Here is a 57,671-nt window from a genome sequence, read left to right as displayed (position 1 = left end):
GGAGTTCGGCCAGGATCTCGACCTCGCGCGGGTACTTGTACGCGGCAAGCCGTTCCTTGCAGTACACACCCAGTTCCTCGGGTTCGACCGTGGCGCCCGGCCGCAGGCTGACGTAGGCACGGACGGTCTCGCCGCGGTAGGCGTCGGGGACACCGACGACGGCCGCCTCCCGGACCGCCGGATGGGTGTAGAGGACGTCCTCCACCTCGCGCGGCCAGACCTTGAAGCCGGAGGCGTTGATCATGTCCTTCTTGCGGTCGACCACGTAGAGCCAGCCTTCGCTGTCCATGAAGCCGATGTCACCGGTGCGCAGTTCACCGTCCGGGAAGGCGATGGCGGTGGCCTCGGGCAGCCGCCAGTAGCCGGAGACGACCTGCGGTCCGCGGACCGCGATCTCGCCCTGCTCGCCGAAGGGCACCTCGCTGCCGTTCTCGTCGAGGATCCTGACCACCGTGTCGGGGCCGGGGACGCCTACGGAGAGGGTTCCGGAGACCGGGTCGACGGGGGCTTCGCGCTCCGGCGGTACGGAGGCGCAGGGGGCCGTGCACTCGGTGAGGCCGTAGCCGTTGCGGATGTACGGGCCGAAGCCCGCCCGGAACTTCTCCACGAGCGCGGGCGGCAGCGGTGCGCCGCCGGAGGAGATCACCTGGAAGGAGGAGAAGTGCTCGGGGGTGACACCGGGGTGGGCGGCCAGTGCCATGAAGGCGGTCGACGGGCCCACGGTGTAGGCGGGGCGGTGTTCGGTGAAGGCTTCGAGGACGACGCCCGGGTGGAAGCGGTACGTGAGTACGAGGGTGCCGGCGTTGGCGAGGCAGGCGGCCAGCTGGCACACCATGCCGGTGATGTGGAAGAGCGGGGCGAGCGCGAAGTAGGAGGAGCCCTCGGCGATGGGGTGCCCGGTCCGCTGCCGCTCGGCGTTGATCATGACGTTGCCGTGGGAGTTCATGGCGCCCTTGGGGGTGCCGCTGGTCCCGGAGGTGTAGCTGATCAACGCCACGTCGGCGGAGCCGAGTTCGCGCCCTTGGGGAGCCCCCAGGCCCTGCCGGGCGACGGCGACCAGATCGTCGGCGCCCTCGGGCACGGGCAGCCGCTCGAAGCCCAGTACGCGTTCGTCGCTCTGCGTCTGGAGGTCGAGCTCACTGGTGGTGAGCGCGATCCGTACGGTCGGGGCGGCGGCCGCGGTGTCCCGCAGATACGCCTCCCAGGCCCGGTCCGCGCAGATCAGCGCGGTGACCTCGGCGTCCTTCAGTACGTGGCCGACCTCGCCGGACTTGTACATCGGGTTGAGCGGGACGACGGTGGCACCGGCCTTCCAGGCGCCGAGAAGCGCGAGCACGAACTGCGGGGTGTTCTGCAGCATGATCGCGACCCGGTCGCCGCGCTCCAGACCCTCGGCGGCGAGGTGGCCGGCCACGGAGTCGGAGAGCGCGTCGGTCTCGCGGTAGCTCAGGCGTCCGTCGAAGTAGGCGAGCGCCGGGTGCCCGGGACTGCGGGCGACGGAGGCGCGGAAGGCGTGGACCAGGGTCTCGGCCGGGTCGACGGGGGCGCGCTGGGCCTCGCTGAGCAGGGAGATCCAGGGCTTTGCCGCGTAGATGGACTCGGTCATGCGCCGATCCCCTCCCACTTCTGCTGGAGGTGGTTCATACTGCCGAGCCAGTGGTCGGTGTCCTTGGTGCGGGCCCGGTAGAAGCCGGCGACCTCGGGGTGCGGCAGGACCAGGAAGCGGTCCTCCGCCATGGCGTCGAAGAGTGCGTCGGCGACCGCCTCGGGCTCGATGGCGCCGGGGGCGAGGACGAGCTCACCGGCCGATCCGGCGGCGGTGAGCATGTCTGTGCGCACGCCCTGCGGGCAGATCGCGTGGACCTTGATGCCGCGGTGTCGGTAGGTCAGCGAGAGCCATTCGGCGAAGGCGACGACGCCGTGCTTGGTGACGCTGTACGGTGCGGCGCCGATCATCGTCAGCAGTCCGGCTGCGGAGGCGGTCGAGACGAAGCGGCCGGTGCCGCGCTCCAGCCAGTCCGGCAGCAGCGCCCTCGCCGCCCGGACATGGGCCATCACGTTGACGTCCCAGGCGGCGGCCCAGACCTCCTCGTCGGCGAAGACGTCGCCGGGCGAGGCGAGGCCCGCGTTGGCGCAGTAGATGTCGACGGTGCCGTCCAGCGCGTCGCGGGCCGCGCCCACGATCTGCGAGGCGTCACCGGTCACGGCGGTGCCGCCGATCTCCTCGGCGAGCGGTTTGATCCGGGCCTCGTCGAGGTCGTTGACGACGACCCTGGCGCCTTCCGCGGCGAATCTGCGGGCCAGAGCGGCTCCGATGCCGCCTCCGGCCCCTGTGACCACTACGCCCGCGCCCTGCACCGTACTCATCGGGTCCCGCCTCTCTCAGCCGACTATCCCGCAGACTAACCAGTCGGTATGTCGCAGCGGAAGGGCTGGACACCGCTCGGGCGGCACTCCTGTCACAGTCGACTCGTCCGGCTCATTCCGTATGGCCTGAACGCGCGCTAGCGTGCGTGACCATGACAGTCGTCGCGATCATGGAGGTAGCTGAATGAGCCTGTCCAGACGTGGTTTGCTGGCCGCCGGCGGTGCGGTGGGAGCCCTCGCGGCGACGGCCGCCGGTACCGGGGTCGCGACCGCCGCCCCACCCCCGGCAAGGGGCACGGCCGGGTCCGCACCGGCTTCGACCGGCTGGCCGCGGACGGCTACGCGCTGTTGAAGGGGCAGAAGGTCGGGGTCGTCACCAACCCGACCGGGATCACCTCCGATGTGCGCCACATCATCGATGTGATGCACCCGGACGAGCGGGTGAACCTGGTCGCGGTCTTCGGACCCGAGCACGGCTTCCGCGGCACCGCGCAGGCGGGCGGCTCCGAGGGGCGGTACGACGACCCGGCGACCGGACTCCCCGTCTACGACACGTACTTGAAGAGCGGGCAGCCGCTCGCCGATGTCTTCACCGCGTCCGGCGTGGACACGATCGTGTTCGACATCCAGGACGCGGGCGCCCGCTTCTACACGTACATCTGGACGCTGTACGACTGCATGGAGGCAGCGGCTCTCGCGGGCAAGCGGTTCGTCGTCCTGGACCGGCCGAACCCGGTGACCGGGCGGGCGGCACTCGGACCGGTGCTCGACCCGGCGTTCTCCACGTTCGTGGGCCGCCGGGAGATCTCGCAGGCGCACGGCATGACGGTCACCGAGCTGGCGCTGCTCTTCAACGCGGAGTTCCTGGCCCGGCGGCCGGTGGATCTGCGCATCGTGAAGATGTCGGGGTGGAAGCGCTCGGACTTCTTCGACGCGACCGGGCTGCCGTGGGTTCCGCCGAGCCCCAATATGCCGACGCCGGACACGGCGCTGGTGTACTCGGGGACCTGCCTGTTCGAGGGCACGAACCTCTCCGAGGGACGCGGCACCACCCGGCCGTTCGAACTGCTCGGCGCGGAGGGCATCGACCACCGGTGGGCGGCGGCCGCGAACGCGCTCGACCTGCCCGGAGTCGCGTTCCGCGAGGCGTACTTCGCGCCGACGTTCTCCAAGTTCCAGGGGAAGACGGTCGGCGGGGTGCAGCTGCACGTCCAGGACCGCGAGGCCTTCGACCCGGTACGCACGGCGATCGCGCTGCTGGTGACGGCGAAGCGGACCTGGAGCGGGTTCGCGTGGCGCTCCGACAACTGGATCGACAAGCTCACCGGCAACACGCGGGTCCGCACGCTGATCGACGCGGGGGCGGACACCGATGAGGTGGTGGGGGCGTGGGCGGAGGATCTCGCCGCGTTCCGGGCCGTGCGGAAGAGGTATCTCCAGTACCGGTGAGACGGGCCGGGCGGGCCCGAGGATTCGGGCCCGCCCGGCGCACCGGTTCCGTCCTCGAACGCCGGACGGAACAAAAATCGCCCTACCGATGGGCGGGGAACTCCACCACCTGCTGGAACGTCGGGCGGTTCTGCCAGTGGATGGACTTCTGGGCGATCCCGCCGAGCGGGCGGTGGACGATCGAGTCCGTGCACCACTGCTCGCCGGCCTTGCAGCTGTCGTCACCCGGGTAGACCTCCGCGGCCGGCTCCGCCGCAGCCGCCTTCAGGGACGTCAGCAGCGCGTCACGGCAACCGGCCAGATCACCGTTCCCGCAGTACGCCTTGGCCAGCGGACCCTTGACCGGCTGCCCCAGGACCCGGCGCAGGTCCTTGTCCACGAAGCCCCACCAGCCGTACTGGAACGCCGAACCACTGTGCGCCCCGCTCGGCCCGTGGCTGGCCGCCGGGGACTCGTCGGTGGCGAGGTTCGCGGTCAGCGCCCCGTACAGGCCCTCGCCGAGACCCGGCTTGAACTCGGCCTCGACCAGCTTCGGCCACCATGCGTCCATGATCCGTACCGCGTCGGCGTAGGTGTACGCATGCGATCCGGGGCTGCTCTCCCTGCGCTGCGAACCTGCCGCCCGCCAGGACTCCAACTGCTGTACGACGCCGTTAAGTTCCGGATCGGTGACCGGCCGGGAGCGGATCACCTTCAGCAGTTCGGGCAGCAGCTGCTCGCCGCGCAGATCGGTGACGGCGGCCTCGGCCATCGCCCGGGTGAGGGACGCGCGGGTCACGCCGCCCTCCTCGACCAGCTCCGCCACCCGGTCGTCCAGCAGATCGGCCCGGTGCACGGCGCTGAGGCCGAAGCCCGCGGAGGCGTACCCCTCTGCCTGCTTGTTGTTCCAGGAGACGTAGTAGTCTTGGCCGCTGGAGTGCGGGTGCTCGGCGAACGGGGTGTACGCGGCGGTGTTGGTGGCCGGGTCGTACCCCTTCCATTCGTAGGCCTGCACCGCCTTCACGGGCAGCGCCGGGTCGACGCCCGCGGCACGCACCGGGTTCATGCCGCTGTTGTAGTACGCGGCGGTGCGGGAGTCGGCGTAGAACCAGTTGAACGCGTAGTCGATATGGCTCGCCGCCCGCTGGAACGAGGCGGCGTCCTTGACGTACGCCGGGTCGTTGAGCATCTGGAAGCCGATGATCGAGTCGGCTTCGTGACGGTAGGTGGTACGCAGCGAGGTGTAGGCGACGGGCTTTCCGCCCACGGTGGCGCGGTGGGTGACGATGCCGTATTGGGTGCGCCGGACCTGCATCCGGTAGGAGCCCTTCGCCGTGGAGTCGGCGACGGTCGGCTTCCAGGAGTTGGTGCGCTCCAGGGTCTCCATGGCGGTGCACGTGCCGCGGTAGAGGTAGTGCGTGGAGTCCTTGGTGGGCGTGGAGCCGTCGGTCTCGCACAGATCGATGGCGTAGGTGTCGGTGATGTCCTGGCCGGCCGAGGTGGCGCTCCAGGCGTAGTCCTGTCCGCGGCCCATCTGGATGTACATGCCGACACCGGCGAAGGAGACACCTCGGGCGCTGATGCCGGGGCCCTGGAGCTCCTGGAGCATCATCAGCTGCGGGGCGAAGTAGCCGGTCTGGGGTCCGAAGACGGCGATCGGGTTTCCGCTCGCGGTGTTCTTGCCGGAGACCAGCAGGGCGTTGGACATGCCGCGCTTCTGGGCGCCGGCGCCGGAACCGGGCAGCGAGCCCTCGGGGATCACACCGTCGTCGTAGATGCCCTGGGCCTTCTTGAGGGGGGCCGGGGCCTTGACCGGGGCCTTCTTGTCGGTGCCCGCGGAGCCGGTGCGGTCGTGGATGAGAGGTTCGGCGGTGACGGAACCGGCGTCGGGCAGCGCGGTGCCGCGCGCCGTGGCGGGCTTGCCGGCGTACGGGAACGACGTACCGTCGTGGATCGTCAGCACGGCCTCGGGGTCCTCGCGCTGCCGGAACGACTCCCAGACCCTGGTGCCCTCGGCGACGCCGTACTTCTGCTGGGCGGACAGCAGCGAGAGCGCCGCCTGCACCTCGCCGCCGCCACCGCCACCGAACTGACCGCCGACCACGGAGGCGATCGATATCAGGTCGGTCAGCTCGAACGGGCGGATCTCCCCGATGTTGGTAATGGCGTCGATCTTGCCGGTGAGGACGTACTCACCGGGGAAGTAGCGGCCCTTCTTGGACTTCTCGCGATACGCGTTGATGCCGTCGACGTACGCCTGGGCGTCCGTCATGGCCTGTTCGCCGCGGGCACCCTCGTGGGTCCTGATGTACTCGACCTGCGCTTCGAGATCGGCCTCGGTGTACGGGGCCTGCGGCCAGAACTGCTGCTCCAGGCCCTGGTTGGCCGGCGCGCCACCGGCGAACGAGGTCAGTTCGCCGCGCCCGATGTGCCGGAAGAGGTCCATCAGCCAGAGCCGGTCCTGCCCGGCCGCGAATCCGGCGCCGAACTCGGTGCCGTAACGGGTGGTGCCCTTGATGTGCGGGACGCCGGACGCCTTGTCACGGGTGATCGTGACGTCGTCGCGCGGCGAGGTGACGGACTCGACCTGGCCCTCGGGGACACCGAACGAGGCGTCGTTGAAGAAGTCGGTCAGCTTCTGGTCGGTGAGACCGGTGTGCCCGGCCACCAGGCCGTTGTAGCGGTCGAGTTGGTCGTCGCTGTGGGCGGGGTGCGTACCGAACGCCTTGTTGCCGAGGATGTCGACGAGTGTGGCGTTGCCGTTCTCGCCGGGCGGCAGGATGTCGTCGCACTGCCGCCGGCAGTAGTCGGTGACGGGTGCGGGTTCGGCTGCCGCGGCGCCGGACTGCGGCGAGGCCGCCAGCAGGGTGGTGCCGAGTGCGAGAACCGCCACGACGGTGGCGGCCCTGAACTTGACAGTGCGTGGGGGCATGCGTGCTCCTCCGAGAGGCCGATGCGCCGGAGGTTACTGGCGGTATGACCCGTCGGTAAGGTGAACAACAGTCACCTTTTCCGAATCGTCACATGTCTCCGTGCACAGCCCTCATGACGATGAGTCATCTCACATTCCGGACGTCAGCCTCTTTCGATGGATCCGATCCGGGCAGCCGTACGTCCATTCCTTGACGCCGAAGTACGAGCGACGGAGGTGGCAGTGCAGTGGCCGGATTCCGGAGTCTTGCGAGACAGGTCCGCGATCCGCGGGGCGACCTGGCGCTGCGGCGGTATTCGCTGCGCAAGTGCCTGGAGAGGTTCGCCCCTTACGGGCATCGGGCGACCTGGGATCATCTGTGCGCCCGGCACGGGATCGAGCCCGAGGACCGATCCCCCGATCCGGTGCGACTGATGCGCGCACTGGACGAACTGGAGGCGGCGAGGGCCGTCTGGCTCGGATACGAGGCGGGGTTCGCCGAGCGCCGCAGGCGGGAGAAGCATGACGGACTGCGCAGGCCCGGCGCGTTCGACGACTGGCACCGGCGCACCTGGGGCGGCCACGGCGTCGCCCGCTGCGAGGACCCGACGGTTCACCCCTCGGCGCCGCTCGCCGAGGTTCTCGGCCGACTGATCGCCGCGCTGGAGTCGGAACCGGGCACGTCCTGCCCGGTGTGCGCGGGCGCCGAGATCGTCTGGCGGCCGGATCTGGAGTGCGAGCCGTGGTCGGGGCCGGTGTGCACGGGGTGCGGGATCGTGGTGCCGCAGCCGGTGCTCACACCGAGAACACTGGCGAAGGCCCGGAGCGCACGGCGCCGGGATCTGGCGTCGGCGGCGTGACGGACAGCGAGAGCGCCCGGCGCGCCCGCCAGGCACCTGGGCCGCCGGGCCCCACTTCTACGGACAGTCGGCCGACCGGCGCTCCGGCATCAGGCGCGAGCCGCTGATCCGCTGACCGGAGATGTCGTCCGGATTGGAGAGCACACAGTTCTCCAGCGACAGACAGCCGCAGCCGATGCAGTCGGTGAGATGGTCCCGCAGCCGGCCCAACTGCGCGATGCGCTCATCCAGTTCGGAGCGCCACGCCGCGGAGAGCCGCGCCCAGTCGTCACGGTTCGGGGTGCGCTCCTCCGGGAGTTCGGCGAGAGCTTCCCGGATGGTGGCGAGCGGGATTCCGACCCGCTGCGCCGCGCGGACGAACGCGACCCGGCGCAGCGCGTCCCTGGTGTAGCGACGCTGATTACCGCTGGTGCGGCGGCTGCTGATCAGGCCCTTGGCCTCGTAGAAGTGCAGGGCAGAAACAGCGGCGCCGCTGCGTGCGGAGAGCTGGCCGACCGTGAGTTCGTGGAGCGTCTGTGGGATCTGGGGCACCCCTCCAACCCTACTTGTCCACCCCCGGCCGGCCCGTCGTTGACAGGAACGCACCCGCCAACCATGCTGAGCAAGCGCTTAGACAGGCGTGTGACGCCGGATGGCCGAGAGCTGGAAGGGCAGGGACCGGGGACATGGCAGAGCCGAAGATCTTCACGTCCGCGCAGGAGCTGCGCGACGGGGTGGGCGAGCAGCTGGGTCACAGCGAGTGGCTGGAGATCGAGCAGAAGAGGATCGACCTCTTCGCCGAGGCCACCGGTGACCACCAGTGGATCCATGTGGACCCGGAGCGGGCCGCGGCCGGGCCGTTCGGTACGACGATCGCGCACGGCTACCTCACGCTCTCGCTGCTGCCGGCCCTCGTGCCCCAGATCATGCGGGTCGAGGGCATGAAGATGGGCATCAACTACGGGACGAACAAGGTCCGCTTCCCGTCCACCGTGCCCGTGGGCTCTCGCCTGCGCGCGACGGCCGTCCTGAAGAGCGTCGAGGAGGCCGGGGGCGGCGTACAGGTCACCGCCCTCGTCACGGTCGAGCGCGAGGGCGGCGACAAGCCGGTGTGCGTGGCCGAGTCGGTGTCGCGCTACTACTTCTGACGACGCGGCCCGCCACCGCTACCGCTTGACAGCGACCATGCGCAGCACGAGGTCGGCGTACAGCTCGCCGACCTCGTCCGGCGTCCGGCTGCCCTGCGCGTTGAACCAGCGCGCCACATCGATGCAGAGCGAGAGCACCGCGAGCGTGGTGCCCGGGATGTCGGGGACATCGAATTCCCCGGCCCGCACGCCGTCACTGATGATCCGGCGCACCACCGCGTCGCTCTTGCGGCGCAGCTCGACGATCTCGGTGCGGTGCTCCTCACCGAGGGCGTCGAGTTCGTACTGGACGACGCGGGCCGTGGTGTGCCGTTCCGCGTGCCAGCGGACGAAGGACCGTACGGCCTCGGCCAGCCGCTCGGCTGCCGTGCCCCCGCCGTCGGCTGCGGCCTCCAGGACGAACAGGGCGCGGTCGTGACCGATTCTGCTGATCCGGTGGAGCAGCTCTTCCTTCGTCTTGTAATGGATGTAGAGGGCGGCGGGGCTCATCCCCGCCCGGCCGGCGATGTCGCGGGTGGTGGTGGCGTGGTACCCGCGCTCGGCGAAGGCTTCGACGGCGGCGACGAGGAGCCGCCTGGCCGCCTCGGGCGTCACTTCGGCCCACGGCGCACTGTCGCCGTCGGTCTCCTCCGCCGTGCTCATCGTCACTCGCCCCTCTCGTCAGCAGGACGAACACCATACCCCGAACCTGAGCAAGCGCTTAGGGTCCGTCCTGGCGGGATCGTCAGGGCTTCTGGAAGGGGTCGTGCTCGGCGAGGATCTTCTCCAGGCGGGCCTGGTCGACCCGGCTGACGATCTGTCCCGCTTCCTGACGGTCACGGATGACCTTGGCCAGGGTGAAGCAGGAGGTGACGAGATAGAGGACGCCGATCGCGAGGAATCCGCGGACCCAGGCGTCCGCGTCCAGGAAGTAGATACCGAGGGTCATCGCGGTCATCGCCACCCCGAAGGACGCGACGGCCTGGCCGTAGAAGGCCGCGGTGCTCTGCTGCTTGACCGATGCTGTGTCACTCATGCCGCCCAGCATCGGCCGACGTGGTGTGTGCCACATCCGTCCCCGTACTCAGCCCGGTACTCAGACTCCCGTTCGAGCGGTCGCGAAGGGGTCAGAGGCGGAGACCCCCGTCAGCGCGCGGCCGATGATGAGCTTCTGGATCCGGCTGGTGCCCTCGTACAGCGTCATCACACGGGCGTCGCGCAGCAGCTTGCCGACCGGGTACTCGTCGATGCAGCCGTAGCCGCCGAAGACCTGGAGGGCGTTGTTGGCGGCGTTGGTCGCCGCCCGAGCCGCCGCACTCCTCGGGGACGGCGAGGCCGAGGAAGCCGACGGAGCCCAGTTTCTTCACAATCGACTTGTCGACGTTCTCGGCCCGGTCCCACTCCACGGCACGGGGTGCGATCTCGCGGGCGACGAAGTCCTTGGCGAGCTGCCGGACGGCTTCCTGCTCCTCGCTGAGCTCCCGGTTCATCCTTCGACTTCCCACATTTAATTAGCACTGCTAGTTTTGCGCTGGCAGGCCCTACTATGTGCCGCATGGCCCGACCGCGCAAGCCCCTCCTCAGCAGAGACCGCATCGTCGAGACGGCGGGCGCACTCGTGGACTCCGAGGGGCTCGACGCCGTCTCCACCCGCCGGCTCGCCGCCGAACTCGGGGTCAGTGGACCCTCGCTCTACAACCACTTCCGCAACAAGGACGAGATCCTGGACGCGGTCGCGGACGCCGTGTCGGCCCAGGTCGATCTGTCGATGTTCGACGAGTCGGACACCCGCGACTGGCGCGCCGCCCTGTACGACTGGGCCGTCTCGTATCGTGCGGCGCTCACCGAGCACCCGCACATCGTCCCGGTGCTCGCCCAGGGCCCTGGACGCCGCCCCGCCGGTCTGCGGGTGGCCGACGCGGTCTTCGGTGCGATGGTCGGGGCCGGCTGGCCGCCCGCCCAGGCGACGTACATCGGGGCCCTGATGCGCTACTTCATCACCGGCTCGGCCCTCGGTTCGTTCGCCCGCGGCTTCGTCGGCGACGAGACGGCGTACGACCCCGCGGACTATCCGCACCTCGGCCAGGCCCATCTGCTGGCCGAGCGCCGCCAGAAGGTCGACGAGGGCGCGTTCGAGACCGGGCTGCGGGCGCTGGTCGACGGCCTCTCCCTCCAGTACGAGCAGCTGTCGTCCGCCGGGACTGTTCGGCCGGCACCGAAGCGTTCCTGACGCATCCTGGAACACATGGCACGCATGGCACACCCCGACCCGGCCGCACCCCGCCTCGCCGCCCTGGCCACGCTCCTCGCCGACGAGACCCGCGCGGCCTTCTGCCTGGCCCTGCTCGACGGCCGCGCCTGGACCGCGGGCGAACTGGCCAGGTACGCCTCGGTGGCCCCGTCCACCGCCAGCGAACACCTCGGCAAGCTCGTCGCGGGCGGGCTGCTGACCGAGGAGCGGCAGGGCCGCCACCGCTATCTGCGGCTCGCCGACGAACGGACCGCGCACCTCGTCGAGGACCTGGCGGCCCAGGTCGTCCCCGACACCGCGCCCGAGCGGCCGCGCACCCTGAGCGCGGCGAGCGCCGGCAGCGCACTCGCTCGCGGTCGCACCTGTTACGACCATCTCGCGGGCCGGATCGGCATCGCGATCGCCGATGCCATGACCGTACGGGGGCTGCTGAAGCAGGACACCGGCTTCGCGCTGACCGACGACGGCCTCGGCTGGTTCGGCGGACTGGGTATCGGTCTGGAGCCGAGGTCACGGCGTCCGCTCGTACGGAGCTGTCTGGACTGGACCGAGCGCAGGCCGCATCTGGCAGGGGTCGCGGGAGCAGCGCTGTGCCGCCATGCGCTGGATGCCGGGTGGTGCGTACGGATCGGGTCCGGGCGTGCGGTGAGAGCGACCCCGGACGGGGAACGGGCGCTGTACGAGCATCTGGGCATCGAGCCGTCCACCATTCGGTAGGTGCCGAACGGTCACGGCCCTATGGTCGGGTCCATGACGACGACACCCGCCCCAGCGGCGACACCCGCGGCACATCGTGACTGGCGGGCCCCTGCCGCGGCCTGTACCACTGTGCTGCTGTGGGCCTCCGCCTTTGTCTCCATCCGCAGCGCCGGGGATGCCTACTCGCCCGGTGCGCTCGCTCTCGGCCGGCTGCTCGCGGGCTCCCTGGCACTGGGCACGTTGCTGGTACTGCGGCGCGAGGGGCTGCCGCCGCGGGCCGCCTGGCCGGGGATCATATGGTCGGGCCTGCTGTGGTTCGGCCTCTACATGGTGGTACTCAACTGGGGTGAGCAGCAGGTCGACGCGGGCACGGCCGCGATGGTGGTGAACATCGGTCCCCTCCTGATCGCGCTGCTCGGTGCCCGGATGCTCGGCGAGGGGCTGCCCGGCAGACTGGTCGCGGGCATGGCCGTGTCGTTCGCGGGCGCCGCCGTGGTCGGACTCTCGATGTCGGGGGACGGGGACGCGTCGGTGCTCGGCGTGGCGCTCTGTCTGCTGGCCGCGGTGGCGTACGCGGCAGGGGTGGTCGGCCAGAAACCGGCGCTGCGGCACGGCTCCGCATTGCAGATCACCACGTTCGGCTGCCTGGTCGGCACCGTCGCCTGTCTGCCGTTCTCGGGCGCGCTGATCTCCGACGTCGCGGACGCGCCCCTGTCCGCCACCCTGAACGTGGTTTATCTGGGCCTCTTTCCGACCGCGCTGGCCTTCACCACCTGGGCCTACGCACTCGCCAGGACCACCGCGGGGCGGATGGGTGCCACCACCTATGCGGTGCCCGCGCTGGTGGTGCTGATGTCCTGGCTGCTGCTGGACGAGGTGCCCGCGCTGCTCACCGTCGGCGGGGGTCTGCTCTGTCTGGCCGGGGTGGCGGTCTCCCGGATGCGTCCGCGGACCGGTCTGACGCGGAAGAACCCGGCACAGCCGGTGGAGGGGCGCCGGCATGACGCGGAGCGCCAGGGAACCGAGCGGCCGTAGGAAGACGCAGAAGAAGTGGCCGGGGCCCGGGAAGCCCTGCTGGGTGACTCGGTGTCGATGAGCAGGAACATCGGCACCGTCCACACGGCGAGCCCGGCCGTCGTCGAGGGCGGCCGGGGTTCCTTCCGGGCATCGGTCAGAAGACCACCAGGGCCCGTCCGCCCTTGCCCGCGATCATGTTGTCGAAGGCCGCCGGGATGCCGTCCAGCGCGATCCGTTCGGTCACCATCATGGAGAGGTCGAACCTGCCCGCCAGGGTGTGCTCGGCGAGGACCGGCAGGTCGCGGGCCGGGTCGCTGTTCCCGTACACACAGCCCGTCAGCGAGCGGCCCCAGTGGAAGATCTCCAGGGCGTTGAAGGACACCAGCTGGTCCTTGCCACCGATGCCGACGACCGTGGTGCGGCCGCCGCGGCGGGTGGAGTCCCAGGCGCCCCGGATGGTGGCGGGCCGTCCGACGCACTCGATCGCGACGTCGGCGCCCTGGCCGCCCGTGAGCCCCCGGATCGTGCGCGGGGTGGTGTCCGAGGCGATCACGTAGTCGGTGGCGCCCGCCTGCCGGGCCAGTTCCTCCTTCTCGGGGGAGACATCGACGGCGATGATTTTCGAGGCGCCCGCGATCCGGGCGGACTGGAGCACGGCGAGGCCGACCCCGCCGATGCCGAACACGACGACGGACTCGCCCGGGCGCACCCGGGCGCTGTGGTGGACCGCGCCGTATCCGGTGAGGACCGCGCAGCCGAGCAGGGCGGCATCGGTGAGCGGGATGCCGTCGGGGGCGGGCAGGACGCAGTTCGCGGCGACGACGGTCTCCTGCGCGAACGCCGCCACATTCAGGCCGGGGTGGAGTTCCATGCCGTCGGCGGTACGGGCATGGATGCCGGCCGCACCGGACAGGGCATTGACGCAGAGCCAGACCTCGCCGATCCCGCAGTGGTGACAACTGCCGCAGGAAGGCGCCCAGTTGAGCACGACGCCGTCCCCGGGTGCGACATGCGTGACGCCCTCACCGACCGCGACGACGGTGCCCGCACCCTCATGACCGAGGACGGCGGGGACGGGCACCCGCATGGTGCCGTTGGACAGGGAGAGGTCGGAGTGGCAGACGCCTGCGGCGGCGAGGCGGACCCGGACCCGGCCGGGTCCGGGCTCCGGGAGTTCGATGTCGTTGATCTCCAGCGGAGCTCCGACAGCGGGCAGTACGGCGGCGCGGACCACGAACAGGCTCCTTGACGGTCGGCAGCGGGGGTCGAGGCAGGGGCGGAAAGGTCAGAACTGCAGCGACTTCGTCTGGAGGTACTCGGCGAGCCCGTGCGAACCGAGCTCGCGGCCGACGCCGGACTGCTTGTAACCGCCGAACGGGGCAAGCGGGTTGAACCGGCCTCCGTTGATGTCGACCTGGCCGGTGTCCATCCGGCGGGCGAAGGCCACCGCCTCGGCGTCATCGCCCGCCCAGACCGCTCCCGCGAGCCCGTACACGGTGCCGTTGGCGATGCGCAGGGCGTCGTCCTCGTCCTCGTAACGGATGATCGAGACGACCGGGCCGAAGATCTCCTCCTGGGCGATGGTCATCTCCGGGGTGACGTCCGCGAACACGGTGGGGCTGACGAAGTAGCCCTGCTCCCGTGGGGCATCGGGGCCGCCCGCGACGAGGCGCGCACCCTCCGCCACACCCTTCTCGATGTATCCGCGCACCCGTGCGTGCTGCTTGGCGTTGACGAGGGGCCCGATGCGGTCGCCGTACTTGGCGGCGGCCTCCGCGGCGAGCGCGACCGCCTCGTCGTACTGGGAGGTGTGCACGAGCATGCGGGTCCAGGCGCTGCACGTCTGGCCGGAGTTGCCCATGACGTTCGCGATGCCGACGCCGACAGCCTTGGCGAGGTCCGCGCTCGGCAGGATGACATTGGCGGACTTGCCGCCCAGTTCGAGGGCGACGCGCTTGACGGCTGCGCCGGCCGTGGCACCGATCTGCTTGCCGACGGCGGTGGAGCCGGTGAAGGAGACCAGGTCGACGCCCCCGTGCTCGGCCAGCGCCTGTCCCGCGACCGGACCGAGGCCGGTGACCAGGTTGAACACGCCCGCGGGGATGCCCGCTTCATGGATGGCCTCCGCGAACAGCTGAGCGGTCAGCGGGGTGTCCTCGGCGGGCTTGAGGACGACCGTGCAGCCCGCCGCGAGCGCCGGGGCGACCTTGGCGACGATCTGGTGCAGCGGGTAGTTCCATGGCGTGATCGCGCCGACGACGCCGACCGGTTCGGCGTAGACGGTGGAGTTGCCGACCTTCTCCTCGAAGGCGTACGAGGCGGCGAGTTCGGCGTACGAGCCGGCCACCAGGATCGGTACGCCCGCGTGCACCGACTGCGAGAACGGCAGCGGTGCGCCGAGTTCGGCGGTGACCGTCTCCGCGATCTCGTCCTTGCGGGCGACGAGGACGTCGCGCAGGGCGGCGATCTTGGCAGCGCGCTCGGCGGGCGGGGTCGCGGCCCACTCGGGCAGGGCCTCACGCGCTGCGGACACGGCGGCGTCGACGTCCTCGGCGGTGCCTGCCGGAACATGCGCGATGACCTGCTCGTCCGCCGGATCGACCACCGCGATCAGGTCCGTGCCGACGGCGGCCCGCCACTCGCCGCCGATGTACATCCCGTCGTGGGCCTTCATCGCATTCCTCCCGGGGTGCCGTGGCTACGGCGTCGTCGTCCGCGCCCCAAACTAGCGCTGTTAGTTTTTGGGCGCCAGAGGCCATTCCCATGGCTCCCGTCACGGTGTCACGCCATGCGCCGGAGGCCCGCCCGCCCTGGCCAGTAATACGCCAGTAACGGCCTCCTCCTAGCGTCCGGCACCAGCCGGCCCCGCCCCGTTCTTCCCCTCGTAGGTCCGGGTACGGGGCCGGCTCCCCCGTACCCGTCCAGGAGGAGCACTCCATGCACCTGCCCCGATCCCCCCTGCGCAGATCCGCCGCACGGGCGGCGGTCGCGATCACGGCGGCAGCCGTGCTGACCGGCCCGGCCCCCGCCTTCGCGCAGTCCGACACCGCCGTTACCGGTACAGCCGTGAGGAGCAGCGCAGCAAAGAACACCACCAAGGTCGACCCCGCCGTTCTCGACACTGTCGGGAAGGGCGAGGAGTCGACCTTTTTCGTCGTCCTGAAGAAGCAGGCGGACCTGTCCGCGGCCAGGGGCAGGCGCGGCCACGCCGCAAAGGCGACGGCGGCGTTCGCGTCGCTGCGCGCCGAGGCGAGGACCAGCCAGCAGCCGCTCACGGCCTTCCTGGACAAGAAGAAGGTCGGCCACCGGTCCTTCTGGATAGCCAACGCCGTCAAGGTCACGGGCGACGAGCAGCTCGTCGAGGACCTGGCGAACCGCTCCGACGTGGCAAGCATCGTCAAGGAGCACCACTACGAGCTCGACGCCACCGAGAGCGCGGTCTCGGACGCCGCCACCGACGCGGACCCGGTCACCCCCGAATGGGGCGTCAAGGACATCGGGGCCGACCAGGTCTGGGACCAGTACGACGACCGCGGCGAAGGCATCGTCATCGCCAACGTCGACTCGGGCGTCCAGTACGACCACCCCGCTCTGAAGGCCAACTACCGGGGCAACAACGGCGACGGCTCCTTCACACACGATTACAACTGGTACGACCCGACGGGCCAGTGCCCGACCTCGGCGCCCTGCGACAACAACGGCCACGGCACGCACACCATGGGCACCATGGCGGGCGCGGGCGGCGTCGGTGTGGCGCCGGGTGCGAAGTGGATCGCGGCCAAGGGCTGTGAGTCCAGATCCTGTTCGGACTCCTCGCTCCTCGCGGCGGGCCAGTGGATCCTCGCGCCGACCGACCACACCGGCCGGAACCCGCGCCCCGAACTCTCCCCCGACATCGTGAACAACTCCTGGGGTGGCGGTGACACGACCTTCTACCAGGACATCGTCGAGGCGTGGAACGCGGCCGGGATCTTCGAGGCGTTCGCCTCCGGCAACGACGGCGACGGCACGACCTGTTCGACCGGCCACGCGCCGGGCTCACAGGCACCCGCGTACGGTGTCGGCGCATACGACGTCAACGGCAGGATTGCCGACTTCTCCGGCTTCGGACCGTCCAGGCTCGACGGCTCGATGAAGCCGAACATCTCGGCCCCGGGCGTCGACGTCCGCTCCACCTGGCCGGGCAGCACGTACAAGGCCATCTCCGGTACGTCGATGGCGACGCCTCACGTCGCCGGCGCCGTCGCCCTGTTGTGGTCGTCGGCCCCCTCCCTCATCGGCAACATCGAGGAGACCCGCGCGCTGCTGAACGAGGGCGCCGTCGACGTCGACGACACGCACTGCGGCGGCACCGCCGACGCGAACAACGTGTGGGGCGAGGGCAGGCTCGACATCTTCGCTTCCGTCGACAGGGCTCCGCACACGGCGGCCGTCCTCACCGGCAAGGTCACCGACAAGGCGACCGGCACCGCCCTGACCGGCATCACGGTGAAGGCCTCCGGGTCCACCTCGACGCGCACCGTGACGACCTCCGCGGACGGCTCCTACCGGCTCACGCTGCCGGCGGGCACGTACGACTTCGCCCTCAGCGGCTACGGCTACGCGGACGGCTCCGCGTCCGACCTCACGGTCGCCGCCGGTGAGCAGTTCACCAAGGACTTCGCACTCGACGCGGTCGCCTCCCACACGGTCTCCGGCACCGTCCTCGACGTCACCGGCAAGCCCCTCGCCAAGGCCACCGTCCGGGTCGCGGGCACTCCGGTCGCCTCCGTCACCACGGACGCGACCGGACACTTCGACCTGCCGAAGGTCGCCGAGGGTTCGTACACGCTGACCGCCGCGCCCGCCGCGCCCGCGCTGTGCAACGGCGTCTACAGCGGCGCCCTCGCCGTCGACGGCGACGAGACGCTGACCGCCCGCCTGCCCGCGCACACCGATGCCGCCGGCAACAGCTGCACCCCGGCCGCGTACGCGTGGATCGGCGGCACCAGCAAGGTCGCGCTCAGCGGCGACGAGGACGCGAAGACGATCGCACTGCCCTTCCCGGTGAAGCTGTACGGCGTCTCCTACTCCAGCGCGAGCATCACCACCAACGGCCTGATCAACTTCCTCGAACCGCGGCTCGGTGACTACGACAACGTCGCGCTCCCGTCGGCCGACAAGCCCAACGGCACGGTCGCCGTCCTCTGGGACGACCTGACCCTGGACAAGAAGTCCAGCGTGCAGACGGCCACCACGGGTACGGCCGGCAGCCGCACGTTCGCGGTCGTCTGGAACAACGCCGCCTTCGCCGGCAACACCTCAGCCCGTGTCTCCTTCGAGGCCGTCTTCGACGAGGCCACCGGCTCCGTCACCCTCCAGTACCAGGGCCTGTCCGCCGCTTCGCCCGAGAACGGCGCGAGCGCGACCGTCGGCATCGAGAACCAGGCCGGCACCGACGCCCTCCAGTACTCCTTCAACGAGCCGGTCCTCAAGGACCGGTCCGCCATTCGCATCGCGCAGGGGACCAAGTGATGAGAACCAACTCCCGGCGGGCGCTGCGGCTCGCATCCGCGCTGGTCGCGGCCGGTCTGGCGCTGAGCGCCGCGCCGCCCGCACTCGCCTCCGACGACGGCGGCAACAGCCTGCTCACGCTCACGACCGGCCAGGCCGAGGAGCTGGCGGACCACGCCCGGCTGAACGCCTACGCGGACGCCGACCGCGAGACCGTCGACCCGCAGGGCGCGACCACCGGATCCGATGCCTCCGGTGCGGGGCGGGGCACGGACCAGGGTTCGGGCGCCCACCTCGACGAAGGCACCGGCACGGACGCCGGTACCGATGCCGCCGTGACCATCTCCCCCAAGTCCACGCTGGAAGGCGTGCGCGGCCTGGCCGCGACCGCCCCGGCCGGCAAGGGCGGCGACTATTTCACCCTGCACAGTCTCGGCAGCGTTCAGCGCAGCAAGGCCGACGGCACCGCCCTGTGGCGGCGCGACAACGCCTCGCTGTACGCGGACTGGGGGGTCAAGAACTCCCGGCCCTGGCAGACGGAGCCGTACCCGGCGCGCATCGTGATGGGCTACAACGCGGTGAGTCCGTTCACGCCGGCGTCGGACCAGGGGTACGCGACCGGCGACCTGACCGGTGACGGCGTGGACGACGTGGTGTTCTCGGCGAGCGTGGGTGTGTCCCCGTACCGCCCGTTCACCTCTCCCGGCTCCTCGCTGGCCAACGGCACCTTCGTCACGGTCCTCGACGGCAGGACCGGCACGACGCTGTGGTCGAAGCTGTACGCGTACGCCTACAACGTGAAGCTCGTCGGCAGGACGCTCGTCGTCACGGACGCGCCGCACTACAACCTCAACTCCCCGGCCGCCGCCACCGCCACCGTGTCGGGCATCCGCTTCTCGTACGCCGACGGGGCCCTGACCCCGTCCGACACCTGGACGTACGACACGGGCGTGCGCGCCGGTACGGCGTGGGGAGCTCTGGAGGACCTCGGCGGCGGACTGGTCGCCGCGTCGTACAACCAGCGCAGGACGCCGACCGCCGCAGGGCGCGGCCGCACCCTGGTGTTCGACACCGAGGACGGCGCCGTCAAGTGGCAGACGGACAGCGCCCTCTACTCACGTCAGCTGCACCTGGACACCACGCGCGGGCGACTCGTGGCCCTGGAGCAGTCCGACCCCACCGACGGCGTGAAGTACGAGCTGGACTCGTATTCCCTGGCCGACGGCAGGCGCACCACGCTCGACACCCGGATCAACGCGGTGCCCACCGACATGACGATCGGTGATCTGCGGGGCGACCGGAAGCCCGAGTACGTGGTCAGCGAGTCCACGCTCAGCCCGGATCTTTGGCTCAACGCCAACACCGTGCGGGTCGTGGACGGCACGGACCCCGGCAGCGTGCTGTGGTCCGACACCGTCAAGCGTGACGCCGACAACTCCCACGACGGGCCGAGTGTGTGGAGCCTCGACGTCGTCGACGGCAGCCTCGTGACGGGGGCCCAGGACGACACCGGCATGAACACCGCCGAGAACCCCGGGGGCGGGCAGTACGCCTCACTCACCGTGTTCTCGGGCAGCGGCGACATGCGCTGGCGGCAGAAGGGCATCGGCGCCTCGCCGATGTTCAACCAGGTCTACCGCGACGCGGACGGCCGGCACATCCGCACCGTCGACCAGAACCAGAACATCCGCACCTACGGGTTCGGCAACGGCAAGCAGCAGGACCTCCTGCCGCTCCAGGGCGACCTGTCGTCCGCGCAGTCGTCCGACATCGACGGCGACAAGAAGAAGGACCTCGTCGTCGGCGGCAAGTCCAACGGCGTGTGGGCCTACTCGGGCCCTTCGCTGACTGCGGGCAAGCCCGAGCTCCTGTGGAAGGCCACGGTCCCCGGGCAGGTGCACCGGATCGAGAAGGGTGACGTCAACGGCGACGGCCACGACGATTTCGTGGTGGCCGCGGACACGGCCGTCGCGGTCCTCGACGGGCGCACCGGCAAGGTCCTCGAACGCATCGACGGTGAAGGGCAGTTCGTCCGCTCCGTGACGGTCGCCGACCTCGACGGCGACAAGCGCGCCGACATCGTCGTGCCGACGGACAAGGTGCGGGCCTACCGCGGCAACGGCTCGAAGCTGTGGACATACGGCGCGCCCGACAGCGCGGGACGCGTCGTCTTCGGTGACCTCGCAGTGGGCGAGGGACGGGTGTACGCGCAGTACGCGAGCGTCGGCTCCTTCGACAAGGAGTCGCCCGCGGTCGACGGTGTCGCGCTCGACGCCGAGAAGGGCACGGTGCGCTGGACCGCCGCACCGAAGGCGCCGGCCGAGAGCGTGGACGGCAAGCTGTACGGAGCGGCCCTGGGCAACGGTGTCTTCACCTCACCGGGGATCCCGTACGCCGATGGGCACGCGGTGGTCTACACCTGGTTCGCGGCGACGTCCACGACCGCGGAGGGCGTGCCGGACGCTTCCAGCCTGCGTACGGTGGTCGAGATCCGCGACAGCCGCACGGGTGAGGTCCTCCACCAAGCCCTGGCCGGGGGCGCCTGGACGAACGGGAACTTCTTCACCGGGCCCGAGGGGCTGATCCTCGCGGGGACGGCATCGTTCCGCACGTACGCGGCCGGCGGCCAGGACCACTCGATCTTCACGCTCCCGACGACGGAGACCGGCGGGTTCCTCACCGGTCCCGGCGGACGGCGCCTCCTCGTCGGCGGCGTCCAGGCGGGCGCGTACCTCTGGGACCCGGCCGTGCTGACCGCGGGGCACCACTACCCCGACCAGGTGGGCAAGAACACCTACCTGGGCGCCAGGAACTACTTCTCCGGCGAGCTGGACGGTGACGGTGTCGACGAGTTGGTGAACCTCGGCTTCGACGAGACGGGCTTCGACCGCACGACGGAACTGCTCGGAGGCAGGTATCTGCTGCAGTTCACCGCCATCTCCCGGATGACGGTGTCCACGCTCTCCTGACGAGCCCCGCCCTGCCGCAGGCCCTCCGGACTCCGGTCCGGGGGGCCTGCGGTCTGCCCGGACAAGGGCGTTAAAGTGGCGCCCTCATGGACTCGGAGCAAACGGGACACGGCACAAACGCCGGTCCGCCGCTGCTGCGTCTGCACCTTTTCGGCGGGTTCCGGGTGACTCGTGACGGCGGGCCCCCGCTCGCCGACAAATGGCCCCGCCCCAGCGCCCGCGCCCTCGTGAAACTCCTCGCCGTCTCCCCCGGCCACAGCCTCCACCGCGAGCAGGCCATGGAGATCTGCTGGCCGGACTCCGACGAGCGGGCCGCGCTCGGCAGCCTGCGCGTCGCCCTGCACGCCGCCCGCCGCGCCCTGGAACCGGAACTGGCCCCCCGCGCCTCCTCGTCCTATCTGACCGGTGAGGGCACCCTGCTGCGGCTCGATCCGCAGACCGTGGTGATCGACGCCGATCACGCCGAGAGCCTCGCCGAGCGGGCCCTGGCCGCGGGTACGGCCGAGGAGCTGGCCACCGCACTCGTCGCGTTCACCGGCGAGCTGCTGCCCGAGGACCGGTACGCGCCCTGGGCCGAGGCCCGGCGCGAGCAGCTCTCCGCGCTGTGCGACCGGGTGCGGCTCGGGCTCGCCGAGGCCCGTCTCGCGGACGGCGAGACCGAATCGGCCACCGAGGTGGCGCTGCGGGCCGTGGCCGCCGCCCCGGCCGAGGAGCGCGCCCACCGGGTGCTGATCGACGCCTATCTGCGCCAGGGCCTTCGCCGGCAGGCCGTGCGCCAGTACCACCTGTGCCGGGAGGCGCTCGACGCGGAACTCGGCGTACGGCCCGGCCCGGCGACCGAGCAGCTGCACCTGCTGGCGCTGGACGCGTCCACGGCCGTACTTCCCGCCGTCTCCGTTCCCGTTCTCCCGGCCGCGATACGCACCCCGCCCGGTCCGCCGCTGCGGGGCCGGGCCGACGAACTCGGCGTGCTGCTGGCCGCCGACGGGCCTGCGGTGCGGCTCGTCGGCGGCGAGGCCGGGGTGGGCAAGACACGGCTGACGGCGGAGGCGGCCCGACGGGCGGCGGAGGCCGGGACGACCGTGCTGTGGGGTGCGGGCCACGACGCCGAGGGGCACACCCCGTACGGCGTCTTCGTCGAGGCGCTGGATGCCTGGCTCGCCGACCGGCCGTCCGCCGAACGGGCCAGGATCGGCGGGGAGTACCCCGAACTCGCCTCGCTTCTCCCCACGCTGGGACAGATCGGCGCAGGTGCGGAGCGCAGCCCCGAAGAGCAGCGTGACCGGTTGTTCCGGGCCACGGCCGGGCTGCTCGGCGATCTGGCGGCGGCCGGGCCCGTCCTGCTGGTGCTGGACGATCTGCATGCCGCCGACACAGGTTCGTACCAGCTGCTGAGCCATCTGGCCCGCCGGGCTTCGGCCGCGGGAGCCGCGTGGCGTTTCGTCGTCACCTACCGCGCGGAGGAGCTCGACGGGACGGACCCGCGGCGCACCGCACTGGAGGCGCTGTCCCGCCAGGGGATCGCCCGCTCGCTGGAGTTGGGGCGGCTGGGGCGCGAGGAGTGTCTGGCCGTCGCAAAGGACGCAGGTGCCAGGACCGGTCTCGACCGGGTCTGGGAGCTCTCGCTCGGTAATCCGCTGTTCGCCCTGGAGCTCGCCCGCAGCACCAGGGACGGCGGCGGGGACACCACGGGGCTGAGCGCTCCGGAGGGTGTCCGTCAGCTGGTGACCGCTCGTCTGGCGCGGCTCGGACCCGCGGCACGCCGGGTCGTCGAGGCGATCTCCGTGGCCGGTGGCGGGGCCGCGCTGAGCGAGATCCTGGATGTGGCGGAGCACGGTCTGCATCCGCCGCTCTCGTGCGCCGAGGCGACCGACGCCGTGGACGCGGCGGTCGCCGCCTCGGTGGTGGCGGAACGGCCGGTGGTGGTCGGTGGCCGGCCCCTGCCCGGTCTCGCCTTCCGCCACCCGCTGGTGAGACTGACCTGTTACGACGGGCTGTCCGCCGCGCGCCGTCGGCAGCTGCACTCGGCATACGCGGAGGCCGTGCTGAGGCGGCGCCCCGACGCCGTCGACACACTGGCCTCGCATCTGACCCGGGCCGACGACCCGCGGGCCACCCAGTACCTGCGGCAGGCCGCCGAACGCGCCGCGGCCCTCTGCGCCAATGACACCGCAGACCGCTACTACGCCGAACTGACGGCCCGGCTCGACGCGCTGGCCGCCGATGCGGCACAGGCCCGGATCGACCGGGGAGCCGTACTGCGCCGGATGGCCCGGTACCAGGAGGCGGCCACCGTACTGCGCGAGGCGCTGGCGGACATGGTCCGGCGCGGTGACGAGGACGGCCAGGTGCTGGCCGCGGCCCGGCTGACCGAGGTGCTGGCGAAGCATCGCGGCACCGACGAGGGCGAGAAGCTGCTGCGTACGTATCCCCCGGGCCCGCACACCCCGCCGCCCACCACCGCGACGCACCATCTGGCGGCGGCGGTCCTGCGGTTCGTGGGCGGCCGGTACGAGTCCGCGCACGCCTCGGCCCGCAGGGCGCAGGAGGCCGCTGAGGACGTGCGGGGCAGCGAACGCCGGGGGCTGCTGGCCAGGTCCCTGGGGACCCAGGCGGCCTCGCTCGGCCTCGCGGGCCGGTTCGCGCAGGCCCGGACCGCAGCCGATCTGGCGCTGCCGCATGCCGAGGCGTACGGGGATCAGGAACTGCTGGTCACCATCCTCTCCGTGCTGCGGGAGCATGCGCGCCGGTCCGGCCTGCTCGGCAAAGCGGTCTCCATCGGCCGGCAGGCACTGCGCCTGGCCGAGCACACGGGCGATCCGACGGCGGTGGCCTTCGAGCGCGCCAATCTGGCCGAACTGCATCTGATGCTGCGCGAGTTCGCCGAGGCACGGGAACACGCCGAGGCGGCCGTCCGGGACGGAGAACCGAGCCCCGCCTGGTGCACCCCGTACGCCCTGGCCGCTCTGGCCCGGGTCCGGATCAGAACCGGTGAGCCCGGCGCGGCCGAACTGCTGGCGCGGGCCGGGCGGACCGCCGAGGCTCAGCGCGACCGGCAGGCCGTGCACGAGGTGCGCACTGCGGAGGCCGAACGACTGATGCGCGAGGGGCGCCCGCAGGAGGCCCTCACTCTGCTGGCCGACGACAGCGACCCGTCGGCCGCCCCGCTGCTGGCCTGGGCGGAACTGCTGTCGGGTCACCGGGAACAGGCGGCGCGGAGGGCGGCGGCCGGGACGGTGCGTGCGCAGCGGGTCGGCGAACGGCTGTCGGAGACCGATGCCCGAACGGTGCATGCGGCCGCGCTCACGGCGCTGGGCCGGGAGGCGGCGGCACACGAGGAGTTCGGGCGGGCTGCGGCCCTGGCCGGGGAACTCCCCTATCCCGCAGGGGCGTTCACGGTGGATGAGGCCGGCAGGACGGACTGGACCGCCGCCCGTACCGGATACCCCGGCTGACCGGTGGTCCGGGCGGCCGTTGTCAGGCGAGCTCCGCGGCCTGCGTACCGGGGCTCTCGAACTGGGTGCGGTACAGCTCCTCGTACCGGCCGCCGGCCGCGAGGAGTTCTTCGTGGGTGCCCCGCTCCACGATCTGCCCGTCCTCCACGACCAGGATGAGGTCGGCCGCCCGTACGGTGGAGAGCCGGTGGGCGATCACGACTGCCGTGCGTCCGGCGAGCGCTTCGGTGAGCGCCTCCTGGACGGCCGCCTCGGAAGTGTTGTCCAGGTGGGCGGTGGCCTCGTCGAGGATGACGACGCGCTGGCGGGCCAGGAGCAGCCGGGCGATGGTCAGCCGCTGGCGTTCGCCGCCGGAGAGGCGGTAGCCGCGTTCGCCGACCACTGTGTCGAGCCCGTCGGGCAGCGAGGCGACCAGACCGTCCAGGCGTGAGCGGCGCAGCGCGTCCCAGAGGTCCTCCTCGGTGGCTTCCGGCCGGGCGAGCAGGAGGTTGGCGCGGACCGACTCGTGGAAGAGGTGGCCGTCCTGGGTGACCATGCCGAGGGTGTCACGCAGGGTGTCGGCGGACAGGTCGCGTACGTCGATGCCGCCGATGCGTACCGAACCCTCGTCCGTGTCGTACAGGCGTGGCAGCAGTTGCGCGATGGTCGACTTGCCCGCGCCGGACGAGCCGACGAGTGCCACGGTCCGGCCGGGTTCGGCGCGGAAGGAGACCCCGCGCAGCACTTCGCCGCCGCCGCGGGTGTCGAGGGCCGCGACGTCCTCGAGGGAGGCGAGGGAGACCTTGTCGGCGGACGGGTAGCCGAAGCGTACGTCGTCGAACTCCACGGACACCGGCCCTTCCGGGACCGTCCGTGCGTCCGGCTTCTCCTCGATGAGCGGCTTGAGGTCGAGGACCTCGAAGACCCGCTCGAAGCTGACGAGGGCGCTCATCACCTCGACGCGCGCCCCGGCAAGGGCGGTGAGCGGCGCGTACAGCCGGGTCAGCAGCAGGGCCAGGGAGACGACCGCGCCCGCGTCCAGCTGCCCGCGCAGGGCGTAGAACCCGCCGAGCCCGTAGACCAGGGCGAGCGCCAGCGCGGACACGAGGGTGAGGGCGGTGATGAACGCGGACTGGGCCATGGCCGTGCGCACCCCGATGTCGCGCACCCTGCCCGCTCTGGCGGCGAATTCGGCGGACTCGTCGGCGGGCCGGCCGAAGAGCTTGATCAGTGTGGCGCCGGGTGCGGAGAAGCGCTCGGTCATCCGGGTCCCCATCGCCGCGTTGTGGGCCGCGGCTTCCCGCTGGAGCCGCGCCATCCGTGTACCCATGCGGCGCGCGGGCAGCACGAACACCGGCAGCAGCACCAGTGCGAGCACGGTGATCTGCCAGGAGATGGAGAGCATGACGCCCAGGGTGAGGAGCAGGGTCACGACATTGCTGACGACGCCGGAGAGTGTGTTGCTGAAGGCGCGCTGGGCGCCGATGACGTCGTTGTTGAGGCGGCTGACGAGCGCGCCGGTGCGGGTGCGGGTGAAGAACGCGATCGGCATGCGCTGCACATGGTCGAAGACGGCGGTGCGCAGGTCGAGGATCAGCCCTTCGCCGAGGTTCGCCGAGAGCCAGCGGCCGACCAGGCCGAGTGCCGCCTCCGCGACGGCGATCACGGCGATGAGCAGGGACAGCCGAGTGACGGTGCCCCCGTCCTCGCCGGTCACGATCGCGTTCACGACACGGCCGGCGAGGACGGGGGTGGCGACGGCGAGCAGCGCCGTCGCCACGCTCAGTACCAGGAACAGGGCGACCCTGCGCCGGTGCGGGCGGGCGAACGCGGCGATGCGCCGCAAGGTGGCTCGGTCGAAGGGACGTCGGTCCGCTTGCGCATTCATGACGTTGTGGAGCTGCGTCCACGCGGTGGCTTCCATGCTCATGGAAGGAACGTACGACCTCCAGTGGACTTGAGGTCAACCGCCCGGATTCATCCGGTGCTCCTGGGGTCTCCGGGACCTGATCCGCCGGACCGGCCCCTGGACGTCGCGACCGGGGCGGTCCGGGCTGTGCACGGCGTTCGGGTCGCCGTCCTGGCCGGGCTCGTCGAGCGCGACGACGGGTCCGCTGATGTGTCGGGTAGCGCGCCCCTTGAGACGGTTGCGTCGCACCGGGGCGGGCGAGGCGGAATTGTCAGGTGCGGTTACGGTCCGCGGGGCGCCGTCGGGGCCGGGGCGCCGGCACGGCCGCGGTCGCTTCGGCGTTTCCGGCACGCCTGCCGCGTACCCCCAGCCCCGCCGCCGCGAACAGAAGCGCACCGAGCATGACGAACGGCGCCGCGGTACCCGCCACTCCGGCAATGAGACCGGCGGACGCCGGGGCGGCGACCTGGCCCAGGCGGTTTCCGGTCAGCCGGAGGGCGAGTGCGGTGGAGCGGGCCTCCGCCGGGGCGGCCTGGACGACGGTGGTCATCGACAGCGGCTGACCGACCCCGAGACAGAAGCCGAGCACGGCGAGCATCACGGCCGACGCTGCTACGGGTACGGGCAGGGCGATGCCCGCGCAGAGCATTCCGGCCAGCAGACAGGTCGTGGTGAGCAGCGCTGTGCGGCCGAGGACGCGAAGCATCGGGGTCATCACCAGGCGGCAGGCGATGGTGGCGGCGGCGCGCAGGCTGAGCAGCAGTCCGATGGTGGCGGGGGCGATGCCCCGGTGTTCGCCGACGACGGGCAGATACGCGGTGAGGATATCGGTGGCGGAGAGCACGGCGAGGCTGATGAAGATCCCGGCCGGAACCCCGCGGGCGCGCAGGATGCGGCCGACGCGGACCTTGGCGACCGGATCCGCGCGGCGGGCCGTGGGCGTGGAGCGGTGCTCGATGCGCCAGAGCGAGACGAAGGAGACGGCGGCGACGGCCGCCGAGACGAGCAGGGCGAGTGCGCTCGTACGGGCCATGGCGCCGTCCCGCTCGGAGATCACATACCCGGCGGCGATCGGACCGATGAGCTGGCCGAGGGAGGCGCCGATGGTGAAGTGGCCGAAGTTGCGGTCCTGTTCGGCCGGCGCGGACTGCCGGGCGACGATCGACTGGGCGCCGATGACGAAGCAGAGATGACCGAGCCCCATCACACCGCTCCAGGCCGCCATCGCCGTCAATGAGCCCGCCCTGCCGCTGAGGGCGCAGCCGCCTGCGATCAGGACGACGCCGATCGGCAGCAGGGGCGCGCACCGGCCGTGGTCGGTCCTGCGCCCGAGCGGGACGGCGGCGAAGAGGGGCAGGAGCGCGTACACCGCCGTGATCACACCGATGGCGCGCTCTTCCCCAAGCTCTCAACTGCGTTCGAGCAGGAGAGACCCCATCCGCCCAGCGAGAGAGCCCGGTAGGAGACGGCGGGCCGCGCCATCGACACCGCCCCCTGCGCGAAGGCGAAGGCGATGACGAGGCGCAGCAGCCAGCTCCTGCCGGGCTCTTGTGTACGGGGCACGGTCAGATGATTCCGAAGAGGAGTCCGGCGCCGAGCACCACGAGTGAGGTGAGCGCGGCCCACTTGACGGTGAACCTGGTGTGGTCGCCGAACTCGACCTTCGCCATGCCGACGAGGACATAGACGGCCGGGACCAGCGGGGACGACATGTGCAGGGGCTGTCCGACCAGGGAGGCGCGGGCGATCTCCAGCGGGGAGACACCGTGGGCGGCACCGGCCTCGGCGAGCACGGGAACGACGCCGAAGTAGAAGCCGTCGTTGGACATGAAGTACGTCAGCGGGATGCTCAGGATGCCGGTGACGATCGCCATGTGCGGGCCCATGCCGTCGGGGATCGCGCCGACGAGCCAGTCGGCCATGTGGTCGACCATGCCGGTGCCGGAGAGGACACCGGTGAAGACGGCGGCTGCGAAGACCATGCCGGAGACATTGAGGACGTTGTCGGCGTGGGCGGCGATCCGAGCCCGCTGGTCGGGCATGTGGGGGAAGTTGACGGTGAGGGCGAGGGCCGCGCCGAGGAGGAAGAGCACCGGGATCGGCATCAGTTCCATGATCATCGCGGTGAGCAGCGCGACGGTGAGGCCCGCGTTGAACCAGTAGAGCTTGGGGCGCAGGGTGGCCCGGCCCGGGTCCAGGCCCTTGAAGCCCTCGTCCGCATGCGCTTCGGCGTCTGCGGCTTCGTCGCCGTCCGCGCCCGTGCCGCTTCCGCTTCCGCCGGAGCTCTTGCGGGTACGGTCGCTGCCGCCGCCCGTCCCGACGAGAACCGTCTCCGACTCCGTGACCGTCTCGGCGGCCAGCGCCTCGTCGAGGGTGAGCGTGCCGAGTCGCTTGCGCTCGCGCCGGCCCAGAACGACGGCCAGGAGCAGGACGGCGGCCAGTCCGACGCCGAGTGCGGGGATCATCGGGACGAAGATGTCGCCCGCGTCCAGCTTGAGCGCGGTGGCGGCGCGGGCGGTGGGTCCGCCCCAGGGAAGGGTGTTCATGACGCCGTTCGCCGTGGCGGCGACACCGGTCATCACGACCAGGCTCATCTTGAGGCGCTTGTAGAGCGGGTACATCGCCGAGACGGTGATCATGAAGGTGGTGGAGCCGTCGCCGTCGAGCGAGACGATCGCCGCGAGCACCGCCGTACCGACCACGATCCGCATCGGGTCGGCCTTGCAGAAGCGCAGGATGCCCCGCACGATCGGGTCGAAGAGGCCGACGTCGATCATCACACCGAAGTAGACGATGGCGAACATCAGCATCGCGGCGGTCGGGGCCAGATTGCCGACGCCCTCGATGACGTAGTCGCCCAGCTTCGCGCCCTTCCCGACGGCGACGCAGAACAGTGCGGGGATCAGGACCAGCGCCGCGATCGGCGACATCTTCTTCATCATGATCAGGACCAGGAAGGTCGCAATCATGGCAAAGCCGAGGATTGTCAGCATATGGGATACCTATCGCTCACCCTTGAACTCCCACCGGAGTCGGCGGTGCGGATGACGTTAGGGCGCGCCTCGCAGCGTTAACAAGATGTTGACATGCGAGCAATACGAGCAAAACACCAGGTCAACGCGGGGATCACGTGATGGGCACAACCGGCGGCACCCCCTGCGTCACGGCGCCGGGTGTCGCGGCGGGCGTCACCGCCACCGGGATGCCGTTGAGCACGGCGGTGCCGGAGAGCGGGTCGAGCCGGCTGCCGTCGAGAAGCTGGTTGACGTTGACGCCGGGGTGGGCCGCGGCAACGGACAGCCGGGTACCGGGGCGGTCGTGCCCCCAGCCGCGGGACGAGACCCTCGCGGTCAGTCCAGGACTTGTGCGAGGTAGGCCCGGAGCAGGACGCGGGTCTCGCCGACGATGGCCCGGTCGCCCGACGGGTCGGTGCGGAAGGCGAGTTGGAGGAGTGCGTCGGCGGCCTCGACACAGACCAGGATCGTCCGGAGCAGCTCCTCGTCGGGGGCGCGGCCGAGGTGCCCGGAGAGCAGTTCGGTGAGCCGCCCGGCGACCCGGTGGTTGGCGTCGCCGGCCGGGTCGTCGTCGGGGGCCGGAGCGCCGAAGTCGACGAGGGCGAAGCCCGCCACGGAGCGCTTCATGGCCAGATATTCGTCCAGGACGACATCGATGGCGCTGCGCCAGTCGGCGGCCGGGATGGCGGCGAGGCGGGCGGTGATGCGTTCGGCGTAGCTGTCCAGGTTGCGCCGGGCGAGCGCATCGGTCAGTGCGCGCTTGTTGGAGAAGAACCGGTAGACGGAGCCGATGGGGACCTCGGCGCGGACGGCGACGGCACGGGTGGACAGCTGTTCGTATCCGGTCTCGTCGAGGAGTTCGGCACAGGCGTCGAGTATCCGGGCGAGGCGTTCGGCGCTGCGCTGCTGCACGGGGGCGCGGCGGAGGTTCGTGTTCGCATGGGGCACGCAATCCATGATGCCGTGGGTCTCCTCTGCGGGTGGCAGATCGGTGCCGGTGCGGGCGTCATGCGATGAGCAGGGACAGCCCGCCGATGGTGTACGTGATCATCAGGACCAGCAGCGGGAGTTGCCCCGCGACGGCGCGGCCGGGCGGGAAGAGGCGCACGGACCTGTCATGGGCGGCGATGACGCCGAGTACGTGACCGAGGACGATCGCGGCGACCTGGAGCGTGGCGACGCCGCCCGGACCGAGGGGCGGCTCGGGCGGGACGGGATTGTCAGTGCCGGATGCCACCATGACGGTGCGTGGTCCTTCGGTGACGAAGAGCGTGAAGTAGTGGGCGATGAGATAGCCGAGGGCGATCGGGACGAGTGAGTGCGCGAAGACGGTGAGGGGGTGGCGGAGTTGACCGGAGATCAGCCGGGTGACGCCGGCGCAGAGGGCATAGAGGGTGGCGACGAGGGCGACGGCGCCCAGGAGTCCGAGCGTGGCCGCGGTGGTGCGGCCCAGGGGTGAGGTCTGGACGGTGTTGATCCAGGAGGGGGCGTCGGAGAAGCCGTCGTAGGCGGTGGAGCCGAGCATGACGCAGACGGTGGCGACGAGTCCGGGGGTCTGCGGGGTGGCATCGAGGCCGTTGAAAGGGGAGCGGAGTACGAGGCGGCGGTCGGCGGGGCGACGGCCGAGCGGGGAGAGCCGCGCGAGCAGTCCCGAGTAGGCCTCGAAGGCGTCCGCGTGGTCGAACCATCCGGCGCCGTGGCGGGCGGCGCCTGCGAGGTGGACGGCGGCGTAGAGGGAGAGGAAGAGGAGGAGGGCAGTGGTCGATGCGGGGTCGGGGGCGACGAGTTCGAGCCAGGTGAAGGCCAGGAGTCCGGCCGCGGCGGGCCGAAGACCGAGGCGTACGGGAAGGGGGCGGCCTGCGGCGGGATCTCGGCCGAGCACGCGGCAGCCGAGGAGGTGGACGGTACGGAGCGGGTTCAGCAGTCGCCAGACGGGGCCGAGCAGGAGTGAGGCGGGGACGAGCCCGACCCAGAGGAGCACGTAGACGGCGCCGGGGGCCGGGTTGCGGTCCGGGTCGTCCGGACCGAGAAGGAGGTGGAGCGTGACGAACAGGGCGGCGGCCAGCCCGAGTACGCGCACGGCGATACGGGTGGGGCGTGCGTCGGCGAGGCGCTGGACGGCGGCCGGGACCGGGCGGCCCGCCCGGTCGCCGCGGAATCGGGAGGCGGACCAGAGCAGGCCGAGCGCGAGAAAGGAGACGAAGAGCGCGGCGAAGGCCCCGGCGAAGGCATAGAAGGGGGACAGCGGAAGGTCGTGCTGGGCGCCGATGCCATGGGCGAGGACGCTCACCGTACGACGAGCTGGGTCAGGAGCAGGTCGGACTCATGTGTCTCGACTTCGAAGAGCCCGGTGCGGTCGGCGGTGAACGTAAGGGTGACGGTCCTTCCTGCGGGCAGCCGGGCCTCCTTGTCGTAGCCGTGGACGTGGAGGGTGTCGGCGTGGTCGCTGCGGACCCGGAGTTCGATGATCCGGCCCTTCTTGATCTCGGTGCGGCCGGGGGCGGGGCTGACCTTGCCGTGGGAGACGACGATCTCAAGTGCCGTGTCGGGCCGGGGCGTTCTTGGCGAGTGCGGCACGGGGGTGGTGGGTTGTGCGGAGGCAGTGGTGAGGGAGGTGGTGGCCTGGATCGGGGTGGAGTTCACGGCCCAGGCGGTGTGGTCGTCGGCGTAGAGGCGGGCGGTGAGGCCGGTGCCGCCGCCTGAGCTGCGGACGAGGGAGTCGGGCAGGTGGTACCAGGAGCCGTAGACCCGGGCGAGGGGGTGGCCGTCGAGGAAGAGGCGGGCGTGGCCGCGCCCGAGGAGGGCGGCGCCGCCCACGCTGTCCGGGGTGAACCGGAAGTTCCGTACGGAGAGCCGGACGTTCCAGCCGTCCTCGGAGTCCCGCCGGACGGCGACCGTCACCCGGGGAGCACCCTTGGCGTCGACCTGGCGCAGCCGGTGGCCCGAGCCGTCGTCGGCGGCGAGGAGCCGGCCGACGCTGCCGCCGGCCTGCTCATGACTGGTGCCGGGTTTGTGGTGGGTGGTGGCCCGCCCGCCGCAGGCGCCGGCACCGAACACGAGGGCGCCTGCGGTGAGCACGGTGACGGCTGTGACGCCGGGCCGGGCGGGCCTCGGTCGCCTGCGGGAATCCTTCACGATGCGTCTCCTTCCGGGGCGGGGGCCGGAGCGGGGGCCGGAGCGGCGGCCGGGGCGGGAGCCGGTGCGGCGGGCTCGTGCACGCCCGCGTCCGGAGCAGAGCCCTCCTCCGACGCTCCCCGCCCGCCCGGAACTCCCCGTTCGCTGTGCCGGGCGGCGGCCACGACGGCCCACACCACCCAGATCACACCGAGCAGTCCACGGACCCAGGCCGGGCTGAGCGGAATCCACGGGATCATGAACACGGCCTTGTCGACGGCGTCGAGCAGCGTGAGCGCGCCCAGGACCACCGTGGTCCAGCCCAGCCACGGCCGTTCGCCCCGCAGCACCAGCCCGATCCCGGTCCACCACACCCCGGTCAGCAGCAGCGCCAGCGCGGGCACATAGGTGGAGGCCGGCCCCGTCGTCGATCCGGCCACATCCAGCCCGAGGCCGATCGCGCCGAGCACCGTGACCGCGGTGGCGAGTCCGCTGCCGCGCAGCCTGCGCCACCACAGCACCCCGCCGACCAGCGCGAGCACCACCGCGATCGCCAGCGTCACCTGTACCTCGATGCGCTCGATGCCACGTGCTCCGTACCAGTCGCAGCCGGCCGGCAGCCGTCGTGCCTGCACGTTGTAGTCGGCGCAGACCAGCAGTTGGGCGAGTTTGACCGGTTCACCGATGAGACGGTCGGTGCGTCCGGACACGGCACCGCGCTCGGAGCCGCAGGTGGGCAGGGTGCGCGGGGAGGACGGCCCGGTGTCCGACTGCCAGCAGTTGCCGTCGCCCTGGCCGTCCCAGAACACGTCGGTGCGGTTGGGCCGGGAGTTGCCCGCCTTGTCCGTGCCGAGGTGGTTGCCCGCGTACCGGTTGTGGTGGGAGGTGTCGGCCTGCTTGGACAGTGCGCTCTCGCCGCGGATGAAGGCGGGGACCGCGGTCAGGAAGAAGGCGGTGCGCTGCTGCCCGTAGATCCAGTTGTTCTCGTACAGGTTCCAGTTGCCGCCCGCGGTGATGATGCCGGAGCCCGGTGGCATGGAGATCTGCGGGCAGACGACCCCGTCCTCGTAGCCGCGGTCCACGGGCGGTTTGGCGCAGGTCCCGTCGGCGACATACGGGTAGTAGTCGGCGTTGTTGTCGTGGATGAGATTGCGTTCGAAGCGGGCGTGGTTCTGCGGCAGTCCCGGGTGGCCGGGGAAGGCGCTGTCCATCGAGGCGCCGCCCATGTTGTGGTCGAACTCGTTGTCGTGGACGTAGACGGAGTCGCCCGCGGTGCCGGAGTAGCCGACCATGTTGTGGTGGCTGCGGCAGCCGGTGATCTCGATCGAGTAGCGCGGGACCTCATAGCCGTACCCGTCGTTGATGTCGGACGCGCTGCCGGGGTAGATGCCGGAGTCGCCGTTCCCGTACGACTCGCAGTTCTTGTACAGCCCGTGGTCGCTCGCGAAGGTCAGAAAGCCGTACTCGTCGTTCCACCGGGTGAGGACGGAGTCGATGACGAATCCGTCCTGCGCCAGGACGTACAGGGAGTTGAACGTGGTGCGCTGGGCGGTGAAGTTCTTGAAGTAGATGCCGTCGGAGCCGTCCGCGCGGATCGCGTTGAGCTTCTGGTACTTGGCGTCGATGACGACGTCCGTGCGTTCGGCGCCCGTCCCCTCGATCTGGAGGTTCTTCTTGCCGAGGATCGCCACCAGGTTCTGGTTGTGCGGGCACTGCGTCTGCTGCGCGTAGGACAGGATCTGATAGCCCAGCTTGGAGTTGGGCGCCTTCAGGCGAGTGCACTCCCCCGCCGGTTTGGGCAGTGACGGCTCCTCCTCGTACAGACCGGGCAGGATCGCGATGTTCATGCCGGGCCTGCCGACCGCGTCGACGGCCTGCTGCAGATGGCGGTAGCCGGACTTCAGGCACCGGTCGAACAGCTGCAGGTTCCGGGCCCGCAACCCCTCGGGGAAGCCGGATACGCGGCGCTCGAAGTCCGCCCGGTCGCTCTTGCAGACCAACAGATCCGGTTCGCCGGTGCGGTACACGGGGACGCTGCCGGTTCCGTCGGGCAGGGTGACCGGACGTTCCTCGTGCGCCTGGGCGGCCGGAGCCGCGAGGAGGGCGACGGCAAGCGTCGCCAGGACCACCAGAAGTCTTCGTGTCCACGACATGTGCGGGAGAGTAGAGCATTGTTCAACTTTTGGAACCCCCCTGTGCACCATGAATGCCGTTGACTCACCCCGATCCGATTCCTACGGTTGTCCATAGGATTCCTTCGGCACCGGGAGCGCACATGAGCGGCATCGAGCAGGCGAGGAAGACCGCGGAAGGGCTTGAGCATTCCGCCGGTTTCGGCAATCAACACAGCTCGGAGGCAGTGCCGGGAGCGCTGCCGCACGGCCGCAACTCGCCTCAGCGCGCGCCCCTCGGGCTCTACGCGGAGCAGCTGAGCGGCTCGGCCTTCACCGAACCGCGGGGGCACAACCGCCGTTCCTGGCTCTACCGCATCCGCCCGTCGGCCGCCCATCCCCCGTTCGCCCGTATCGGCAACGGGGCGGTGCGCACCGCCCCGTTCACCGAGTCCGTGCCCGACCCCAACCGGCTGCGCTGGGATCCGCTCCCCGAGCCCGCGGCCGGGACGGACTTCCTGGCCGGTCTGTGGACCCTCGGCGGCAACGGCGACGCGACGCAGCGCACCGGTATGGCCGTGCACCTCTACCACGCCAACTCGTCCATGACCGAACGGGTGTTCAGCGACTCGGACGGCGAGCTGCTGATCGTCCCGGAACGGGGCGGCCTGCTGCTCCGTACCGAACTGGGCCTGCTGCGCGCCGAACCGGGGCACATCGCACTGATCCCGCGCGGCATCCGTTTCCGCGTGGAGCTGCTGGATGACACCGCCCGCGGCTATGTCTGCGAGAACTACGGCCAGCCGTTCGCCCTTCCCGACCTCGGCCCGATCGGCGCCAACGGCCTGGCGAACGCCCGGGACTTCCTCGCCCCCGTCGCCGCATACGAGGACGACGACCGCCCGGTGGAGGTGATCAACAAGTTCTGCGGGAACCTCTGGTCCGCGACCTATGACCACTCGCCGCTCGATGTGGTCGCCTGGCACGGCAACCACACTCCGTACGTCTACGACCTGCACCGTTTCAATGTCATCGGCTCGATCAGCTACGACCACCCCGACCCGTCGATCTTCACGGTGCTGACCTCTCCGTCCGACACCCCCGGTCTGGCCGGCGTCGACTTCGTCGTCTTCGCGCCGCGCTGGCTGGTCGGCGAGGACACCTTCCGGCCGCCGTACTTCCACCGCAATGTGATGAGCGAGTACATGGGCCTGATCGAGGGCGCGTACGACGCGAAGACGGCCGGCAAGGGCGGCTTCGTCCCGGGCGGCGGCTCGCTGCACAACATGATGTCGGCGCACGGCCCGGACCGGGAGACCTTCGACCGGGCGAGCGAGGCGGAGCTGAAGCCGCAGAAGATCGACGACGGTCTCGCCTTCATGTTCGAGACCCGCTGGCCGGTGACGGCGACCGGGCAGGCGGCGACGGCCGACCATCTGCAGCGTGGCTACGACGACGTGTGGCAGGGTCTGAGCCGCAACTTCAGGCCGTAGGCAACGACGCCACTTCTCGGCCCCGCGTCGTCGCGTCCGCTGTGTCGCAGTACGGAGAAACCAGGTGACCCAGGTGCCTCAGATGCCCAAGATGCCCCAGGGGCATGCCTTCGCCCCCGATTCACTGGTCCTGAACCGCAAACTGCCGCTGTGGTACCAGGTCTCGCAGTCGTTGCGCGCCTCGATACTGGGCCGCACCAAGGACGCATCGGCGCGGCTGCCGACCGAGGAACAGCTCGCCGCGCACTACGGCGTCAGCGTCCTGACCATGCGCCAGGCGCTCAAGGAACTGGAGGCGGAAGGGCTGATCAGCAGGCACCGGCGGCGCGGCACCTTCATCGAGCCGCGCGCCCGCCGGGTGTCACCGGTACGGCTGCTGGGCTCGATCGATGCGATCGTGGCCCAGCAGTCGGGCGAGCGGACCGTGGTCCTCGGCCATGGTCCGGTCGCCGTGCCGGGAGACCTCACCGAGTACTTCCCCGACTGTGCGGAGGTCGTCAGCTACCGTCGGCTGCGCCGTGACGGGGAGAGCGACGAGCCCACCAACTGGGCGGAGAACGCGGTGCATCCCGACGTCGCGGCCCGGCTCGATGTGGCCGATCTCGAACGCTGGCCGATGACCAAGGTGCTGCGCGACCGGGTCGGTGTCCGGATCGCGCGCATCACCGACACGGTCGAGGCGCGTCTCGCCGACCCGGCCACCGCCGGACTCCTCCAGGTGCCGCTGCTGAGCCCGGTCCTGTTCTACACGGGCGTGACGTACGACGAGAGCGGCCGGGTGGTGGATGTGGCGCAGATCCGCTACCGGGGCGACCGGTTCTCCTTCTCGGTGACGGTGGAGGCGCACTGACGGCCCGCCCTCCGGCGCCGTTACGATGCCGGAGGCGGCGTGGCGACGGGGAGGACGACACGGTGGCAGCACGGGCGGCGGCCGGAACCGGCGGGGACGACGACACCCCGCTGCTCGACGACCTCATGCCATGGTCCGTACGGCCTCTGCGGACCGGGCGCCCCTGGGTGACCGCCCCGGATGCCGGTTCGCTCAAGGCCCGTTGGGAGCGGCTGGCCCGGGCGGAGGCCGCCGAACGCGAACGGCTGTTCCGGCCCACCCGTTCCCGTACCCCGCAGACCGCGGTGGCGGCACTTCCCGGGCAGGCCACCTCCACCGGCCGGTTCGCCCGCGAGACCGGACCGTGCCCCGAGCCGGTACGGATCCTGCACGGCCCGTTCGACGAACAGTGGCTGCTCCCCGATCACCGGCTGATCGATGCCGCCCGCCCCGAGCTGTGGCGGGTCGCCGACGGGCACCAGCTCTTCGTCGTCGAGCACGGTTACGTACCGCAGGACACCGGTCCCGCCCTCTCCGTGACGGCGCTGTTGCCGGACGGTCACTCCCCCGCCGGCCGGCCGGGCCGCATCCGGCCGCTGTACCGGCGCCCCGGCGGTCTCGAACCCAATCTTGCCCCCGGACTGCTCGCGCTGCTGCGGGCCCGCCACGGGGACGCGGTCACCGATCGGTCCGTGCTGGCGTGGACACTCGCGGCGGCCCGCCCTTCCCCCGCCGGGTGCGCAGTGCCGCTGCCCGCCGAAACGGAGCGATGGTCGGCGGGGGTGGAGCTGGGGCAGGAGTTGCTGCGGTTGCAGCTGCGCGGCGCCCGGGGCGGTGAGCGCCCGCGGCTGCCCGGTGGGCGGCGCCCCTATGTGCGGGCCGCGGTTCCGCCCGTACCGACCGCCTTGGAGTACGACCCCGACGACGAGACGCTGACGCTGGACACGGGCCGTATCTCGCCCGTGCCGGCCGGGGCGTGGGAGTTCCGGGTGGGCGGGGTCCGGATGCTGGAGCTGTGGTTCGAGCGCCGTACGGCGGCGGCCGGAGCGCAGGACATGGACGGCCTGGAAGCGGTCAGGCCCCGGGCCTGGCTCCAGGAGTGGACCTCGGAGTTGCTGGAACTGATCACCGTGCTCGCCCTGCTCGACGGACTCCGGCCACGGCGGGAGGGCCTGGCCGACGGCCCGCAGATCACGGCCGACGACCTCCGCGCGGCGGGCGTCCTGCCGGTCCCGGTCACGGCCCGCCGGCCCGCATCGGTGCTCGACCATCAGGAGGAGGGCCCGGACGGGCAGTTCGCGCTGCTGTGACGGCGCGCCCCGGCCCCACTCGCTACCGGTCGAAGGAGTCCAGCACCCGGCGCAGCGCCCGGTCGAAGACCCCGTCCAGATCGATCGGCCCGGGGTCCTCGGCGAATCCCGCCGCCATCCGCGGATACTTCCCGGTGGCGATCTGGCTGATCAGATAGCCGGTGCGCACGGCGTGCTCCTGCTCCTCGGACCAGGGCAGCGACCGGCTGCGCTCCGCCGTGGCGATCTCGTTGGCCACATAGGTGGTGACCACACCGTTGACCATGGCGATGAGTTCCATCTTCTCGCCGAACCGTGCGTCCACCCCGTCCAGGCAGCTGAGCGAGTACTCCAGATACCGCAGGGAGTTCGGGCTGAAGCCGTACACGGGTGACATCAGCCGGGGCACCCAGGTGTGGCGGTGCATCATCCCGCGGGCCTGATGGGCCAGTGCGATGAGATCGGCGCGCCAGTCGCCGGACGGCTCCGGGAACTCGTACCCGCCGCTGACCGCGTCGAGCATCAGCTCGTACAGGTCCTCCTTGCGCGGCACGTAGTTGTAGAGCGACATCGTGCCGCAGCCGAGCTCCGCCGCGACCTTCCGCATGGACACCGCGTCGAAACCCTCCGCATCGGCGATGCGGACGGCGGCTGCCGCGATGTCGGCGCGACTGAAAGCGGGCCTGGGGCCGCGGCCCGCACGCTCGGGGCGCGCCCAGATCACTTCGGGTACAGCGGGTCGCCCCACCATTGATCACCACCTCTCCCACCATCGTAGTTACGTACACCGTACGTAGTGCGGTATGGTAAGCCGCATGACAACTACGTACGCTGTACTTAGTGAAGGTCTGGAGAAGCACTACGGAAACGTCCATGCGCTGCGGGGGCTCGATCTCGCGGTCGCCGAAGGCACCGTCTGCGGAGTACTGGGGCCGAACGGCGCGGGCAAGACCACCGCTGTCCGGGTCCTCACCACGCTGACGGTCCCGGACGGCGGAAGCGCCCGGGTGGCGGGCCACGACGTGGTGCGCGAGGCGGGCGCGGTGCGCGCGGCGATCGGCGTCACCGGGCAGAGCGCCTCGGTCGACGGCGAACTGTCCGGCCGGCAGAACCTGCGGCTCTTCGCCAAGCTGCTCCGGTTCCGCGGCGAGGCCGCGCGCACCCGCGCCGACGAACTCCTGGAGCGCTTCGAGCTGACGGAGGCCGCCGACCGCCCGGCCCGCACCTACTCGGGCGGCATGCGCCGCCGCCTCGACCTCGCCGCCAGTCTGCTGACCCGCCCGCGGGTGCTCTTCCTGGACGAGCCGACCACCGGACTCGACCCGCACAGCCGCAACCGGATCTGGGCGGCGGTACGGGAACTGGCCGGCCGGGGCACGACCGTCCTGCTCACCACGCAGTATCTGGAGGAGGCCGATCAGCTGGCCGACGACATCGTGCTGATCGATCAGGGCCGGGCCGCCCATCGCGGCACCCCCACCGAGCTGAAGGCCCGCATCGGCAGCTACGCCGAAGTGGTCGTCCCCCATGCATCGGCGCTGGTCCCGGCGGCAGGCGTACTCGACCAGCTCACCGGCACCGAACCGGTACTCGACCACGAGCGCCGCACCGTGGGCGCCGTCGCGACCGACACCACGCTCACCCTCCCCCGTATCGTCCGCGAACTCGACGCAGCGGGAGTACCGGTGATCGACGCGAGCCTGCGCCCGCCGACGCTCGACGAGGTCTTCCTCCGCCTGACCGACCGCGGCGACGGCCGCACCTCCCCGCCCCTGAAGGAGACGGCAGCATGAGCAGCACCGCACTGGCCCACGAGCAGTCTGTCGCGCCCGCCACAAGCACCCCGATCGCCGATGCCCTGGCCATGCTGGGCCGCCATCTGCAGCGGATCAAAGCGGCGCCGGGCGTAATGATCCTGACCCAGACCATGCCGATCACGATGCTGCTGTTCTTCGGGTACGTGTTCGGCAGCGCCCTGGCCATGCCCGGCCAGGAGTACCGCGCGTTCCTGGTGCCGGGCCTGCTGGCGGCGACGGCGGCCAACGGCATCATGGTCGGGATGTTCCAGGCCTCGCAGGACTGCCATCGCGGGGTGATGGACCGGCTCCGCACGCTGCCGATGAGCCGGGCCGCCGTACCGTTCGGCCAGACCGCCGCCGATCTGCTGACCACGGCCATCGGCATGATTCCGCTGATCCTGGTCGGACTCGCGGTCGGCTGGCGGATCGAGGGCGGTCCGCTCGCCGCCCTGGGCGCCTTCGGGCTGCTGCTGCTCCTGCGGTTCGCCACGTCGTGGCTGGGCTGCTGGCTGGGCCTGCTGATCCGCAACGAGGAGATCGCCGGCCAGCTGGGCAGCGCCACCTTCATCCTGCCGCTGCTGTCGAGTGCGTACATCCCGACCGACAATCTGCCGGGCTGGCTGCGGACGATCGCGGAGTGGAACCCGATCAGCACCATGGCCTCGGCCACCCGCGAACTGTTCGGCAATGCGTCCCCGGCCGCCGACGCGGCCTGGCCGGTCGCCCACCCGGTGGCCGGAACGCTCGCCTGGTCGGCGGTGCTCCTCGCGGTGTTCGTGCCGCTGGCCGTACGGCGTCACGCGCGCGGCGGCGAGTGACCGCGCGCCGCGCTCACCGGGGCAGCGCGGCGAGCCGGTCCGGAGTAGTGCCGAGCGGAAACAAAGACGTTACGTACGCGATAGGTACGAGTGGACGGACGTAACCGTCGGCGGTCGCCGTACCGACGCCCGGCGAACACACCGAAGCGCTACTGCAAGCCCCGGGGATGACGGGAGAGCAGACAGCAGCGCAGCGCCGGGACGGTGTGATCGCCTGCGCGGCCCCGAGCGGGGGGCCTGGGCGACGGACCCTGGCCGGGGAGCCCGGGCGGTGTACCGAAGTGCGGTCGTGACGGGCCGTCGAGTCAGTGGCGGCTGCCGAAGAGCGAGCGTCGCAGTCGCCGCAGCGGCGCGAAGAGCGAGACCCGCTCACTCTTGCTCCGGCGGCTGTGGGCGGCATCGCGCGAGGTGAGCTCACGCATCAGCAGCGTCGCCTCCGCGGCCTCCCGCTGTGGGACGGCAGGGCCGCCGAGCACCGCGAGATGGCGGTCGAGGCGCGAACTCGTCGCACTGCTCCCGCATGTGATGGCAGGCACACGTGGCCTGCTGCGCATCGTTATCTGTTCCATGTCACTCCCCACCCGTACGAGGGCACCCGGCCCGGGCAGGTTAACCCTATCCCCCCGCGACTACACCCGTGTATCCCGGTCGCAGGATTGAGCACACACATACGGAGGCTGACGACCGGCTCCCGAATCCGCCCGATTCCAGGGCGAGTTGGACAGAACGGAAGTGGTTCGGCCGCAATGGATCGACGGGGCGCCGGACGGAGACCCCTGCGGACGGGGTCCCCTACCCGTCAGGCGACTGAACGGGCCCGGCACATGCACTGGGTGGGGGTCAGGCGGCCGAGTTGAAGCCGGGCAGGTAGCCGCCCGACTGTCCGGCTGCGGTGGGGTGGTACGACTCACCGATGTTGAGCCAGTTGAGACTGTGCAGCCATGCACTTCCGGAGCAGATCTCGTGGCCGGTGAAGTTCCCCGTGACATCGACGAAGGTGAAGCCGTGGTCGGCGGCGCGCTTGGCGGTCGTCGTGTTGAGGTAGTCGGCGGCACCGTTGATCGCGGTGCGCACCTTGTCGCTCAGGCCGACGACACAGCTGCCACCGATCTTGTAGAAGCGCGGGTAGCCGAGAACGACGACATGAGCGGACGGCGCCTTGGTCCGGATCGCCGAGTACACCGAGTCGAGATTGCCGGGCAGGGTGGTGTCGACATAGCTGCGGGCCGTGGCGATCCGGCTGAGACAGGTGGCCTCCGACTGGAGGACACAGGTGGTCATGACGTCGGAGAAACCCGCGTCATTGCCGCCGATGGAGATCGAGACGAGGTCGGTCGAGGCGCTGAGGGGGCCGAGCTGGTTGGCCTTGACATCACCCGTACGGGCACCGGAGCAGGCGGTGAAGCCGAAGGACGACGGCGAGTTGGCGGCGGCCCAGAGTGCGGGGTAGGCCTTGGTGCTGCGCTTGCAGTCACCGCTGGCACTGTCGTAACTGCCGGATCCGACACCCGAGGAGTACGAGTCGCCGAGGGCGACGTAGTCGACGGCCTGAACAGACTGTGCGGCGTTGGCGGTGGCCGCTCCGGTCAGAGCGAGTACGGCACCGAGCAGGAGCGAGGACGAGAACGCCACGAGTCTGGACATCTTCATGGAACCTCCCTTGGACCGACCGGCAGGATCTCCGCCTGGTCTGCCGTGTCCGTGGTAGCAGTACCCACACCCCTACCGGAAGTGTCCATGCCAAGTTGGTCCAATGAGTTCTCCCGCGCGTCCCCCTGAGGTCGCGTCATGTCCGTGGTCCGCCCGCCGGAAGCAGGGAGAAAGGTGGCGAAACCTGGGTGCGCCGGGTGCCCCCTTGCCGGATCATGGGCGCCATGTCTGCCAACCCTGAGTCCGCTCTGCCGATCCGGCTCACCGTCGACGACAGCGATTCCCCGTCCGACGTCGTCGACGCGCTGTTTCTCGGCCGCTTCGCGACGGGCGAGCAGCCGTACTCGCACAGCTCCTCCCTCGACCGTGTCAAGGCCGGGGCCACCCTGCTGCCCCCGGCCGCCAGAGTGCTGCGCGCCGCCCGCGACGACGACCGCAGCGCCACGCTCGCCGAGGGCGACGGCTGGACGCTGCTCATCTCGCGGTGGAACCGCGGCGCCGATGTCACGGTCACCGCGACCAGCCCGGAGCTGGCGCAGAGGATTCTCGGCCAGGCGACGGACGGCGCCCAGGACGAACCGGAACCGCAGCCCGAGAATGTGACGATGGGCTTCTGGTACGTGTCCCCGCGCCGCGGCCCGTACCGCACCACCCGGCAGATCGCCGCCGGTACGTGGGACGAGGTCCGCAACAACTACACGGCACCGGTGGCCGATGCCATGGACCGGCTGATGAAGGTCACGCCCGACGACATCGCCGGCCGGCTGCTCCTGCTGCACGGCCCGCCCGGCACCGGCAAGACGTCCGCACTGCGCACGCTCGCGCGCTCGTGGCGGGACTGGTGCCAGGTCGACTGCGTACTCGATCCGGAGCGGCTCTTCAACGATGTCGGCTATCTGATGGACATCGCGATCGGTGAGGACGACGGCACGGCGAAAGGCCGTTGGCGGCTGCTGCTTCTGGAGGACTGCGACGAGTTGATCCGCGGCGAGGCGAAGCACACGGCGGGCCAGGCGCTGTCCCGGCTGCTGAACCTCACCGACGGGCTGCTGGGCCAGGGCCGCAATGTGCTGGTGGGCGTCACCACCAACGAGGACCTGGAGCGGCTCCACCCGGCCGTGGTCAGGCCCGGCCGCTGCCTCGCCAGGATCGAAGTGGGCTCGCTGACCCGCAAGGAGGCGGCGGCCTGGCTGGGTACGGAGGAAGGGCTGGGCCGCGAGGGCGCCACGCTCGCCGAGCTGTACGCGCTACGGCGGGGCAGCGGTCCCGCGTCGGTGCCGAAGCAGGATTCCGGTGCGGACGCGGGCCTGTACCTCTGAGCCCGGAAAAATCAAGCCTGTCCGGCGCTTGAGGGCAGGGTCCGGCGGCCGGCGCCGGACCCTGCCCCGCCTCGGTCCCCACTCATCGCGCCGCGTACGCCGCCCGCACCGCGTCCTCGGCCAGGGACAGCGCCGCGGCCCGGGACAGGCCCAGTCGCCGGGCCTGCTCCGCGTATTCCTGCGCCGCTGCCGCCGCGTGCCGGTCCGCCGCATCACCGGCAGCGGCGATGAACGTGCCATTGCGGCCACGGGTCTCGATCACCCCGTCGGCCTCCAGCGCCCGGTACGCCTTGGCGACGGTGTTCGCGGCGAGGCCGAGCTCCTCGGCGAAGCCGCGTACGGTCGGAAGTCTGAAACCGACGGGCAACGCGCCGGAGCGGGCCAGTTCGGAGATCCGTGTGCGCAGTTGCTCGTACGGAGCGGTACCGGAATCCGGATCAAGGGCGATCTTCAGGGTCACGCGCCGATTGTCCCCCACCACCGGGAAAATCAGCGGCGCCCGTGCGGGACCACGCGTAACGTCCGGCCCATGACTGTCCTCGTTCGCGACTTCCTGCCCGCCGACGCAGAGGCCTGGGTGCGGGTCCGCCGCGCCGCACTGCCCTACATGGTGACGACTCCCGAGCAGGTCGCCTTCGATCTGGCCGCCGCCCATCCCGACAAGCGCTACCGGCTGCTGGTCGCCGAGGAGGACGGCGAGCTCATCGGGACCGCGCAGGTCGGTCTCGTCCACGACAGCCCCGAGCCCGGCCAGGCGTTCTGCAATCCGTACACGCATCCGGACCGCACCGGGCACGGGGCAGGTGGGTTGCTGCTGAGCACGGCCGAGGAGTACCTCGCCCGGGAGGGCGCGCTCGCGCTGTACACCTGGGTGCTCGACACCCCGTCGAACCGCGCGTTCGCCGAGAAGCGCGGTTACGCGCCGAGCCGCTCGGCTCATTTCCTCCACCTCGATCTGACCAACGGCTCACTGCCGCCCCGTCAGGAGACCCCGGCGGACGTCGAGCTGTGTACCGCCGCGGACTTCGCGGACGATCCGCGCCCGCTCTTCGAGGCGGACGCCGAGACCACGGCCGACGAGCCGAGCGACACCCGGGCCGAACTGTCCGACTACGAGGACTGGCTGAATCAGATCTGGCGCCACCCCGGGCTCGACCACGAGTTGACCTCGGTCGTGGTGGCCGACGGGAAGGTGGTGGCGTTCAGCGCGGCGCAGACCGACGGTCTGACCCGCTACATGTCGGGGATGACCGGAACCCGCCGGGCGTACCGCAACCGGGGCCTGGCCAGGCTCGCGAAGAACGACTCGCTGCACCGGGCGCGCGCCGCCGGGTACACGGACGCGTACACCGGCAATGACGCGGACAACGGTCCGATGCTGGCGGTCAATCGATGGTTCGGCTACGAGATCTGTGCAACGGAGGTGCGGTATGTCCGCAAGTTCGGCTGAGACCGCACTGGTGGTCGCCCTGGTGAAGGCCGGGCGGACCAAGATCCGCTACCCGGCGGATGTGGTCCGCGACGACGGCACCCGGGTGACGGTGCGTGCGCCCTGGGCGGCGCCGGGGGTCCGTGACTTCGGCTTCGTACGGTTCGAGCCGGGCGATGTGTTCACCGAGCACTACTGGCGCGACCGCTGGTTCGCCGTGAAGGAGGTCCGTACCGGCACGGGCGAACTCAAGGGCTGGTACTGCGACATCACCCGTCCCGCCGTGCTGCGGGACGCGGAGCTTCTGGTCGAGGACCTGGATCTCGATCTGTGGGTGTCGGCGGACGGCTCGTCCGTACTCCGGCTGGACGAGGACGAGTTCGAGGAGAGCGGTCTCGCCGAACGCGATCCGGCGGCGGCCGACGCGGCCCGCCGGGCGCTGGACGAACTGGAACACCTGGCCCGCGCGGAGGGCCTCGCGACGTTGCTGGTCTGACCGGCTTCCGGATTCCGGGCGGACCGCTGTACGGTCCGCCCGGGCCCCGTCCACCGCTTGCGTCAGCCGTCAGCCGTCGGCCGTCAGCTCGATGGCCGCAACGGAACAGAGGTTTGGCACGGCGAGGACCACAGGACACGGAGGCCGTGTCCGTCGGCGCATCCAGGGAGAGCGCGCCCGGTCTGTGCCGAATTGCCGCGAGTCCGGCCCGGCCCTACCGCCGGAACGGCACGACGGACACCCCTGACTGTCGGAACGCAGCTCCCGTGATGACCAGTTGATCTACAGTTCTCAGGTCAGTTCCCCACCCGGTGACCTGAGAAGGAATCACGGATTATGCCCAGTGAGACGTTCGAGTTTCAGGTGGAAGCGCGCCAGCTTCTGCAGATGATGATCCACTCGATCTACTCGAACAAGGACGTGTTCCTGCGCGAACTCGTCTCCAACGCCTCCGACGCGCTCGACAAGTTGCGCCTCGAAGCACTCCGCGACGACTCGCTCGGCGCGGACGTGTCCGACCTCCACATCGGCATCGAGACCGACAAGCAGGCCCGTACGCTGACCGTGCGGGACAACGGCATCGGAATGTCGCACGACGAAGTGGTCCAGCTCATCGGGACCATCGCGAACTCGGGCACGGCGAAGTTCCTGCGCGAGCTCAAGGAGGCCGAGGACAGCGCCGCGGCCGAAGGGCTGATCGGCCAGTTCGGTGTCGGGTTCTACTCCAGCTTCATGGTGGCCGACGAAGTCACGCTGCTCACCCGGCGCGCGGGCGAGAGCCAGGGCACCCGCTGGACGTCGACCGGCGAGGGCACGTACACGATCGAGACCGTCGACAGCGCTCCCCAGGGCACCTCGGTCGTCCTCCGGCTCAAGCCGGAGGACGCCGATGACCGGCTCTACGACTACACCTCTGCCTGGAAGATCAGGGAGATCGTCAAGCGGTATTCGGACTTCATCACCTGGCCCGTCAGGATGGCTCCGGAGACCGCGGCCGCAGACGCCGCAGCGACCGCGGACTCCGGGGCAGCGGCCGACGACGCCCCGCGCGAACCCGAGACCCTCAACTCGATGAAGGCCCTCTGGGCGCGCTCGCGCGACGAGGTCACGGACGACGAGTACCACGAGCTGTACAAGCACATCAGCCACGACTGGATCGCCCCGCTCGAAACCATCCGGCTGCAGGCGGAGGGCACCTTCGAGTACCAGGCACTGCTCTTCATCCCGTCGCACGCGCCCCAGGACCTGTTCATGCAGGGGTACAAGCGCGGTATCCAGCTCTATGTGAAGCGCGTCTTCATCATGGACGACTGCGAAGCGCTGATGCCGCCGTACCTGCGCTTCGTCAAGGGCGTCGTCGACGCTCAGGACCTGTCGCTCAACGTGTCGCGCGAGATCCTCCAGCAGGACCGCCAGATCCAGTTGATGCACCGGCGTCTGGCGAAGAAGGTGCTGTCGACGGTCAAGGACATGATGTCCGCCGACCCGGAGCGCTACGCCACGTTCTGGCGGGAGTTCGGCCGTGTCCTCAAGGAGGGGCTGCTGAGCGACTTCGAGAACCGCGATGCCATCCTCGGTGTCGCCTCCTTCGCCACGACCCACGACAAGGACGAGCCGACCACGCTGCGGCAGTACGTGGAGCGGATGAAGGACGGCCAGGAGCACATCTACTACCTCACGGGCGAGTCCCGGCAGGCCATCGAGAACTCCCCGCACATGGAGGCGTTCCGGGCCAAGGGCGTCGAGGTGCTGCTGCTGACCGATCCCGTCGACGAGGTGTGGGTCGAGGCCGAACCCGAGTTCGACGGCAAGAAGCTGCGGTCCGTCGCCAAGGGCGAGGTCGACCTCGGCACCGAGGAGGAGAAGAAGGAGGCCGCGACCGAGCGCGAGAACCGTCAGCAGGAGTACGCGGATCTGCTCGCCTGGATGACGGACCGGCTGGGCGAGACCGTCAAGGAGGTACGACTCTCCTCGCGCCTCACCGTCTCGCCCGCCTGCATCGTCTCGGACACGCACGATGTGACGCCGGCGCTGGAGAACATGTACCGCGCCATGGGCCAGCCCGTCCCCCACGTGAAGCGCATCCTCGAACTCAACCCGGAGCACCCGCTGGTCAGCGGTCTCAACCGGGCACATGCCGAACGCGGCGAGGATGCCGCCACCGGCCTGGAGGAGACGGCCGAACTCCTCCACGACCTGGCGCTGCTGGCCGAGGGCGGCGAACTGGGCGACCCGTCGCGCTTCGTCAGACTGATGGCCGACCGCCTTGAGCGCACCCTGTGAGCCGAGGCAACGACACCCCGGACAGCCCCCGCGGGCTGTCCGGGGGATCAGGGCCGGACAGGCCCTGAGGGCTGTCCCGTAGTTGGGGATGCAGCCCGCGCCGGAACTCCCCGGTCCTTCATCTGCTGCACCACGCGGCGGCCGGTCCTGCCGGTGGCACCAGTCACCGGAATCGTGCCCCGTCGGCCGACCCGGACCTGATCATCCGTTCCGGTGGACCTGCCGCTCGCGCTGCGGAGCGGTCGCCGGCACCTACCGCACCGGCCGGTTCACGAAGGTCCGAGGAACGGCCTCGATCGGACGACGGGACATCAGCTTCCGAAGCCGAGGCCGAGCCGGTCGAGGGTCTTGAGCCAGAGGTTGCGTCGCCCGGAGTTCTCGTCCGCGCGGGCGAGAGACCACCTGGTGGCCTGGATTCCCGCCCATCGGACCGGTTCCGGCGGAAACGGAAGGGGCTTGCGCCGCACCATCTCCAGTTGGGTCCGCTCGGTGCGCTCGCCCGCCAGCAGGTCGAGCATCACCTCGGCACCGAAGCGGGTCGCGCCCACGCCGAGACCGGTGAATCCGGCCGCGAAAGCGACCCGGCCCCGGTGAGTGGTGTCGAAGAACGCGGAGAAGCGGGTGCAGGTGTCGATCGCGCCGCCCCAGGCGTGGGTGAAGCGCAACCCTTCCAGTTGCGGGAAGGTCCGGAAGAAGTGCCGGGCCAGGGTGGCGAAGGTCTCCGGCCGCTGGTCATGCTCGGCACGCACCCGGCCCCGATAGTGGTAGAGGGTGTCGTAGCCGCCCCACAGGATGCGGTTGTCGGTCGAGAGCCGCACGTAGTGGAACTGGTTGGCCGCGTCGGAGAATCCCTGCCGGTTGCGCCAGCCGATGGAAGCAAGCTGTTCGTCCGTCAACGGTTCCGTCATCAGCGCGTAGTCGTACACGGGGACGGTGTAGAGGCGGTGCCGCTTGACCAGGGAGGGGAAGGCGTTGGTCGCGAGGGCGACCCGGTTGGCCAGGACGCGTCCGTAGGGGGTCCGCACCATGATCCCCGGGCCGCTCTCCTCGATGGCCGTTGCCCGGGTGTGCTCGTGGATGCGTACGCCGAGGTCCAGACAGACCTGCTTGAGGCCCCACGCGAGACGTGCGGGGTTGAACAGGGCGGGAGCGCCCGATCCGGACTCAGCCGGCCTCCCCGCCCGCCCGGGGCAGCCTGGCCTCGACGGCGTCGAGCAGCAACTCCAGCGCGAACGGATAGCCACTGAGCATCATGTCGACCGCCAGCAGTTGCGCGGTGGCGGCGATGTGGGGATAGGCGCTCGCATCCAGGCGCCCGTAGCGGTCCTGCCACACCTGGAGATCGGCCGCCTGCGCGGGAGCCGGCAGGGCGAGCGCCGCCGCGTCCAGGGCCGCGAAGGCGAGCGCCTGGTCCACGAAGGCGTGATAGATCCGCACCGCTTCCCGGTCGCCGAAGCCCGCCGACCGCAGCACGCCGAGGACCCTCTCCACGGCCCGCATCTCGTTGTCCCGCCCGGTCGTCCGGTGCGCCGCCAGCAGGGCGGCCTGCGGATGCGCCTGGTACGAGGCGTGGACACGCAGACCCAGCTCGCACAGGTCGGTACGCCACTGGCCGGTGGACCGCCAGCCGAGCTGGGCACGGCCGATGAGCTCGTCGGCGACCGCCAGCAGCAGGTCGTCGGTGTTGCGGAAGTACCGGTAGAGCGCACTGGGGTCGGCGCCCAGCGCCGCTCCCAGCCGCCGGACCGTCAACGCGTCCGCACCGTGCTGACCGACCAGCCGCAGGGCCGTCTCCACGATGACCTGCTCGGAGAGCACCATGCCCTGCTTCGTCGGCCTTCTGCGCCGCCGCTGCGGCTCCGGAACCACACGCTCATTCATGGCGCGGAGCTTATGACAACGCCATTGACGTGTGAAGGGGGCAGCGGTTTCATGGCCTGCCATCCGGGCCCTCCGCCCACCTTCCCCTGCGCAAGGCGACGATCCGTTGGTGGTACCAGTGACAAGTGCAAGCACCACGCCGATAAGAAACGCCCAGGCCCCCGAGGCCACGATGCGGAAATCCATAGGCGTCGTCGACGGCATCGTCCTCGCCGCGTCGAGCACCGCGGCGACCAGCAGCATCGGCATCGGACTCGGTCTGATGGCGAGCATCGTCGGCCTGCATCTACCGGCGATCATGCTGCTGGCCTTCCTGCCCGTGCTCGGCATAGCCGGCGGCTATGGGCGGCTCAACCGCGTCGAACCCAACGCCGGCAGCAGCTACAAGTGGGTCGGCGACATCTTCAGCCCCTGGCTGGGATTCCTGATCGGATGGGTCAACGTCGTCGGCACCATCGTGTTCATGGCCTACACCACCACCGTGACGGGCTCGGCGACCATCCAGCTCCTCGGCCAGGCCTCCGTCCACAGCGTCGCCGGTCTCTCCCTCGATCCGGACTCCACCCTCCAGTCCACCCTGCTCGGCATGGCCGTCCTGGTCGCCGCCGCACTGGTCGCCGTCCGCGGACTCGACCTCGCGGCGCGTCTGCAGAAGTACCTGTTGATCTTCGAGTACGGCGTGCTGCTCGCCTTCTGCGGCTACGGTCTGTTCGCCGGGGACCAGCCCTTCTCGCTCCAGTGGTTCAACCCCTTCGACATCCCCTCAGCCGCGGCCCTCGCCCAGGGCATGGTGCTCGCGGTCTTCTGCTACTGGGGCTTCGAGTCGGTCTTCAGCGTCGGTGAAGAGGTCAGTGACCCGCGGGACGCCTCCCGCGGCGGATTCATCGCCCTGACCGTCATGCTGCTCCTCTTCCTGCTCGCCGGCACCGCCTTCCAACGGGTCCTGCCGCTGGACGAACTGGCCGACAACGGCGCGCAGGGACTTGCCTACTTCGGTATGAAGCTTGCCGAACAGCCGCTGGCCGCACTGCCGCTCATCGCCCTCACGTTCTCCGCGGTGGCGTCCCTCCAGGCCTCGGTCATCCCCACCGCGCGCGGGATGTACGCGATGGGCCGCGACGGCGTTCTCGGTCCCGTCTGGACGCGGCTGCATCCCAAGCACGGGACCCCCGCCGTCGGCACCCTGCTGATCACCGCGATCGCCCTGGTCCTCGCCACGGCGGCGCTGGTCATCCCCACCGTCAACGACTTGATCTTCGCCGCCGTCAACGCGATCGGCATCGTCGTCGCCCTCTACTACGCCCTCACCGCCGCGGCCGCCGCGGTGCGCTTCCGCCACCTGTTGCGCACGTCACCGCTGGAGGCCCTGCGCGCCGTCGTCGGACCGGTGCTGGGCGCGCTCGCGCTGCTCGCCACCGGCGGCTACCTCACCTGGACCTTCTACCGCTCCACCGATCACTTCGAAGTCTCCGCCGACAACGGCTGGTTCGCACTGCTCGTCCCGGTCCTGATGATCGGTTCCGGACTGCTGGCCGCCGCGTGGGCCCGCTGGCACCGCCGGTCGCCCTACTTCATCGGTACCCATGACACCGCCGTCTGACCGGCGCCCCGCTGACGCGCGGCGCGGACCGCGGCACCTCGTTCCCTCCAGCGGTCCGTTCGCGGCCGCCGACCCACCAGGAGCACCTTCCATGACCAAGGCCGATCTGGTCTTCACCCAAGGCCCCGTGCACACCGGGGACTCCGCCCGCACCCGGGCGAGCAGCCTCGCCGTCACAGGGGAGCGGATCTCGGCCGTCGGCCATGACGAGGTACGGGAGCTGATCGGCCCGAAGACCGAAGTGGTCGACCTCAGGGGCAAGCTGCTGCTTCCCGGCTTCCAGGATTCCCACATTCACGCCGTCTACGGCGGCCTGGAGCTCGCCGAGTGCGACCTCAGCGGCACCGTGGGAGTCGACGAATACCTGCACCGCCTCCGCGAGTTCGCCCATGCCCACCCCGACAGCACCTGGATCACCGGTGGCGGCTGGTCCCTGGAGAGCTTCGAGGGCGGCCTCCCGACCCGGCAGCTGCTCGACTCGGTGGTACCGGACCGGCCGGTGTACCTGGTCAACCGCGACCACCACGGTGCCTGGGCCAACACCCGCGCGCTCGAACTCGCGGGCATCACCCGGGACACCCCGGACCCCGCCGACGGCCGGATCGAACGGGAGGGCGACGGCACACCGAGCGGCGTCCTCCAGGAAGGCGCCACCGGCCTGGTGGCCCGGCTGGTGCCCGAGAAGACCGCCGCCGACCGCCTCGACGGCCTGCTGCGCGCGCAGCGGCTGCTCCACTCGCTCGGGATCACCGGCTGGCAGGACGCCCTGCTCGGCGTGTTCAACGGCCAGCCCGACCCCTCCGACGCATATCTCACCGCCGCCCGCGGGGGAACTCTCACCGCCCGGGTCAACGGCGCGCTCTGGTGGGACCGCGGCCGGGGCTCCGACCAGATCCCGGAGCTGGTCTCCCGCCGCGAGGAACTGGCCCACGGCAGGTTCCGGGCCGGCTCGGTGAAGATCATGCAGGACGGCATCGCGGAGAACTTCACCGCCGCGATGACCACCCCCTACCTGGACGGCTGCGGCTGTGCCACCGCCAACAGCGGCCTGAGCTTCGTCGACCCGGTCGCGCTGCGCGCGTACGTCACCGAGCTCGACGCGCTCGACTTCCAGGTGCACTTCCACGCCCTCGGCGACCGCGCGGTGCGCGAGGCACTGGATGCGATCGAGGCGGCCCGCACCGCCAACGGCCGCCGTGCCACCCGACACCACCTCGCTCACCTGCAGGTGGTCCACCCCGACGACATCCCGCGTTTCGCCAGGCTCGGGGCGATAGCCAACATCCAGCCGCTCTGGGCCTCGCACGAGCCGCAGATGGACGAGCTGACCATCCCCTACCTGGGCCCCGAGCGCGCCGCCTGGCAGTACCCCTTCGGTTCCCTGCTGCGGGCCGGCGCGACGCTCGCGGCAGGCAGCGACTGGTCCGTGAGCAGCCCCGACCCGCTCGCCGGAATCCATGTCGCCGTCAACCGGATGCAGCCCGGGGCAACCGACGGCCGGGTCTTCCTGCCCGAACAGCGGCTCGACCTCGCCACCGCCGTCGCCTCCTACACGGCGGGGTCGGCCCACGTCAACGGCACGGACGACGCCGGTACCCTGCGGCCGGGCCACCTCGCCGACCTGGTGGTCCTCGACCGGGACATCTTCACCAACCCGGCCGAGGAGATCCACACGGCCCGGGTTCTGCAGACCTACGTGGGGGGAGCGCTGGTGCACTCCGCCTCCTGACGGCCGCGCCAACGGTCCCCGGCCGCCCCCGGGGACACTCCCCCGCGCTCGCCCGCGCCCGGCGCGACGAGGGCATCGGCCTCCTCCTGTCCGCCACGGCCTCGCGGTCGTCCGGCACATCACCGACGAGACGGCCTCGCCGGGGCGGAAGGATCAGCGAATCCGGTCCCACGACACCGTCCTGAGCAGCCCCGGCGTCCCCGCACGCGCCACCCGGCCCCGGGGCCGCGGCCCCGGACGAGGTCCGGCCCGTATTCGGCGGATGACGCCGCGCGCCCACCCGACTCCTCCGATTCATCGCAAAGGACCCTCACATGACCGACCTCACCGACCTCGCCCATCTGCCGGCGACCGAGGCCCTGCGCCGCTTCCGTGACCGTTCCCTCTCGCCGGTCGAGCTGATGACCGCGATCATCGCGCGTGCCGAAGCCGTCGAGCCGAAGGTCAACGCCCTTGCGGAGCAGACCTTCGAGGAGGCACTCGCCGCCGCCCGCGAGGCCGAAGCCCGGTACGGGGGCAAGGGCGAAGCACCCCGTGCGCTGGAGGGCCTCGCCGTCGCGACGAAGGAGGAGCAGCCCATCGCGGGGCGCCTCAGCACGGACGGCTCCCTGGCGTTCCAGGGGGAGATCGCCGAACAGACGCACCCGGTGATCGAGCGGGTCCAGGCCGCCGGCGGCATCGTGCACGCCCGGACCACGACCCCGGAGTTCAGTTGCGCGGGATACACGCAATCACGGCTGTGGGGCGTCACCCGCAACCCGTGGAACCCGGAGTTCACCCCGGGTGGCTCCTCGGGCGGCGCGGGCGCCGCACTCGCGGCGGGCGAGACGACGCTCGCGACCGGCTCCGACATCGGCGGCTCGATCCGCATCCCCGCTTCGTACACGGGCACGGTCGGCTTCAAGCCGCCGTACGGGCGCGTGCCGGCGATGACGCCGTTCAACCTCGACACGTACTGCCACGACGGCCCGATGGCGCGCACCGTCGCCGACTGCGCCCTGCTGGAGAACGTCATCGCGGGGCCGCACCCGTTGGACGCCGTCTCGCTGCGGTCCGAACTCGTCCTGCCCGAGCGGTTCGAGAGCGCCGAAGGCCTGCGGGTGGCGCTCTCGGTCACCCTCGGGGACTGGCCGGTCGACCCCGAGGTCGAGGCCAACACCCGCGCGGTCGCGGAGGCGCTGCGCGCGGCCGGTGCCATCGTCGAGGAGGTGGAAGTCCCCATCATGCGCGCGGACGTGATGCGGGCAGCGATGATCCACTTCGGCTCGATCTTCGGCCCCTACATCGCCTCGGTCGCCGCCGAGCACGGCGACCAGCTCACCACGTACGCACTCGACTTCGCCCGGCGGGCCGCCGAGGCCGTCCGCGAGCCCGGCAGCTTCCTGCAAGGTCTTGAGATCGAGGCCGCGGTGCAGACTACGCTCGGCACGCTGCTGGACCGCTACGACGTCCTGCTGTGCCCGACGACCGCCGTCCCGGCGCTCAGGGCGGACGACGACCACCTCTCGACCAAGGTCGTGATCAACGGCGTCGAACTGGACTTCTATCTGGAATCCGCGATGACCACAGCGTTCAACATAGCCAGCCGCTGCCCGGTGCTGAGCGTGCCGTCCGGTTTCGCCTCGACCGGAGTACCGACGGGGGTGCAGGTCGTCGGACGCACCTACGACGACGCCACGGTGTTCCGCGTCGCGGCGGCGATCGAGTCCGTCCGGCCCTGGAGCAGTGTTCCAGTTCTCTGACGTAGCGTCAGGGCACTGGAACCACGGACTGGTTGTTCTGTCGCGGAAGGCCAGACACACCCGGCAGGTCGCCACCCTCGCATCGAGGCCGACCCGCCACCGGTGCGGAACACCGGTCCCCCGAGGCTGCCGCCGTCCCGCTCGACGGGGGCTACGCGAAATCGTTCCGGACCGGACCTGACCTGAACGCCCTTTCAGTCCCGGCGCCAAGCCCATACGTCGGTGTTCGGCGCCGGGGCCTGGGGCGCGGGGCGGATCTGCGGGACTCCGGCGACCAGCTCCACCTCGTACCCCGCCGCGTCCTCCAGGTAGGCGGCGATGTGCCCGTCGCCGCCCGCGTGCGGGTACCGGTCCGGGAAGAGCGGCCGCCAGCCGTGTTCCGGGGCCCTGGCCACCAGTGCGTCGAGGGTGGCGCGGTCCCGGACATGGAACGCCAGGTGATTGAGTCCGGGGTGGCAGCGGTCGTGCGTCCCCCCGGTCAGGTCGGGTGACCGCTCGACCACCACATAGCTGTCGCCGCGCCGCCAGCTCCGCCCGTGTTCCCAGCGCTGGTACGGGACATGGCCCAGCTCGCCGAGCAGCCAGCCCCACCCCTGCTCGGCCGCCGGCAGATCGGGCACCCACAGTTCGATGTGGTGCACCCCGCCAGTGCGGGCCCCGCCGGCCGGCAGCGGGACGGCGCGGGGGATCGCGTGCGGCTGGTATGCCACGGTGTCGCCGTCCTCGTGCCAGTGGATCAGGAAGTGCTCCCCCGCGCGGTAGCCGTCGAGTCCCGCGCGGCAGTAGGCGACGATGTCGTCCGGGAGGGCGTCCAGCGGGAACCATGTCAGCTCGGAGCACTTGTCCGGTTCGCGGTTGTACGGCGGGCGGGCGGGGTCGTACTCCGCCTCGAAGAACCAGCCGGTCCTGGGACTGCCGCCGGGGCCCCGGTGCTGCATGACCAGGGCGACCCGCAGTTCGTCCGGGCCGAGTTCGACACCGATCTCCTCGGCGGCCTCGCGGATCATCGCCTCGCGGACGTCCTCGCCGTCCTCGACATGTCCGGACGGTCCGTTGAACAGCCCGTCCGCGTAACCGGTATTGGCCCGGCGGGCGAGCAGGACGTCCGGGCCGCGGCGGAGGATCAGATGCACATCGACGACCTCGGTGTGCCGGTGCGGCGGTTCGGCGCGGGCCACCAGGGCGTAGCGCTCGTCGTCGACCTGCTTGCCCCACAGGGTCGGATCGTCGGAGAGCCGCTCGTGGTGGATGCGTTCGGTGAGCCCGGAGAGAAGTCCGGTCAGCCGCTCGGCGGAGAGGCCGACGCCGCCCCAGACACCTTCGATCAGGATCAGCCGGCCGCCGGGCCGCAGCAGGGTGAACCAGTGGCGCAGGACTGCCGCCGGATCAGGCAGCAGAAACACGACATGCCTGGCCAGGATCACGTCGAACTGCTGCTTTCCGACCGGTGGTTGGGCCGCGTCTCCGAGAAACACCCCGGTACCCGTCCCGGCGAGCTTGGCCCGCGCCTGCTCCACCATGCGCGGCGACCGGTCGACGGCGGTGACCCGGTGCCCCTGCCCGGCGACGAGCAGCGCAAGGCTTCCGGTGCCGCATCCCAGGTCGAGCACCTCCGAGCGCTCACCGGGCAGCCAGCTCTCCAGCCGCTGCGCCCAGGCGTGCCGGACCGCCGGGTCGAGCAGACCGTGATCGGGCTCCTCGTCGAAGGAGTCGGCTGCGGAATCCCAGTCGATCGTCGTCATGAGCCGATCGTGCCATCCCCCATCGACGGAGTCGATCAGTCGGCCGGCCGCTTGCGGTAGTGGAAGCGGTCGTACACGCCGTCCACACGGCGCTCCACCAGCTCGTACCCGTAGCGCGGGTAGAGCTTCTGGTTCTCCCACATCAGGGCGTTGGTGTAGAGCCGGATCTCGGGGAGGCCGAGGCTGCGGGCGTGCGCGTCCACGTGGGCGAGCAGCCGCCGGCCGACTCCCCGGCCGGCCGCGTCCGGGTGGACGGCGACGGACTCCAGGAAGAGGTGGTCGTCGTGCGGTACGAGGACCAGCACACCGATGACGTCCGGGACCCCTGTCACGTGCACCCGGCCCGCGGCGACATCCGCCGCGTGGTCCGCCTCCATCGGTGCGGGTACGAGACCGATGCGTTCGATGTAGTGCCGGTAGGCGGCGTCGGTGACGGCCCGCACGGCGGGGACGTCGGCCGGGGTGGCGAGGCGGATCTCCTCGGAAGCTTCAGCGGTCATGTACGCACCATACGGCCGGCTGTTCTCCATCGTTGCTGAGCGGGTCCTCAAGGCGGTCATGACGATCGCCGTCACCGCGCTCAGCAGCCATTTCGGAGGCGGGAACGGCCGGCTTCGCCTCCGCCCGGACGTGAACCAGTACGGGCGCGAAGGTCACCGAGGCCGCTCCGGCGGCCGGATCCGAGGCCGCTCCGACCGAGGTGACCGCGCCCGAGCCGGACAGCGCCACCACCCCCGCCCCGGCGGGCGAGAGCCTCGCCGAGACGGGTGGTGACGGCAGTACCCGTTACCTGACCATCGGTGGTGCGGCCGCACTGTTCGCCCCGGTCCGCCGCCGGGCCGCCGTCGGGGCCGGCACCGACACTGAGCACCTGGGGCGAGTCCGCGGG

At 70.9% G+C, this 57,671-nt stretch carries 41 protein-coding genes and 7 pseudogenes (1 of these 48 running past the window's edge); 22 read left to right on the top strand and 26 right to left on the bottom strand.

Translation table 11 applies throughout. From position 1 onward, the window contains the following. Positions 1-1,606, bottom strand: partial view of a class I adenylate-forming enzyme family protein gene (locus tag GA0115254_RS05205; RefSeq protein WP_093894092.1) — the 5' portion only. It extends 53 nt beyond the left edge of the window; only the first 1,606 of its 1,659 coding nucleotides appear in the window; the start codon lies at positions 1,604-1,606; its stop codon lies off the left edge, out of view. Next, complete coding sequence (locus tag GA0115254_RS05200; protein WP_093894091.1) at positions 1,603-2,367, bottom strand: SDR family oxidoreductase; 765 nt, start codon at positions 2,365-2,367, stop codon at positions 1,603-1,605. Before GA0115254_RS05200 ends, GA0115254_RS05205 begins: the two co-directional genes overlap by 4 nt. 184 nt (positions 2,368-2,551) lie before the next feature. Between GA0115254_RS05200 and GA0115254_RS05195 the strand changes: the two are divergent. Next, a pseudogene (locus GA0115254_RS05195) lies at positions 2,552-3,816 on the top strand (exo-beta-N-acetylmuramidase NamZ domain-containing protein). A gap of 82 nt (positions 3,817-3,898) precedes the next feature. On the opposite strand, the gene GA0115254_RS05190 reads toward GA0115254_RS05195, so the two are convergent. Further along, positions 3,899-6,727 carry a penicillin acylase family protein gene (locus tag GA0115254_RS05190; protein ID WP_093894090.1) on the bottom strand — a complete coding sequence of 943 codons (2,829 nt, stop codon included), beginning with the start codon at positions 6,725-6,727 and terminating at the stop codon, positions 3,899-3,901. A 227-nt stretch (positions 6,728-6,954) separates the two neighbouring features. On the opposite strand from GA0115254_RS05190, the gene GA0115254_RS05185 reads away from it, so the two are divergent. Beyond that, positions 6,955-7,566 (top strand): hypothetical protein, encoded by a 612-nt coding sequence (locus GA0115254_RS05185; RefSeq protein ID WP_093894089.1) that lies wholly within the window; start codon positions 6,955-6,957, stop codon positions 7,564-7,566. A gap of 57 nt (positions 7,567-7,623) precedes the next feature. On the opposite strand, the gene soxR is transcribed toward GA0115254_RS05185, so the two are convergent. Continuing rightward, entirely contained in the window at positions 7,624-8,097 is a 474-nt protein-coding gene (gene soxR / locus GA0115254_RS05180; RefSeq protein ID WP_093894088.1) for a redox-sensitive transcriptional activator SoxR, read from the bottom strand. Between the two features lie 134 nt (positions 8,098-8,231). On the opposite strand from soxR, the gene GA0115254_RS05175 reads away from it, so the two are divergent. Then, on the top strand, positions 8,232-8,693 hold the full coding sequence (locus GA0115254_RS05175; protein WP_093894087.1) for a MaoC family dehydratase: 462 nt from the start codon (positions 8,232-8,234) through the stop codon (positions 8,691-8,693). A gap of 18 nt (positions 8,694-8,711) precedes the next feature. Here the strand turns inward: GA0115254_RS05175 and GA0115254_RS05170 are convergent, their stop codons facing one another. From GA0115254_RS05170 to GA0115254_RS45615, 4 genes and pseudogenes are all read right to left on the bottom strand, one after another. Beyond that, the gene (locus GA0115254_RS05170; protein ID WP_093894171.1) at positions 8,712-9,335 is read right to left on the bottom strand and encodes a TetR/AcrR family transcriptional regulator; all 624 of its coding nucleotides are present in this window, start codon (positions 9,333-9,335) and stop codon (positions 8,712-8,714) included. An 82-nt stretch (positions 9,336-9,417) separates the two neighbouring features. Continuing rightward, on the bottom strand, positions 9,418-9,708 hold the full coding sequence (locus GA0115254_RS05165) for a YiaA/YiaB family inner membrane protein (protein ID WP_176739988.1): 291 nt from the start codon (positions 9,706-9,708) through the stop codon (positions 9,418-9,420). 60 nt (positions 9,709-9,768) lie between these two features. Then, a pseudogene (locus GA0115254_RS44225) lies at positions 9,769-9,984 on the bottom strand (acyl-CoA dehydrogenase family protein); the annotation flags it as partial. Between the two features lie 43 nt (positions 9,985-10,027). Beyond that, positions 10,028-10,162 (bottom strand): annotated as a pseudogene (locus GA0115254_RS45615) (acyl-CoA dehydrogenase family protein); the annotation flags it as partial. Between the two features lie 65 nt (positions 10,163-10,227). On the opposite strand from GA0115254_RS45615, the gene GA0115254_RS05155 reads away from it, so the two are divergent. The 3 genes from GA0115254_RS05155 to GA0115254_RS05145 are packed head-to-tail and all read left to right on the top strand — an operon-like array spanning position 10,228 to position 12,657. After that, positions 10,228-10,902, top strand: coding sequence for a TetR/AcrR family transcriptional regulator (locus tag GA0115254_RS05155; protein WP_093894084.1), 675 nt, complete (start codon positions 10,228-10,230; stop codon positions 10,900-10,902). Positions 10,903-10,917: 15 nt separating this feature from the next. Continuing rightward, positions 10,918-11,640, top strand: a complete 723-nt coding sequence (locus tag GA0115254_RS05150) for an ArsR/SmtB family transcription factor (RefSeq protein WP_370740829.1) — start codon at positions 10,918-10,920, stop codon at positions 11,638-11,640. Between the two features lie 33 nt (positions 11,641-11,673). Beyond that, a complete protein-coding gene (locus GA0115254_RS05145) occupies positions 11,674-12,657 on the top strand; it encodes a DMT family transporter (protein ID WP_093894169.1) in 984 nt (327 codons plus the stop codon). Positions 12,658-12,793: 136 nt separating this feature from the next. On the opposite strand, the gene GA0115254_RS05140 is transcribed toward GA0115254_RS05145, so the two are convergent. Continuing rightward, entirely contained in the window at positions 12,794-13,873 is a 1,080-nt protein-coding gene (locus GA0115254_RS05140; protein WP_093894083.1) for a Zn-dependent alcohol dehydrogenase, read from the bottom strand. Positions 13,874-13,924: 51 nt separating this feature from the next. After that, positions 13,925-15,313, bottom strand: coding sequence for an aldehyde dehydrogenase family protein (locus GA0115254_RS05135; RefSeq protein ID WP_093894082.1), 1,389 nt, complete (start codon positions 15,311-15,313; stop codon positions 13,925-13,927). Between the two features lie 263 nt (positions 15,314-15,576). On the opposite strand from GA0115254_RS05135, the gene GA0115254_RS05130 reads away from it, so the two are divergent. From GA0115254_RS05130 to GA0115254_RS05120, 3 genes are all read left to right on the top strand, one after another. Beyond that, the gene (locus tag GA0115254_RS05130; protein ID WP_093894081.1) at positions 15,577-18,153 is read left to right on the top strand and encodes a S8 family serine peptidase; all 2,577 of its coding nucleotides are present in this window, start codon (positions 15,577-15,579) and stop codon (positions 18,151-18,153) included. Next, entirely contained in the window at positions 18,153-21,101 is a 2,949-nt protein-coding gene (locus GA0115254_RS05125; RefSeq protein ID WP_093894168.1) for an FG-GAP repeat domain-containing protein, read from the top strand. Before GA0115254_RS05130 ends, GA0115254_RS05125 begins: the two co-directional genes overlap by 1 nt. An 86-nt stretch (positions 21,102-21,187) precedes the next feature. Continuing rightward, positions 21,188-24,556, top strand: a complete 3,369-nt coding sequence (locus GA0115254_RS05120) for an ATP-binding protein (protein ID WP_093894080.1) — start codon at positions 21,188-21,190, stop codon at positions 24,554-24,556. Between the two features lie 22 nt (positions 24,557-24,578). Here GA0115254_RS05120 and GA0115254_RS05115 read toward each other — a convergent pair whose 3' ends face one another. From GA0115254_RS05115 to GA0115254_RS05080, 8 genes and pseudogenes are all read right to left on the bottom strand, one after another. Next, positions 24,579-26,465 carry an ABC transporter ATP-binding protein gene (locus tag GA0115254_RS05115; RefSeq protein ID WP_093894079.1) on the bottom strand — a complete coding sequence of 629 codons (1,887 nt, stop codon included), beginning with the start codon at positions 26,463-26,465 and terminating at the stop codon, positions 24,579-24,581. A gap of 250 nt (positions 26,466-26,715) precedes the next feature. Next, positions 26,716-27,926, bottom strand: a pseudogene (locus GA0115254_RS05110) (MFS transporter). Positions 27,927-28,009: 83 nt separating this feature from the next. After that, positions 28,010-29,437 carry a CitMHS family transporter gene (locus GA0115254_RS05105; protein WP_093894078.1) on the bottom strand — a complete coding sequence of 476 codons (1,428 nt, stop codon included), beginning with the start codon at positions 29,435-29,437 and terminating at the stop codon, positions 28,010-28,012. 133 nt (positions 29,438-29,570) lie between these two features. Beyond that, a pseudogene (locus tag GA0115254_RS45610) lies at positions 29,571-29,774 on the bottom strand (hypothetical protein); the annotation flags it as partial. Positions 29,775-29,794: 20 nt separating this feature from the next. After that, complete coding sequence (locus GA0115254_RS05095; protein ID WP_093894077.1) at positions 29,795-30,415, bottom strand: TetR/AcrR family transcriptional regulator; 621 nt, start codon at positions 30,413-30,415, stop codon at positions 29,795-29,797. A 49-nt stretch (positions 30,416-30,464) separates the two neighbouring features. Further along, entirely contained in the window at positions 30,465-31,748 is a 1,284-nt protein-coding gene (locus tag GA0115254_RS05090) for a hypothetical protein (RefSeq protein WP_093894076.1), read from the bottom strand. Beyond that, positions 31,745-32,593 carry a cupredoxin domain-containing protein gene (locus GA0115254_RS05085; RefSeq protein WP_093894075.1) on the bottom strand — a complete coding sequence of 283 codons (849 nt, stop codon included), beginning with the start codon at positions 32,591-32,593 and terminating at the stop codon, positions 31,745-31,747. The genes GA0115254_RS05090 and GA0115254_RS05085 overlap by 4 nt, the downstream gene beginning before the upstream one ends. Further along, positions 32,590-34,725, bottom strand: coding sequence for a right-handed parallel beta-helix repeat-containing protein (locus tag GA0115254_RS05080; protein ID WP_093894074.1), 2,136 nt, complete (start codon positions 34,723-34,725; stop codon positions 32,590-32,592). The genes GA0115254_RS05085 and GA0115254_RS05080 overlap by 4 nt, the downstream gene beginning before the upstream one ends. 122 nt (positions 34,726-34,847) lie before the next feature. On the opposite strand from GA0115254_RS05080, the gene hmgA reads away from it, so the two are divergent. The 3 genes from hmgA to GA0115254_RS05065 all read left to right on the top strand — a co-directional run bounded on the left by hmgA (position 34,848) and on the right by GA0115254_RS05065 (position 38,315). Then, entirely contained in the window at positions 34,848-36,176 is a 1,329-nt protein-coding gene (gene hmgA, locus GA0115254_RS05075) for a homogentisate 1,2-dioxygenase (RefSeq protein WP_093894073.1), read from the top strand. Between the two features lie 82 nt (positions 36,177-36,258). Next, positions 36,259-37,026 (top strand): GntR family transcriptional regulator, encoded by a 768-nt coding sequence (locus GA0115254_RS05070; RefSeq protein ID WP_093894167.1) that lies wholly within the window; start codon positions 36,259-36,261, stop codon positions 37,024-37,026. Positions 37,027-37,088: 62 nt separating this feature from the next. Beyond that, on the top strand, positions 37,089-38,315 hold the full coding sequence (locus GA0115254_RS05065) for a type ISP restriction/modification enzyme (RefSeq protein WP_093894072.1): 1,227 nt from the start codon (positions 37,089-37,091) through the stop codon (positions 38,313-38,315). Positions 38,316-38,337: 22 nt separating this feature from the next. Here the strand turns inward: GA0115254_RS05065 and GA0115254_RS05060 are convergent, their stop codons facing one another. Further along, positions 38,338-39,045 (bottom strand): TetR/AcrR family transcriptional regulator, encoded by a 708-nt coding sequence (locus GA0115254_RS05060; protein ID WP_093894071.1) that lies wholly within the window; start codon positions 39,043-39,045, stop codon positions 38,338-38,340. A gap of 64 nt (positions 39,046-39,109) precedes the next feature. Between GA0115254_RS05060 and GA0115254_RS05055 the strand changes: the two genes are divergently transcribed. Beyond that, positions 39,110-40,087: an ATP-binding cassette domain-containing protein gene (locus GA0115254_RS05055; RefSeq protein WP_093894070.1), complete on the top strand. Its 978-nt coding sequence runs from the start codon at positions 39,110-39,112 to the stop codon at positions 40,085-40,087. Positions 40,088-40,158: 71 nt separating this feature from the next. After that, positions 40,159-40,911 carry an ABC transporter permease gene (locus GA0115254_RS05050; RefSeq protein ID WP_256102403.1) on the top strand — a complete coding sequence of 251 codons (753 nt, stop codon included), beginning with the start codon at positions 40,159-40,161 and terminating at the stop codon, positions 40,909-40,911. A 305-nt stretch (positions 40,912-41,216) separates the two neighbouring features. Here the strand turns inward: GA0115254_RS05050 and GA0115254_RS05045 are convergent, their stop codons facing one another. Next, a complete protein-coding gene (locus GA0115254_RS05045) occupies positions 41,217-41,480 on the bottom strand; it encodes a hypothetical protein (RefSeq protein ID WP_093894068.1) in 264 nt (87 codons plus the stop codon). Between the two features lie 271 nt (positions 41,481-41,751). Continuing rightward, positions 41,752-42,561 (bottom strand): SGNH/GDSL hydrolase family protein, encoded by an 810-nt coding sequence (locus GA0115254_RS05040; protein WP_093894067.1) that lies wholly within the window; start codon positions 42,559-42,561, stop codon positions 41,752-41,754. Between the two features lie 224 nt (positions 42,562-42,785). Between GA0115254_RS05040 and GA0115254_RS05035 the strand changes: the two genes are divergently transcribed. Beyond that, positions 42,786-43,880 (top strand): DUF5925 domain-containing protein, encoded by a 1,095-nt coding sequence (locus tag GA0115254_RS05035; protein ID WP_370740828.1) that lies wholly within the window; start codon positions 42,786-42,788, stop codon positions 43,878-43,880. Positions 43,881-43,962: 82 nt separating this feature from the next. Here GA0115254_RS05035 and GA0115254_RS05030 read toward each other — a convergent pair whose 3' ends face one another. Continuing rightward, entirely contained in the window at positions 43,963-44,340 is a 378-nt protein-coding gene (locus GA0115254_RS05030) for a GntR family transcriptional regulator (RefSeq protein WP_093894065.1), read from the bottom strand. Positions 44,341-44,409: 69 nt separating this feature from the next. On the opposite strand from GA0115254_RS05030, the gene GA0115254_RS05025 reads away from it, so the two are divergent. The 3 genes from GA0115254_RS05025 to htpG all read left to right on the top strand — a co-directional run bounded on the left by GA0115254_RS05025 (position 44,410) and on the right by htpG (position 48,088). Then, positions 44,410-45,330, top strand: coding sequence for a GNAT family N-acetyltransferase (locus GA0115254_RS05025; protein WP_093894064.1), 921 nt, complete (start codon positions 44,410-44,412; stop codon positions 45,328-45,330). After that, positions 45,311-45,805 carry a ribonuclease FAU-1 family protein gene (locus GA0115254_RS05020; RefSeq protein WP_093894063.1) on the top strand — a complete coding sequence of 165 codons (495 nt, stop codon included), beginning with the start codon at positions 45,311-45,313 and terminating at the stop codon, positions 45,803-45,805. The genes GA0115254_RS05025 and GA0115254_RS05020 overlap by 20 nt, the downstream gene beginning before the upstream one ends. Before the next feature lie 336 nt (positions 45,806-46,141). After that, positions 46,142-48,088: a molecular chaperone HtpG gene (gene htpG, locus GA0115254_RS05015; RefSeq protein WP_093894062.1), complete on the top strand. Its 1,947-nt coding sequence runs from the start codon at positions 46,142-46,144 to the stop codon at positions 48,086-48,088. Between the two features lie 311 nt (positions 48,089-48,399). On the opposite strand, the pseudogene GA0115254_RS05010 reads toward htpG, so the two are convergent. Together GA0115254_RS05010 and GA0115254_RS05005 are read right to left on the bottom strand one after the other, a co-directional pair. Beyond that, positions 48,400-49,233: pseudogene (locus GA0115254_RS05010) on the bottom strand (NAD(P)/FAD-dependent oxidoreductase); the annotation flags it as partial. A gap of 19 nt (positions 49,234-49,252) precedes the next feature. Further along, the gene (locus GA0115254_RS05005; protein ID WP_093894060.1) at positions 49,253-49,969 is read right to left on the bottom strand and encodes a TetR/AcrR family transcriptional regulator; all 717 of its coding nucleotides are present in this window, start codon (positions 49,967-49,969) and stop codon (positions 49,253-49,255) included. A 172-nt stretch (positions 49,970-50,141) separates the two neighbouring features. On the opposite strand from GA0115254_RS05005, the gene GA0115254_RS05000 reads away from it, so the two are divergent. The 3 genes from GA0115254_RS05000 to GA0115254_RS04990 all read left to right on the top strand — a co-directional run bounded on the left by GA0115254_RS05000 (position 50,142) and on the right by GA0115254_RS04990 (position 55,040). Then, positions 50,142-51,569 (top strand): APC family permease, encoded by a 1,428-nt coding sequence (locus tag GA0115254_RS05000; RefSeq protein WP_093894059.1) that lies wholly within the window; start codon positions 50,142-50,144, stop codon positions 51,567-51,569. A 91-nt stretch (positions 51,570-51,660) separates the two neighbouring features. Continuing rightward, positions 51,661-53,298, top strand: a complete 1,638-nt coding sequence (locus tag GA0115254_RS04995; RefSeq protein WP_093894058.1) for an amidohydrolase — start codon at positions 51,661-51,663, stop codon at positions 53,296-53,298. 314 nt (positions 53,299-53,612) lie between these two features. After that, positions 53,613-55,040 carry an amidase gene (locus tag GA0115254_RS04990; protein ID WP_093894057.1) on the top strand — a complete coding sequence of 476 codons (1,428 nt, stop codon included), beginning with the start codon at positions 53,613-53,615 and terminating at the stop codon, positions 55,038-55,040. Between the two features lie 194 nt (positions 55,041-55,234). Here the strand turns inward: GA0115254_RS04990 and GA0115254_RS04985 are convergent, their stop codons facing one another. Further along, entirely contained in the window at positions 55,235-56,782 is a 1,548-nt protein-coding gene (locus tag GA0115254_RS04985) for a trifunctional class I SAM-dependent methyltransferase/NUDIX hydrolase/VOC family protein (RefSeq protein WP_093894056.1), read from the bottom strand. 35 nt (positions 56,783-56,817) lie between these two features. Then, on the bottom strand, positions 56,818-57,282 hold the full coding sequence (locus GA0115254_RS04980; RefSeq protein ID WP_093894166.1) for a GNAT family N-acetyltransferase: 465 nt from the start codon (positions 57,280-57,282) through the stop codon (positions 56,818-56,820). 200 nt (positions 57,283-57,482) lie between these two features. Between GA0115254_RS04980 and GA0115254_RS04975 the strand changes: the two are divergent. Next, positions 57,483-57,671: pseudogene (locus tag GA0115254_RS04975) on the top strand (hypothetical protein); the annotation flags it as partial.

Origin of the sequence: Streptomyces sp. Ncost-T10-10d (assembly GCF_900091955.1) — a bacterium.
In the GTDB taxonomy this organism is placed as follows: Bacteria; Actinomycetota; Actinomycetes; order Streptomycetales; family Streptomycetaceae; genus Streptomyces.
The sequence above is the reverse complement of the archived record's forward strand: the minus strand, read 5'-3'. Positions and strand labels throughout refer to the sequence as shown.

What these genes read in the sequence shown, in the direction of transcription:
- GA0115254_RS05200 (WP_093894091.1), bottom strand. Translation starts at nt 2,367, where the DNA reads ATGAGTACGGTGCAGGGCGCGGGCGTAGTGGTCACAGGGGCCGGAGGC.
- GA0115254_RS05190 (WP_093894090.1), bottom strand. Translation starts at nt 6,727, where the DNA reads ATGCCCCCACGCACTGTCAAGTTCAGGGCCGCCACCGTCGTGGCGGTT.
- GA0115254_RS05175 (WP_093894087.1), top strand. Translation starts at nt 8,232, where the DNA reads ATGGCAGAGCCGAAGATCTTCACGTCCGCGCAGGAGCTGCGCGACGGG.
- GA0115254_RS05170 (WP_093894171.1), bottom strand. Translation starts at nt 9,335, where the DNA reads ATGAGCACGGCGGAGGAGACCGACGGCGACAGTGCGCCGTGGGCCGAA.
- GA0115254_RS05165 (WP_176739988.1), bottom strand. Translation starts at nt 9,708, where the DNA reads ATGAGTGACACAGCATCGGTCAAGCAGCAGAGCACCGCGGCCTTCTAC.
- GA0115254_RS05155 (WP_093894084.1), top strand. Translation starts at nt 10,228, where the DNA reads ATGGCCCGACCGCGCAAGCCCCTCCTCAGCAGAGACCGCATCGTCGAG.
- GA0115254_RS05150 (WP_370740829.1), top strand. Translation starts at nt 10,918, where the DNA reads ATGGCACGCATGGCACACCCCGACCCGGCCGCACCCCGCCTCGCCGCC.
- GA0115254_RS05145 (WP_093894169.1), top strand. Translation starts at nt 11,674, where the DNA reads ATGACGACGACACCCGCCCCAGCGGCGACACCCGCGGCACATCGTGAC.
- GA0115254_RS05135 (WP_093894082.1), bottom strand. Translation starts at nt 15,313, where the DNA reads ATGAAGGCCCACGACGGGATGTACATCGGCGGCGAGTGGCGGGCCGCC.
- GA0115254_RS05130 (WP_093894081.1), top strand. Translation starts at nt 15,577, where the DNA reads ATGCACCTGCCCCGATCCCCCCTGCGCAGATCCGCCGCACGGGCGGCG.
- GA0115254_RS05125 (WP_093894168.1), top strand. Translation starts at nt 18,153, where the DNA reads ATGAGAACCAACTCCCGGCGGGCGCTGCGGCTCGCATCCGCGCTGGTC.
- GA0115254_RS05120 (WP_093894080.1), top strand. Translation starts at nt 21,188, where the DNA reads ATGGACTCGGAGCAAACGGGACACGGCACAAACGCCGGTCCGCCGCTG.
- GA0115254_RS05115 (WP_093894079.1), bottom strand. Translation starts at nt 26,465, where the DNA reads ATGAGCATGGAAGCCACCGCGTGGACGCAGCTCCACAACGTCATGAAT.
- GA0115254_RS05105 (WP_093894078.1), bottom strand. Translation starts at nt 29,437, where the DNA reads ATGCTGACAATCCTCGGCTTTGCCATGATTGCGACCTTCCTGGTCCTG.
- GA0115254_RS05095 (WP_093894077.1), bottom strand. Translation starts at nt 30,415, where the DNA reads ATGGATTGCGTGCCCCATGCGAACACGAACCTCCGCCGCGCCCCCGTG.
- GA0115254_RS05080 (WP_093894074.1), bottom strand. Translation starts at nt 34,725, where the DNA reads ATGTCGTGGACACGAAGACTTCTGGTGGTCCTGGCGACGCTTGCCGTC.
- hmgA (WP_093894073.1), top strand. Translation starts at nt 34,848, where the DNA reads ATGAGCGGCATCGAGCAGGCGAGGAAGACCGCGGAAGGGCTTGAGCAT.
- GA0115254_RS05070 (WP_093894167.1), top strand. Translation starts at nt 36,259, where the DNA reads ATGCCCAAGATGCCCCAGGGGCATGCCTTCGCCCCCGATTCACTGGTC.
- GA0115254_RS05060 (WP_093894071.1), bottom strand. Translation starts at nt 39,045, where the DNA reads ATGGTGGGGCGACCCGCTGTACCCGAAGTGATCTGGGCGCGCCCCGAG.
- GA0115254_RS05055 (WP_093894070.1), top strand. Translation starts at nt 39,110, where the DNA reads ATGACAACTACGTACGCTGTACTTAGTGAAGGTCTGGAGAAGCACTAC.
- GA0115254_RS05050 (WP_256102403.1), top strand. Translation starts at nt 40,159, where the DNA reads ATGCTGGGCCGCCATCTGCAGCGGATCAAAGCGGCGCCGGGCGTAATG.
- GA0115254_RS05045 (WP_093894068.1), bottom strand. Translation starts at nt 41,480, where the DNA reads ATGGAACAGATAACGATGCGCAGCAGGCCACGTGTGCCTGCCATCACA.
- GA0115254_RS05040 (WP_093894067.1), bottom strand. Translation starts at nt 42,561, where the DNA reads ATGAAGATGTCCAGACTCGTGGCGTTCTCGTCCTCGCTCCTGCTCGGT.
- GA0115254_RS05035 (WP_370740828.1), top strand. Translation starts at nt 42,786, where the DNA reads ATGTCTGCCAACCCTGAGTCCGCTCTGCCGATCCGGCTCACCGTCGAC.
- GA0115254_RS05025 (WP_093894064.1), top strand. Translation starts at nt 44,410, where the DNA reads ATGACTGTCCTCGTTCGCGACTTCCTGCCCGCCGACGCAGAGGCCTGG.
- GA0115254_RS05020 (WP_093894063.1), top strand. Translation starts at nt 45,311, where the DNA reads ATGTCCGCAAGTTCGGCTGAGACCGCACTGGTGGTCGCCCTGGTGAAG.
- htpG (WP_093894062.1), top strand. Translation starts at nt 46,142, where the DNA reads ATGCCCAGTGAGACGTTCGAGTTTCAGGTGGAAGCGCGCCAGCTTCTG.
- GA0115254_RS05005 (WP_093894060.1), bottom strand. Translation starts at nt 49,969, where the DNA reads ATGAATGAGCGTGTGGTTCCGGAGCCGCAGCGGCGGCGCAGAAGGCCG.
- GA0115254_RS05000 (WP_093894059.1), top strand. Translation starts at nt 50,142, where the DNA reads ATGCGGAAATCCATAGGCGTCGTCGACGGCATCGTCCTCGCCGCGTCG.
- GA0115254_RS04995 (WP_093894058.1), top strand. Translation starts at nt 51,661, where the DNA reads ATGACCAAGGCCGATCTGGTCTTCACCCAAGGCCCCGTGCACACCGGG.
- GA0115254_RS04990 (WP_093894057.1), top strand. Translation starts at nt 53,613, where the DNA reads ATGACCGACCTCACCGACCTCGCCCATCTGCCGGCGACCGAGGCCCTG.
- GA0115254_RS04985 (WP_093894056.1), bottom strand. Translation starts at nt 56,782, where the DNA reads ATGACGACGATCGACTGGGATTCCGCAGCCGACTCCTTCGACGAGGAG.
- GA0115254_RS04980 (WP_093894166.1), bottom strand. Translation starts at nt 57,282, where the DNA reads ATGACCGCTGAAGCTTCCGAGGAGATCCGCCTCGCCACCCCGGCCGAC.